Below are 56,813 nucleotides of genomic sequence, written 5' to 3' on the forward strand. Positions count from 1 at the left end.
CCCGGGTGCCCGGCCACCCGGACTCCCACTGGGCTCGCCGCTGCCACACCAGAGCCCAGCGTGAACGCCGCCGCAGCACCCGTTCCGCGAGCGCTCGCACGGCGACGCCGAACCGCAGCATGAAGAGACCGTACCGTCGCCAACGGCCGAGATGCCGCTGGACGACGCCGGCCCGCCCGGCCAGAACGAGCACGTCACGGCTGGCGACATCGCCGGCCGAAGAAGCGCCGACGTCGTGCACGACCTCGCAGCTCGGCGTGATCGACGGCCGGCAGCCCAGATCGCGGGCGCGTCGGCACAGATCCTGATCCTCGCCGTAGATGTGGAACGCCTCGTCGAGGCCGTCGAGCCGGTCCCACAGCTCCCGGCTGAGCAGCATCAGTCCGCCGGAGACGACGTCGACGTGCCGCACGGAATTCCGTGCCCAGCCGCCGAGCGATTCCGGGTCGAAAATCCGGGACCCGCGCAAGAGCACGGCAAGCCCGAGCGCCGAGCAGGTCAAGCTCCACGGGGTGATCCGGCCGAAGCAGCTGCGCGGTTCCAGCCGCCCGGTCACGTCCAGCGTGCGCCCGCCGGCGATCCCGTCGGCGGGATTCGCCCGCAAGTGCGCGACCAGCGCGTCGATGGCCCCCGGCTTCGGCTCGGCGTCCGGATTGAGCAGCAGCAGATAGCGGCCGGACGCGCGTTCCGCGGCCCGATTCACGCCGTAAGCGAATCCGGTGTTGCGGCCCAGCCGCTTGACCGTGCCCGATCCGGCCACGTCGTCGACGATGTCCGCCACCCCGTCGGTCGACCCGTTGTCGCTCACGAGGATCTCGAACGGCATCGACGGAGCCGCCGGCCCGGTCAGCGCCCGCAGCGTGCGTTCAGCGTGTGCCGCGGCGTTGTAGGTAACCATCAGCACCGACAGTTCGACCCCGCTCATGCGCGTCCCGCCAGCACGTCGTCCACGCGGACCCACCTTCCGCCGCACTCCTCGACCTCCGGCACGCTGTGCCGGACCTCGTCCAGGAGATGCGGCAGCAGAAGCAGCACATCAGCGGGTTGGCCCCGGCGAAGGTAAGCGGGGGCGATCACGGGAATCCGCGTGCCCGGCATTCGCCTCCCCTGTTTGCCCGGCGACGCGTCCGCGACCGCGAGCAGCAGGTCGTCGTCAATCCCGGCGTGGCACAGCAGCGGCACCGCCCGGGAAGCCGCGCCGTAGCCGATCACCCGGCGGCGGGCGAGCTTCCGGCCGACGAGCCACTCGCGCAACCGGGCCGCTTCGGTGTCGGCTCGTTTCTGCAGAGCACGCACCTCACCAGCGGACACCGCCGCACGCTCGGCTTCGATCAGGACACGCGTGTCGCGGTCCGGCTCCGGAGTTCGATTCGCGAGCGCCACCAGCGTGCCGCCCGCGAGCGGGCAGTTCCACGCCCGGTGCACGCCGAGGCCGTAGTGGCCCAGCGCCTCGTCCAACGCGGGCAGCGACCAATACGCGTGGTGCCCGTGCCGCAGTTCGTCCCACTGTCCCAGTCGCATTACGCTGCCCAGGCTGAACATCTGGAACACCAGCAGCCCGCCCGGCGCCAACCGGGCCGAGCGGCTGAGCAGCGCGTCGCTCTGGCTCGGTTCGTGCAGCATGCCGTAAATGTCGAAAACGAGATCGGCGCGTCCGTCCTCGGGGACAAGACCCCGGCCCCGCAATCTCGGCAGCCACGCACTGCCGTGCGGACTGCCGAATTCGGCCACCGTCTGCCCGGCGCGCAGCCGGCCTTCCGCGGCCAGCCGGTCGAGCACGTGCTCGGCCTGCTGCCGCATCGAACGCGGCTCCAGGCCGAGCACGGTTTCGGGCAGTCCGGGGTCTTCCGCCAACTGGGCAAGACCGCACGCCGCGCACAGCCACATGCGCAGCGGAAATCGCGGGTCAGGCCCGTCGTCGTCCGGTTCGGCGAACTGCTCGCAACCCGGCTGCAGGCCGAGATCGAGCACCACCTCGCCACGCGCGCCGCGGCAGTACCGGCACCGGACAGATTCCGCCGGGCCCGCGGTCAGCGGGTCCGCCACCGGGCTGGCCACCGCCTCAGCCCACCGCGACCGGACGAAGGCCGGCGTCGACGCTGCCGGTCGCCCCGCGGTCGCGCAGCCGGGCAAGCCGGGTGAACCGGCGGTCGAACGCCTCCTGGGTCAGCCCGAAGGAGCGGTACTTGCCGGCCAGTTCCCGTGCGCCGGCGGGCACTGTCCATACGCACGCGAAGCCGGGCAACGCGGCCCGAGCGCGGGAAAAGTCCACACGGTAGGAACGCGGGTCGTTGCCGGCTTCCCCGGTGATCAGCAGCTCGGAACCGGGCACCGCCGTCGCCACCGCCTCCGCGATCTCCGCCACCCGCAGGTTGTTCTCCTCGGTCCCGACGTTGAACGCCCTCGCGCGCACCGCTTCCGCCGGCGCGGTGAGCGCCGCGGCGAACGCGCTGGCGATGTCCGCGGCGTGCACCAGGGGACGCCATGGGGTTCCGTCGGACAGCACCCGGACCACCCCGGTGAGAATCGCGTGGCCGACGAGGTTGTTCAGCACGATGTCGGCGCGCAACCGCGGCGAAAAGCCGAATGCGGTGGCATTGCGCAGGAAAACCGGCGTGAAGTCGCTGTCGGCGAGATTGACGAGATCGTCCTCCACCCGCACTTTGGACTCGGCGTACGGCGTGACTGGACGCAGCGGTGCGTCCTCGTCTACCAAGTCGTCGCCGCCCGCGCCGTATACCGAACACGTCGAGGCGTAGAGAAAGCGCCGCACGCCGGCTTCCTTCGCGAGCATCGCCAGCCTCGTCGACGCGCGGTGGTTGACGGCGTAGGTGAGGTCCGGGTCCAGCGAACCGAGCGGATCGTTCGACAGTGCGGCCAGGTGGATCACCGCCTCGAAACCGGCGAGCTGATCGACCGTGACGTCGCGCAGGTCCACTGCGAGCGCGGGCGGATCATTCGGCTGCGGGCCCAGCACGCAGTCGGCGAAGAGGCCGGAATCGAGCCCGGTCACCTCGTGTCCGGACTGGGCGAGCACCGGTGCCATCACGCTGCCGAGGTACCCCTGGTGTCCGGTGAGCAAGACGCGCATCGATCAGCCTCCCGCGAGGTCGAGGGTGAGTTTGCCGGTATGGAAGGCCTCCGCGTACCGCGCCTGACATTCGATGCCGCGGATCCGGGCCAGCCCCAGGAACGCCTCCCGGTCGTACCAGGGCCGGTGCCGCTGCGACGCGTAATACTCCTGCAACAGCGTCACTTTCCGCTCCGCGATCTCTGGCGTGAGCGGCTGGTAAGCGGATGGACGGCCGAGGTCGCCATCCCATTTGACGATCTCGTACCCGAGCGCCGGCTGGCCCCGGAACGCCGTCGGGATCAGCTTCGCCAGCCCCCGGTGGTCCTGGTGCGCGTCCCTCGGCTGCGGCCCGATGACGAGGTCCGGATCGATCTTCGAACGCAGGTCCTCCACTGCTTCCTTGGCCTCTTCCCACTGCGCGGGGAGCCGGCCGTCGCGCAGTTTCAGTACCGTCACCGAAAGCCGGGCGCCTGGGCAGAACGCGGCCAGCGCGGCTCGTTCCTCTTCCTCGCGCACGGTCCCGCCGCCCGACAGCACGAGCGCCTGGATCTCGAGCCCGGGTCGTGCTTCGCACAGGGTGAGCAGGGTCCCACCGGCACCGATCGCGAGATCGTCACAGTGCGCGGCGAGCAGGGCGACCTTCGCCAGCCCGGGCAGCCTGGCGCCGATCATCCGACCGGTACCCGGTCGTTTTCCCAAAGCGCCCAAGGCTTTTCTCCCCGTGCATACGCCTCGTTCAACGCCGCCCGCTCCTTGATCGTGTCCGTGGGCCGCCAGTAACCGCGGTGCGGATACGCGAGCAGCCTGCCGCGCTTGGCGAGTTCGGCGCAGCCGTCGGCGACCAGGTCGCCGTTCTCCGGGATGTGGTCGAACACTTCCTGTCGCAGCGCGAAATACCCGCCGTTGGCCCACAGCGGCATCTCGCTCACCGGCGTGATTCCCGAGACGAAACCCGCCTCCGATACCTCCACGCAGTGGAATGTCGCCGGCGGCGGGACGATCATCATCGAAGCGCCCGCGTCGGACGCGGAGAACCGGTCGATGAGGTCCGGCAGGGGCGCGTCGGTGAGCACGTCGGCGTAGTTCGCGAGGAACATCTCCTCGGCTTCGACATACGGCCGCACCCGGCGCAGACGTTCGCCGATCGGCGAGTTGATCCCGGTCTGCACGAACGTGATCCGCCAGTCGGAGATATCGGCGGAGAGCAGGTCCACCCGTCCGCCCTGCAGCACGAAGTCGTTCGACGCGCTTTCCTCGTAGTGCAGGAAGAAATCCTTGATGTGGTGCGCGCCGTAACCGAGGCACAGCACGAAGTCCTTGTGCCCGAAGTACGCGTAATACCGCATCACGTGCCACAGCAGCGGCCGCGGCCCGACGAGTTGCATCGGCTTGGGCGCGTCGCCCGGACCGGACTGCATCCGCGTGCCGTACCCGCCGCAGAACAGGACTACCTTCATCTCGCCACCTCGCTCCGCGCCGGGTCGACGACTTCCAGCCGAGGAATGGGGAACACCAGCTTGCCGCCCCACTCCCCGACGTAGGACAGTTGCTCGGTGAGTTCCTCGCGCAGATTCCACGGCAGCACCAGCACGTAGTCGGGGCGATCCTCCGCCATCCGTTCCGGGGCCAGGACCGGGATGCGCGTGCCGGGAGTGAACCGGCCGTGCTTGTACGGATTCCGATCGACGGTATAGGCCAGCAAGTCCGGCCGGATCCCGCAATGGTTCAGCAGTGTGTTGCCCTTGCCCGGCGCTCCGTATCCGACCACGGTCGCGCCTTCGCGGGCGGCTTCGACCAGGAACCCGAGCAACTCCCGGCGCACGGTCGCCACCTGCCTGCCGAACTCCGTGTATCCCGCGAGTTCGTGCAGTCCCGCGGTTTTCTCCTGAGCCAGCACCTCCAGCACGCGCGCGCTCGGCTCGCCGGCCGCCTCGTCCGGTCGCGCCCACAGCCGGAGCGAACCGCCGTGCGTCGGCAGCAGTTCGACATCCACCAGGGTGAGCCCGCCGGTCGCGAGAGCTCGCTGCGCCGACGCGACGGTGTAGTACTGGAAATGCTCGTGGTAGATCGTGTCGTACTGAGTGAGCTCGATGAGCGTCAACAGGTGCTGCACCTCGATCGAAACCCAGCCGTCGTCCGCGACGAGGGCCCGCAGCGCACGCGTGAACCCGATCAGATCCGGAATGTGCGCGTAGACGTTGTTGGCCACCACCAGGTTCGCCGGGCCGTTGCTTTCCCGGACCTCGGCGGCCGTCGCCTCGTCGAGAAAAGTGGTCAGCGTGGGCACGCCCCGGTCTCGTGCCGCCTGGCCGACGTTTGCCGACGGTTCGATTCCCAGACACCGGATCCACCGTTTGACCACATGTTGAAGGAGATATCCGTCGTTGCTCGCGACTTCCACCACAAATCCGTCTTTTTCCAACCCGAGCCGCTCGACCGCGTCGGCGACGAACCGTTCCGCGTGCTCGACCCACGACGCGGAGTACGAGGAAAAATAGGCGTACTCGGTGAAAGTGTCCTCCGGCGTGATCAACGGAGGCAGCTGGGCGAGCCAGCATTCGGTGCACACGCGCAGGTGCAGCGGGTAGGTGATCTCGGGCTCGGCGAGTTGCTCAGCAGTGAGGAAGCGCTCGCACGGCGGAGTCGCGCCGAGATCGGCCACGTCCGCCAAGCTCGTGGAGCCACAGAGTCGGCAGGTCAACATGGGGCGCCCTCTCCGGGGTGACCGCGGCTCCGCGGGTCGCGTACCGCTTACGACCCGGTATTCGCTCCGCACTGGGTGCCGCGTTACAGCGGTCCGGAATGCCTAGCCACCCGAAAAATGGCCACGGCCACGCCGTGCGGTGCGTTTTCGACACACCGCGACGCGGCCGGAAACCATTGCAGCGCAAGCGATCATTGCAACACGGTCACTTTCGCCGGCACCGTAACAGAGCCGAGCGGCGCAGCGAACTATGAACGTCGACCGTCTGCAGGAGAGGCCGCCATGACGCGTCCGCACATCCTCGTCATAGTCCAGAATCTCCCGGTGCCCCTCGATCGACGGGTCTGGCTCGAATGCCGTGCGCTCACCGAGGCGGGCTACGAGGTTTCGGTTATCTGCCCGAAGGGCGACGGAGATCCAGGCTACGAGGTCTTCGAAGGCGTGCACCTGTACAAGTACGCGCCCGCCCCGGAGGCGGGCGGGGTGTTCGGCTACGCGCTCGAGTTCGGCTACTCGTGGCTGCGCACCGCGTGGTTGAGCCGGAAAGCATGGCGGCGCAAGCCGTTCTCCGCGCTCCAAGCTTGCAATCCGCCGGACACCTATTGGGCACTCGCGCGGTTGTGGCGGCGCCGGGGCGTCCGGTTCGTGTTCGACCACCACGACCTCAATCCGGAGGTCTTCCGGTCGCGCTTCGGCGAACCGTCCGGCCGCGCCGCCCGCGCGCAGCTCGCCGGTCTGTACTGGTTGGAGCGGATGACCTTCCGCACCGCCGACCACGTCATTTCCACCAACGCCTCCTATCAGCGGATCGCGGCCGACCGCGGCGGCGTGCCGGAAGAGAACACGAGCATCGTGCGGTCCGGGCCGGACACCTCGGTAATGCGGGCCGGCAGGCCAGTGCCGGAGCTTCGCCGCGGCCGCCGGCACCTCGCCGTGTGGCTGGGCATCATGGGCCCGCAGGACGGCGTCGACGTGGTGCTGGACATCGCCCGGCGGACGGTGTTCGAACACGGCCGCGACGACGTGCAGTTCGCCGTCCTCGGCTTCGGCGACTGTCTCGAGGACCTGCGCCGCCAGTGCTCCGAACTCGGTCTCGACGACTACGTCGATCTGCCGGGACGGGTCGGGCCCGCTCAGATCTCCGAGTACTTTTCGACCGCCTCGGCCGGGCTCTCGCCGGATCCGCTGAACCCGCTCAACGACGTCTCCACGATGAACAAAACGATGGAGTATCTGGCCTACGGACTGCCGGTGGTCGCCTACCGGCTCGCCGAGAACGCTATCTCCGCCGGCGACTGCGCGGTGTACGTCGAACCCGGCGACGCGGCCGGTTTCACAGAACAGCTCGTCTCCCTGCTCGACGACCCGGATCGCCGGGAGGAGCTGGGCAAGCGGGGCAGGTTGCGCGCCGAACGCGAACTCGACTGGGCCCCGCAGGCACGAACCTACGTCTCCGTCTACGACCGGCTGCTGCGCCGCGACAACGCCACCGAGGGGATCTGACCCATGTTCGTCCGGAGCATCGCTGTAGTCGGCACCGGCTATGTCGGCCTGACCACAGGCGTCTGCCTCGCCTCTCTCGGCCACCGCGTGGTCTGCGCCGATGTCGACCAGGACAAGATCGCGCGGTTGTCCCGCGGCGAAGTCGACATCCTGGAGCCCCGGCTTGCCGAACTGGTGGCCGAGGGACTCGCCGCAGGCAGGTTGAGCTTCGTCCTCGGCGCCCGAGCCGCCGTCGCGCCGGAATCGGGTACCGCCGCCGAAATCGTGTTCCTGTGCGTGCCGACCCCGATGGGCGTGGGCGGCGTCGCGGACCTGGGCTCGGTGGAAGCGGTGCTGCGCGAGATCACCGAAGTACTGGCACCGGATTCGGTCGTGGTCAACAAGTCGACTGTGCCCGTCGGGACCGCAGACCGCACGCAGGAGCTGCTGGGCCGCGACGACGTCGCCGTGGTCAGCAACCCCGAGTTCTTGCGCGAGGGGTCGGCGGTCGAGGACTTCCTGAAGCCGGACCGGATCGTCGTCGGCAGCCGGTCGCAGGACGCGGCGGAACGCGTCGCCGCCCTGTATTCGCGGCTCGGCGCGCCGACGGTCCTCACCGACGCGGCAAGCGCAGAGCTGGTGAAGTATTCGGCGAACTGTTTCCTCGCCATGAAGTTGTCGTATGTCAATGCGATGGCCGAACTGTGCGAGCGACTGGGTGCGGACATCGGCGACGTCACCGAGGGCATGGGCTACGACCGCCGGATCGGCCAGTCGTTCCTCAGGCCCGGCCCGGGTTGGGGCGGCTCGTGCCTGCCGAAGGACACCAGGGCGATGTTGCAGATCGCGGACTCCGCCGACTTTGAGTTCCGCCTGCTGCGCGCGGCAATCGACACGAACGAACGGCAGCGGCAGCGCATCGTGGACAAAGTGCGGCAATCGGTCACCGGGCGGCGTTCCGGCACGCTCTCGCATGCGCGCGTCGGCCTCCTCGGCCTCACGTTCAAGGCCAACACTGACGACCTGCGTGATTCGCCCGCGATCGCGGTCGCCGCGATGCTCCGCCAGGACGGTGCCGATCTCGTCGCGTACGACCCGGCGGTGCCGGCCGGCACCACGCATCCGGCACTGGCGTCGATCAACGTGGTCGAGGATCCGGAGCTGGCCGCCAAGGACGTCGACGCGCTCGTCGTGCTCACCGAATGGCCGCAGTTCCGTACGCTCGATTGGCCGCGCCTGGCCGAGCTGACGCGGTGTCCGGTCGTCGTGGACACCCGCAATTTGATCGACCCGGACGTGCTCGCCCGCGCCGGATTTCGGTGGTACGGCCTCGGGAGGCGGTGAATACCGGCGCTGAGCCCGCGAGAACCGCCGGCCGTGCGCCGGGTGCGGACCAACGCCGTTCAGTCCGGAAGCGCGGTCAGCCGGCGCGAAGGGCGCATCAACGCCCCGAGCGCGGCTCTCGCGGTGCGTCGTCCGCCGAGCGAACGGAAGAACTCGCCGAACGCCACCGCGGCGAAGTAGGCCGCCGACGCCAGGCTCCCGCTGCGCCGGCGAAAAAGCTCGACCCGGTTGACGGTGAGCAGCGCCCGCAACTCCGGGTTGGCACGGGACTCGCCGCCGAGGTGATCGACCACCGCGGTCGGCTCGTACCACGGCTGCCAGCCGAAATCCTTTGCCCGCAAGCAGAACTCCGCCTCTTCGCCGTAAAGCAGGAACGATTCGTCCCACGGGCCGATATCGTGCAACGCCTCAGCGCTGATCAGCATCGCCGCTCCGGTGCCCCAGGCGACCGGACGGGGGTACTCGTATTGCACTGGATCAGTGATCAGCTCGCCCATCGTTCCCCATCGGCCCGCGCACGCGCTTCCCACGATCGCTTCGGCCAGCGCGCGGCGCACCGTGGGATCGCGGCGGATCGAAGGCTGGAGCGAACCGTCCACGTTGAGCAGCCGTGGATAGACGATGCCTCTGCGCGGGTAATCGAGCGCCTTTCCGAGCACGGCCAGTGAGCCCGCACGGGGGCGTGCGTCCGGATTCAGGACGAAGACCGCGTCCACGTCGACGTTCTGGACTTCTTTGATCGCCACGTTGAGGGCCGCGGCGCGACCGCCGCCGTGCCCGGTGCTCACCAGCCGAACGGGAAAGTCCCAGCCGCGGCTCGCGATCTCCGGGGTGTCGTCGCTGGACATGGTGTCGGCCACGACCACCTCGACGAGTTCTGTGCCGTGGCACGCAGCGGGAAGCGAAGCGAGGCATCCGGGCAGCACTTCGGCGCTTTTGTAGGTCACGACCACGACCGACACTCGGAACTGCTGCTCGCTCACATCCGAAAGGTCGGTCCGGAGCATGCCCTTGTTACGGCGAACTTCGTTGGGCACCAACGTATATCAGGCCGCCATCAGCACTGCTTGGCAGAGTTCGCGGCAGCTCTCGCGCCGAGCATTCTCCTCAGTTCTCTGAAAAACTCAGTTTCCGCCCACGAACTCCGACGCCAGCTTTTCGCCCGTGCTCGTCGCCGCGGCGTGGTCCTCGATCGGGTTCACCGCCGAGTCCTTGAAGCACACGTACGTCACGCCGGAGTCGACGCCGCCGTTCTTCGGGTCCGGGTTGATGCCGAGGTCCTTGGCCGTCGCGTACGACGCTTCGCCGATGATCTTGTTCGGCCCGGTGTCCCCGATGACCGCGTATTCGACCTTGCCTTTGTAGATCACCGCGCAGGAACCGCCTCCGTTGAGGCCGGAGTTTTCGTAGTTCCAGATGCTGCTCGAACTGGGGACGACGATGTACGGCAGCTTGGCGGCGTTGAGCGGTTTCCCGTCGGATTGCGGGAAAGCGGTGTCGGGCAGGAAGCAGCAGTCGGTGTTCTCGTTGCACTCGGTGGTGCGCTGGCCGTCGCAGTCGATGTCCATGTCGGCTTTCCAGAAGACCGCTTTGCCCGCGTCGCAGACCGGGACGGACGCGCTGCCGGAGTCTTCGTCGGTTTGGTATTTGCCGTTGGAGATCTGATTGCAGGACGCCACCTTGGCGAGGATCTGATCCGCGGTCGGGCCCGCCTGGACCGCTTCCGGAGCGGGGGTCGCCGCGGAGGCGAGCGCGGTGGGCAGGACGGCGGCGGCTATCGCCAGAATCGCGAGCAGGACGAGTTTCCGCATCGACGCTCCCTGTTTATTAGGAAACTTTCCTTACGGCGGCGCGCGCTCAGGATGCCGCCGAACGGATGCGGTCACAACCCGCCAAAAGAGGGTGTTTTTTCCCGCCGAAGCGAGCAGTCCGTGAAGACTCGTCTCGAATGAAGGACCGGTTACCGGCCGGGCCTCGACGCCCAGCGGCCGGTGAATCGGCGCGGACGGCGGCTCACTGCCTCGGCCCATCGCGGGCTCAGGTCCGAGCGGATCTCCGTCCGCGACCGCACCAGTGCCGCCCCGCGCACCCCGCCGACATTCGCGTACACGCGCGTCGCTCCGGCATCGCGCAGATGCGTCAGCACCCGACGGTCGAACCGGCCCTCCGGCAGCGAAAACCGCCGCACGGGCGTACCGCTCAGCTGCTCCAACAACCTCGGCGCGTCGTCCAGTTCCCGGCGCACCGCGAACGAACCGTCGAACCGCCGCCAGTCCAGCCGGTCCCAGCCGTGCGATCCGACGTGCATCCCCGCGTCCACCAGCTGCCGCAGCCCGGCGCGGTCGACGTACCCGCGCTCGCCGACCCGGCCGGCCAACGGGAAGAACTCGGCATAAAGCCCGCGCTCGACCAGCCGCGGCAAGGCGATCTCGACGTCCGACGAGTTCCCGTCGTCGAAGGTGAGCTGCGCACCCGTCCCCGAGACGACGTCCAGCAGCGCGTCGAACTGCTGCACGGTGATCCACCGCTCGTCCTCACCGGGATCGAGGGCCCGCTGGGGCTTCCCGATGCCGTGCACCGCAAAGGTGATCATCGCGCCTCCCGTCCGTCGTACCGTACCCGATTAATCGGATTAGCAAACGGAGTAGTTACCGACGCCGATCCCATGGTCAACAGTGCATTTCCAGCCCAGACTAAACACTCCCGCAGGAAAATCGGAATATGTCCACACTTGTAGACAGCCCCCATCTTCACACGTTTGGGTGAAGATTCAATGATTGCGTTGATAGTGCCGCCGCGCCTTCTCCCGATTGCCGCAGGCCGCCATCGAGCACCAGCGGGCGCGATTGGCGCGGCTGCGATCGAGCAGGAACAGCTGGCACTCGTCATTCGCGCAGGCCCGCAGCCGCCCAGGAAGATCCTTTTCGAGCGCCGCCCAATCCAGAACCGCTTCGACGGCCAGCCGAGCATGCGGCGGCGTTTCCACTGACCACCGCAGCCCGTCCGCGGAAACCTCCGGAACCTGCCGAACCCCGTCGAGAAGCGGACGCAACACAGTCGGCGAGCTGCCCCCGCGCACGACGTCGCGCAGTAGATCTCGTGCCTGACGCAGCAGTTCCAGCTCCGCGGCGCTCCCGTCTCCGCCGTGCTCCCGCGCCCACTGCTGCCCCAGCGCGTCCTGTTCCTCGCCGTTGACCAGTGGCCTGCTGTTGAGCAGGTCGAGCACGTCCATCGCAGCCCCTAACCAGATCGAACCCTTTGACAGGTTAGCCCGGCCATGCTTCCATGGCGAGCACCTAACCAGATTAAAACCTCAAAGGGGTTATCCATGATCCAGCACCGGACGGCGACCGTCGACGGCCACGAGCTCTTCTACCGCGAGGCCGGTCCCGCCGACGCGCCCGCGATCGTCCTGCTGCACGGGTATCCGACCAGCTCGTTCATGTTCCGGAATCTCATCCCGCTGCTGGCCGGCCGCTACCGCGTGATCGCGCCGGACCACCTCGGCTTCGGCCACTCCGCCGCCCCCTCAGCCGACGAGTTCGACTACACCTTCGACGCACTCGCCGACCTCACGTCCGGCCTGCTCGACCAGCTCGACCTGGACCGCTACGCGGTTTACGTCCAGGACTACGGCGCCCCGATCGCCTGGCGGCTCGCGCTCAAACACCCGGACCGGATCTCCGCGATCGTCACGCAGAACGGCAACGGATACGAGGAAGGCTTCGTCGACTCGTTCTGGACCGGCCTCTGGGCCTACGGCGCGAACCCCGGCCCGGACACCGAACCGGCTGTCCGCGCCGCGCTGAGCTACGACGCCATCCGCTGGCAGTACCTGCACGGCGTCCCCGACCCGAGCCTGGTCAGCCCGGACACCTGGGAACACGACCACGCCCGGGTGTCCCGCCCCGGCAACGACGAAATCCAGCTCGCGCTGTTCCGCGACTACCAGAACAACCGCCCGCTTTACCCGCTGCTGCACGAATTCCTGCGCACGCACGACGTCCCGGTGCTCGCCGTGTGGGGCCGCAACGACGAGATCTTCGGCCCGGCCGGCGCCGAAGCCTTCGCCCGCGACGCGCGAGACGCCGAAGTGCATCTGATCGACGGCGGCCACTTCCTGCTGGAAAGCCATCTCGACGTCGTCGCGGGCTACCTGCACGGCTTCCTCGGCCGGGTCCTCAGGTAACCGGGCTCGGCGAAACCGGCGTCCTACTTGCGGATCTCCAGCGTGCAGCACTTCGGCCCGCCGCCAGCCTTCCGCAGCTCCGAAATGTCCACATACACCGGCTCGTAACCCCGCTCAGCGAGCCGCGCGCCGAGGTCGGTCGCCTCGACCGGCAACACGACGTTGCGCCCGTCGGACACCCCGTTCAGCCCGAAGCATTCGGCGTCGGCTGCGGTGGCAAGCACTGCGTCCGGGAACATCCGGCGCAGCACCCGCTGCGAGCCCGGCGAGAACGCGTCCGGGTAGTAGACGACCTGCGCGGTCGTCGTGTCCGTCGCCTCGGCCAGCACGAACAGCGCGGTGTCGAGGTGGTAGTAGCGCGGGTCGATCAGCTGCAGCGACACGACCGGGACGCCGAGGACCTCCTGCGCCTCGGCGTGCGCGGCCGGGTCGGTGCGGAAGCCGGTGCCGGCCAGCAGCACCCGGCCGGTCCAGGCGAAATCGCCCTCGGCCTCGTTGATCTTCTCCGGCATGGTCAGGTCGCGGTAGCCGTGTTCGAGGAACCAGCGGCGGAAGTGCTCCGCCTCGGCGGCGCGCTGCGGGGCGCGGAACCGCGAGCCGAGCACGCGCCCGTCCACGACGGTGCCCGAGTTGGCCGCGAACACCATGTCCGGAAGGCCAGGTTGCGGGTCGATTTCCTCGACCGTGTGGCCGAGGCGGCGGTAGGTGTCGCGCAGCTCGGTCCACTGCGCGACGGCGACGTCCGCGCTGACCGGCTTCGAGGGGTCCATCCAGGGGTTGATCGCGTAGTCGACGGCGAAATAACGCGGCGGGCACATCAGGTAACGGCGGGGCGTGGGCACCCGCGGCGGCACAACCTCTCCCTGCATGCAACAAGGCTAAGGTCGACCTAATCTCGCAATCAATCGCTGTTCACTGCGCACCTGCGTGCTAAACATTGCGTGTGAACACCATCGACCAGCGAATCGTTTCCTGCCTGGTGGCCAACGCCCGCTCCAGCTACGCGGAGATCGGCAAGGTGGTCGGGCTGTCCGCCCCGGCGGTGAAACGACGCGTGGACCGGCTGCTGGAAACGGGCGTGCTGCGCGGCTTCACCGCGGTCGTCGACCCGGAGGCGCTCGGCTGGGGCACCGAGGCGTTCGTCGAGGTGCACTGCCAGGGCAACGTCACGCCCGGCCGGATCCGGGCCCGGCTCGAACCGTTGACCGAGGTCGTCGCCGCGTACACGGTGTCCGGCGCGGCGGACGCGATCGTCCACCTGCGCGCCGCCGACATCCACCACCTCGAGACCGCATTGGAACGGCTGCGCGGGCTCGAAATCATCGACCGGACAGTGTCGACAGTCGTGCTGTCCCGGCTGCTGGAGCGGCCGCCGACGCCGTCCTGAGTGACGGTTCTAACCGGCGGCGGCGCGCCTCAGCCTGCGATGCTGAGCGCCATGACCGACCGCATTCACAGCGAGCACGACCAGGGCATCGCGCTGCTCACCGTCGACGCCCCGAAAAGCCGCAACGCGCTCACCCTCGACCTCTCCGCCGAACTGGCCGCCGCGGTCGCGCGTGCCGAGGCCGACGAGAGCGTGCACGCCGTGATCGTCACGGGCGCCCCGCCGGCGTTCTGCGCGGGCGCGGACCTCACCGCACTGGGCAAGGCCGACGCCGAAGGATTGCGCTCGGTGTACGCGGGCTTCCTCGCTGTCGCGGGATGCAGCCTGCCGACGATCGCCGCGGTCGGCGGGGCCGCTGTCGGCGCTGGTCTGAACCTCGCGCTGGCCGCCGACGTCCGGCTCGTGGGTCCGCACGCCAAGTTCATCCCGCGGTTTCTCGAACTCGGCTTGCACCCCGGCGGCGGCATGACCTGGATGTCGCAACGAATCCTCGGTCCGCAGCAGGCGTCCGCGATGGCGTTGTTCGGCGAAACCCTTACCGCGGAATCCGCGGTAAGGGTGGGGTTCGCCCTGCGCTTGGTGGACGGCGACCACGACGCATTGGTCCAGGCCGCCCGCGACCTCGCCGCCCCGGCGGTCGCCGCTCCGCGCGAGGTGGTGCTGTCCACCAAGCGGACTATGCGGCAGACGAGCGGCCTCACCGAACACGCCGCCGCGGTCGACGCCGAACTCGCTCCGCAGCTGGAATCGCTGGCCGCACCGGCATTCGCGGAGCGATTGGCGGCGATGAAAGCACGCATCAGCGGCCGCTGAGCACCGCCGCGCACAAATTCCCACATTCCGAGAACCCTCAACCTGGAGCAAACTGCTGGTCAGTGCCGTACCGGCGGCGAGAGACGCGCGTCACTCCGGACGCCGGGCCGATTCGCCCTACGATCGAAGACACCCCGGTGGGCACTCGGCCTGGCGACCCCACACTTGACCGCTCTGCGACCGCGGCCACAGGTGTGGCGAGTAACCTCGGAAGCAGGCCTCGGCGGGCTCCCCGGGGAGCCGACCCTGGCCCGCAGCACGCCGGGAGAGAGGGATTCCCTGACCCATGAGCACCAGTGCGAACGGCAGCGCGGCCGGGAACGGGCACGGCGCGCTGGCCGCGTCCCGGACCACCGAGGTGAACAAGCTGGACCGGGTGGTCATCCGGTTTGCCGGCGACTCGGGCGACGGGATGCAGCTGACCGGCGACCGGTTCACCTCGGAGGCGGCTGCCTTCGGGAACGACCTGTCGACCATGCCCAACTTCCCCGCCGAGATCCGGGCGCCGCAGGGCACCATCCCCGGCGTCTCGTCCTTCCAGGTGCATTTCGCCGACTACGACATCCTCACGCCGGGCGACCGGCCGGACGTGCTCGTCGCGATGAACCCCGCCGCGCTCAAGGCGAACGTGCGCGACGTCCCGCACGGCGGGACGATCATCCTCAACACCGACGAGTTCTCCAAGCGGAACCTGGTGAAGGTCGGCTACGAGACCGACCCGCTCGACGACGATTCGCTGTCGCCGTTCCAGGTGCACCGGGTCGCCATGTCGACGCTGACCCAGGGCGCGCTCGCCGACACCGGCCTCGGCAAGAAGGACGCCGAACGCTGCAAGAACATGTTCGCGCTCGGCCTGCTGTCGTGGATGTACCACCGGCCGACCGAGGGCACCGAGCGGTTCCTGCGCGAGAAGTTCGCGAAGAAGCCGGACATCGCCGAGGCGAACATCCTCGCCTTCCGGGCGGGCTGGAACTACGGCGAGACCACCGAGTCGTTCGCGACCACCTTCGAGGTCGCGCCCGCGAAGCTGGACAAGGGCACCTACCGGCAGATCACCGGGAACACCGCGCTGGCGTACGGGATCGTGGCGGCCGGACAGCAGTCCGGGCTGCAGATCCTGCTCGGCACGTACCCGATCACCCCGGCCTCGGACGTGCTGCACGAGCTGTCCAAGCACAAGAACTACGGCATCATCACCTTCCAGGCCGAGGACGAGATCGCGGGCATCGGGGCCGCGCTCGGCGCGTCCTACGGCGGGGCGCTGGGCATCACGTCCACGTCCGGCCCCGGCGTCGCGCTGAAGTCGGAGACCATCGGCCTCGGCGTGATGACCGAACTGCCGCTGGTGATCATCGACGTGCAGCGCGGCGGGCCGTCCACCGGCCTGCCGACCAAGACCGAGCAGGCCGACCTGCTGCAGGCGATGTTCGGCCGCAACGGCGAATCGCCGGTGCCGATCGTCGCGCCGCTCTCGCCCGCCGACTGTTTCGACGCGGCGATCGAGGCCACCCGGATCGCGCTGAAGTACCGCACGCCGGTGCTGCTGCTGTCCGACGGCGCGATCGCCAACGGGTCCGAACCGTGGCTGGTCCCGAATGTCGAGGACCTGCCGGACCTGCGCGTGGAATTCGCGTCGGAACCCAACTCCGACAACGGATCCGGCGAGTTCTGGCCGTACGTGCGCGATCCGGAGACGCTCGCGCGGGCGTGGGCGATCCCGGGCACTCCCGGGCTGCAGCACCGCATCGGCGGGCTGGAGAAGGCCGACGGCACCGGGCACATCTCCTACGACCCGGACAACCACGACAAGATGGTGCGGCTGCGCCAGGCGAAGGTCGACGGCATCGACGTGCCGGACCTCGAGGTCGACGACCCGTCCGGCGAGGCGCGCGTGCTGGCGCTGGGCTGGGGTTCGTCCTACGGCCCGATCGGCGCGGCCTGCCGCCGGGTGCGCAAGCTCGGGATGCCGATCGCGCAGGCGCACCTGCGGCACCTCAACCCGTTGCCGCACAACCTCGGCGAGGTGCTGGCCCGCTACGACCGGGTCGTCGTCCCGGAGATGAACCTCGGCCAGCTCGCGCTGCTGCTGCGGGCGAAGTACCTGGTGGACGTGCACTCCTACACCAAGGTCGCCGGCCTGCCGTTCAAGGCCGAGGAACTGCAGAACGTGTTCGCCGACATCATCGCCAACCTCGTTCCGGAGGGCGTCAAGTGACCGCCATCGATCTCGGGCTGCCGCAGCTGGGCGGCATCGACCTGGTGCCGACCACCGACGAACCGCAGAAGGCCAAGGACTACAAGTCCGACCAGGAAGTGCGCTGGTGCCCCGGGTGCGGCGACTACGTGGTGCTCAACGCCGTGCAGTCGTTCCTGCCGACGCTCGGGCTGAAGCGCGAGAACATCGTCTTCATCTCCGGCATCGGCTGCTCGTCGCGGTTCCCGTACTACCTCAACACCTACGGCATGCACTCGATCCACGGCCGCGCGCCGTCGATCGCGACCGGGCTCGCCACCACGCGCCCCGACCTGTCGGTGTGGGTCGTCACCGGCGACGGCGACGCGCTGTCCATCGGCGGCAACCACCTGATCCACGCGTTGCGGCGCAACGTGAACATCAAGATCCTGCTGTTCAACAACCGGATCTACGGGCTGACCAAGGGCCAGTACTCGCCGACGTCCGGCCAGGGCATGGTCACCAAGTCGACGCCGATGGGTTCGCTGGACACGCCGTTCAACCCGCTGTCGCTGGCGATCGGCGCGGAAGCGTCGTTCGTGGGCCGCGCGATGGACTCCGACCGCAAGGGCCTCACCGAAGTCCTTGAAGCGGCGGCGAAACACCGCGGTTCGGCGCTGGTGGAGATCTACCAGAACTGCCCGATCTTCAACGACGGCGCGTTCGATGTCCTGAAGGACAAGGACGAAGCCGCGTCCCGGCTGATCCCGCTGCGCGCGGGCGAACCGATCCGCTTCGGCCCGGAAGCCGAATTCGGCGTCCGCCGCGGCGACTGGGGCGGCCTGGACGTCGGCAAGGTCGCCGAGATCGGCGAGGAAAACCTGGTGGTGCACGACCCGTCGATCGCGGACACGTCGTACGCCTTCGCGCTTTCCCGCCTCGGCGACCAGAACCTGAACCACGTCCCGACGGGCATCCTGCGCCAGGTCGAACGCCCCACGTACGACGACGCCGCCCGGGCCCAGGTCGAGCAGGCGCGCGAGGCGCGCAAGCCGGACCTGCAGGGCTTGTTGCGAGGCAAGGACACCTGGACCGTCGCATAGTCCACATAAGACAGAGGCCGCCACTCCCGATCTCGGGAATGGCGGCCTCTGTCTTATCTGGACTCAGTGCAGCGGACGGAAACCGACCCGCTCAGCATCGGCGGCGCTGCGGAACCACACCTCAGCCACCATCTTCGGGAACTGCGGCGAATCCTCCCCGCAATACCGCAACGCCGTCACGCTCGCCTTCACCGTGAAACCCTCCGCCGGACGACCGCCGCCCGGACGCGGCATCGCCGAACCGGGTCCGAACGGTCCCGGCGGCACCGCGTCGTCCGCGGTCTGCCGTGCGGGCGGCGGCTCCGGAGCGGCCATCGCGGCCTGATTCGGTTGCACGGACGGCTCGAACAGCGAACCGCTGTGCCCACCGGCGAGATCCGGTTCGCGGCGCTCCACCGGGCGCATCGACGGCTGGATCGGCCGCGGCGGGTCGAACCCGCCACGCGGGGATTCGCGACGCTGTCGCTTCGGCAAACCCTGGCTGCCTTCCGGAGTGTCCTCTGTGGACTCGGCGGCGACAGGCTCGACGCTCGGGATCAGGTGATCGGTCGACGAATCCTCTTCGAGGTGGCCGACGGCTGACTCCACCGGTTCGGCGGGTTCCTCGAACGGCGACCGCTGCGCCGCTTCCGGCTGGTTGAACCAGTCCGGTTCCGGTTCGGGCGCGCGGCCCGGACCCGGACGGAACAGCGAGACCGGCTCGGACTCCGAAGCCGTGCTGTCCAACGGAGTCGGGTCGAGCCGTCGCTCCAAAGAGGACAGACCGTCCGCCGGTTCGGCGAGGTGACGGCTCGGCTCCTCTTCGGCGGGACTCTCGGAGTGATCCGCCGCGGGAACGTCGGCCGGTTCCGGCATCCGGTGGTAACCGCTGTCGTGCTCGTCCGCCGACTCCGCGACGCGGTGGTAGCCGCTGTCGTGCTCGTCGGCGGGTTCTGCGACGCGGTGGTAGCCGCTGTCGTGGTCCTCGGCCGGTTCCGCGATGCGGTGCGAACCGGTGTCGACCGGCTGCAGGTACTCGGTGGCGGCGGCGCGGTAGGCCGAACCGGAGTCCTCCGGAGCGCTCTCGGCCGGCGCGCTGTCGAAAAGCCCGTTCGCCGCTTGGTGTTCGCGAGCCTCAGCCTGCGCGAACGCCTCGTCGACATCGTCCTCCGGCGCTTCCGCGGTGTCCGCGGCAGAAGCAGCGGCCGGTTCCGGCGCCGTGCGGTATTCCGCGTCGTACTCGGCTTCCGGCTCGAAGGCGCTCGTCGCCTGGATGACTTCCGTCGGAGCGTGCTCGCGGCGGTCTCTGGTCCAGTCCTCCGCGGGCGGCGGCACGGCGGTGCGCGCGGGCGTACTGGCCGCGGCGCGGGCCGTGTCGGCGTGTGCGCTCGCCAGTTCCGTTTCCAGTTCGCGCACCCGTTTGCGCGCCGGACGCGCCAGCACCAGCCAGGCGATGACCGCGCCGACAATGAAGGCCAGCAGGCTCCAGAGCCACACCTGCCCGAAAATGGACATTTCTCGCCCCTTTTAGAACGTTCGCGCGACCAGGTAGTCGGCGACCGACTCGCAAGCGTCGCGCGCAGGGGAAGCGGGCAGCGAGGCGAGCTCGGCACGTGCTCGGGAAGCGTAGTCGGAAAGGGTTTCACGCGCGCGTTCGAGGCCACTGGAACGGCGCAGCAGCTCGAGCGCCTCGGCCACCAGGTCGTCGTCGGTGATGGGGCCGGCGAGCAGCTCGACGAGCCGCGGGTCGGTGCCCGGATCGGCCAGCGCGTACAGCATCGGCAGCGTGCGAACGCCTTCCCGCAGGTCAGTGCCCTGCGCCTTGCCCAGCTCGACCGAGGGCGACGCGATGTCGATGACGTCGTCGGAGATCTGGAAGGCCGCGCCGATGATGTCGCCGAAGCGGCGCAGCGCCTGGATGTGCTCCTCGGCCGCACCGGACATCATGCCGCCGAAGCGCCCGGACGTCGCGATCAGCGAACCGGTCTTCTGCGCGATGACGGTGAGGTAATGCTCGACCGGATCGTCGCCAGGGCCGGGACCGACCGTCTCCCGCATCTGCCCGCTGACCAGCTCGCCGAACGTCTCGGCGATGATCCGCGCGGCGTCCGTGCCGAGGTCGGCGACGAGCCGGGAGGCGTGCGCGAAGAGGTAGTCACCGGTGAGGATCGCGACCGTGTTGTCCCAGCGCGAGTTGACGCTCTCCGCGCCGCGCCGCATGGTCGCCTCGTCCATGACGTCGTCGTGATACAACGTCGCGAGGTGCACCAACTCGACCGCGGCAGCAGCGATCAGCACCTGCTCGCCCTGCTTCGGCCCGAACTGCGCCGACAGCAGCGTGAACAGCGGACGAAAACGTTTGCCCCCCGCCTCGACCAGGTGCAACGCCGCGTCGTGCACAGCGGGCACGTCACTCTTCACGACTTCCCGCAGCATCGTCTCGACGTCCGCCAGCCCGCCCGCGATGGCCCGCAGCAACGGCTCGTCCTGGATCTGCAGCCCGACGGTCGCGCGCAGGTCCTCTACAGCGCCATCCCGGGCCGCCCCCGGAGGTGGTGAAGACACAGACACGTCGGCTCCGCTCTCTCATGGCGCTCTTCGCCAGTCGGTTACCCCCTTCAGGGTAGTGGTTGCCCCGCGGCCTGCCTTTACCCGCTGTCCTGCGGAAACGGTGACGAACGCGACACTGCCGCCCCTGATGCCCGCCACGCCACGAACGGGTTGATCCGCGATCCCGGACGGGTGATCGCCGCCCGAGGACGCAACGGGCGATTCGGACCTGCGGATAGTCGGGAGAGGGAGCAACACAGCCGAGGAGACCCGACATGATCATCAAGCGCACCGCACTGGCCGGAGCAGCCCTGGCCACCGCCGGCTTGCTCGCCACCGCCGGCACCGCCGTCGCGGACAGCCCGGCCGGAATCGCCGACATCGGCAACGCGAACTTCACGAAGTCCGGAACCACCATCTCCATCCCGACGCAAGCCCCGTGCGCTGTAGAAGGCCCGACAAGCGCCTCCGCAGCAGCGGTGTCGCAACCAGGCGTCCGCTTCGGCGGCGGCACGTCCTCCTGCACAACGGAGGTCACCGACCCGGCGAACGACGTCACCACCACCACGTCGACGGCGACCGGAAACAACTTCGAACTGTCCGCCCTGGTGAGCTCCGGCGGCAAACGAATCCGCATCTCGTCGTACACGGTGACCTGCAAGGCAACCCAAAGCGGCACGAACGCGAACTGGACCCTGAGCGGCCTGACCGGAATCAGCGGCCTGCCCTCGCCACTCCCCGCGAACTACACGAAGCCGCTGACGAAATCGGACGGCACGCTGCTGGCGAACGCAGTCTTCAACATCCAAACGCTGCCCGGCGACGGAAGCATGACCCTGACCATGCTGCGCATCGACTTCGCCCCCGCCTCGGGCGCCTCGGGATCGGTCACCGTCGGCCACACCGCCTGCGCTCCCACTCCCTGAAGCGAATGAGGGGAACCCTCACGGAACCAGATTCCCCCAGGGTTCCCCTCACGCCCCACAACCCGGACCCCCGCACCGCACCGCACCGCCCGCACCGCGATGCACCCAATGTGGCATTCGGTGCATCCCACGCACCCAATGCCACATTGGGGCGCTAACCCCACCACGGTGCAGCGAGCGAAAGAGGCTCCGCCGCCGCACCCACGCACGCTCCGCGTGCGAACCCCCGCGCGCGCCACCACAAACCGCAGCCAACGCACCCAGCCCCGCCTTGGGACGCAAGCCGCCCCACCCCAAACCTCAGCCAACGCCACATCGGGACGCAAGCCACCCCACCCCAAACCGCAGCCAACGCACCCAACCCCACACCGGGACGCAAGCCGCCGCACCACAAACCGCAGCAGATGCACCCAAAGCAAGGCACCCACACCTCCCCCACCCCCGATACGACGCCAAAAACACGGCGCGGGGGTGCTTGTCAAGGCATCTTTCCCGCCTTGACAAGCACCCCCGCGCCGTAGTGACAATCAAAAATCGGGGTGCCAAGCCTCACCGCCGGGCGCAATGTCGCCGCCAGGCGACGAGCCGCCCAACCCAGCCCTAAGAAGCAAACCCTCCAGCCCCAGCCCAGTCCAACGCAAAGGCCGGAAGAACCCCAAGCACCAACGTAACCACAACACCCAACGCAATAGCCGCAGTAGTAAACCCACCCGGCACAGTCACCGTAGGCCCATCAGCAGCAGGCTCGGAGAAATACATCAAAACAATAACCCGCAAATAGAAGAACGCAGCCACCGCACTAAACACCAGCGCGACAACCACCAACGGCGCCATCCCATCCGACAACGCCGCCGAGAACACCACGAACTTCCCGACAAACCCACTAGTCAACGGAATCCCAGCCAACGCCAGCAAGAGGAACGTAAACACCCCAGCCAACAACGGCGACCGCTTAGCCAACCCAGCCCAAGCGGAGAGATGCGTAGCCTCCCCACTGGAATCCCGAACCAGCGAAACAACCCCAAACGCAGCCAACGTAGTAAACCCATACGCCAGCAGATAGAACAACGTGCTGGACAACCCGTCCTCAGTCATCGCAATAGCACCGACAAGCAAGAACCCAGCATGCGCCACCGACGAGTAAGCGATCATCCGCTTAACATCCGTCTGCGTCAGCCCGAGAATCGCCCCGAGCGCCATCGAAATAATGGCTACCGCCCACATAACTCCGCGCCATTCCCAGCTAGTCGAGGAAAACCCGACACTGAGCACGCGCAGGATGGCACCAAACGCAGCAACCTTCGTGCAAGCAGCCATAAACCCGGTAACCGGCGTAGGCGCACCCTGGTAGACGTCCGGCGTCCACGTGTGGAACGGCCCGACAGAACCCTTGAACAACAGGCCCACCACAAGCAAGCCAAGACCAGCGAACAACAACGTGTCCGACCGATCCGACCCAGCAGCCGCGTGCGCGATGTCAGCCAGCTTCACCGAGTCCGCGTACCCGTACAGCAACGCCAGCCCGTAAAGGAAGAACGCCGACGAGAACGCCCCCAGCAGGAAGTACTTGACCGCCGCTTCCTGCGAGATCAACCGACGTCGCCGGGCGAGCCCGCACATCAGGTACAGCGGCAGCGAAAGCACTTCCAACGCGATGAACATCGTCAGCAGATCATTGGCCGCGCAGAACGTCATCATCCCGCCGAGCGCGAAGAGCGTCAGCGGAAAGACCTCGGTCTGCGACGTCGTAGCCGACTGCGCGCGGTCCTGGACCGTACCGGGCCGGATCGCCGCCTGAGCCACGAACGCGCCGCCCGCCTCGACCTTCCGGTCCGCGATCAGGAAGACCGCGCCGAGGCCGAGCAGCAGCAGCGTGCCCCACAGGAACAGCGACGGCCGGTCCACCGAGATCGAGCCGGAGAACGTCGTCGTACCGGCCTTCGAGGAGGAAGAACCGGTCGCGTACAGGATCAGCGAAACCCCCGCGGCGAGGATCGCGACGAGGGAGATCGTCACCTGGATCCCCCACCGCGTGGCCTTCGGCGCGAACGCTTCCACCAGCACGCCGATGCACGCGACGCCGAAGACGATCAGCATCGGCAGCACGGCCGCGTAATCGACCGAAGGCACTTCCAGCGGCGCTGCCGGCGCTTGCGCCAGGAACATGTCGAGCACGGTTTACTTGCCTCCCTGCACGGCAGACAGCGTCGCCTGCACCGACGGGGTGATCGTGTCGAGCATCGGCTTGGGATAGAAGCCCAGTCCGATGATCAGGATGACCAGGGGCGCGAGGATCGCGATCTCGCGTTTGCCCAGGTCGGTAATGGCTTTGCGAGCGCCGAGTTCCGGCGCGATCGCGGTGCCCGGTCCCCCGCCGACGCCCACGAGAGCGTCGCCGCGGACCGGGCCTTGCATGATCCGCTGGTACAGCCACAGCACGTACGCCGCGGCGAGCACCATGCCCACGGTCGCGAGGATCGTGTACACCGGCTGGTCCACAAAGGACCCCAGCAGCACGAGGAACTCGCTGACGAACGAGTTGGTTCCCGGCAGCGACAGCGCGGAAAGACCGGCCAGCAACAGCATTCCGCCGAGCAGCGGGGTCACCTTCGCCATGCCGCCGTAGTCCGAGATCCGGCTCGACCCGCCGCGCATCACGATCAGGCCAATGACCACGATCAGCATCCCGGTCGACAGGCTGTGGTTCAGCATGTACGACACCGAGCCGACCATCGCCTGCTCGTTGAAGGTGAAGATGCCTAGCGCGATGAACCCGAAGTGGGCGATCGACACGTAGGCGATGAACCGCTTCATGTCGCGCTGTCCCGCCGCGAGGATCGAGCCGTACAGCACGCCGATCACCGACAGGATCAGCACCAGCGGCGCGAGCGCCTTGCTGCCCTCGGGGAACATCGGCAGGCAGTACCGCAGGAACCCGAACGTGCCGACCTTGTCCAGCACGCCGACGAGCAGCACCGCGACGCCGATCGGGGCCTGGCCGGCGGCGTCCGGCAGCCAGGTGTGGAACGGGACCAGCGGGGCCTTGATCGCGAACGCGAGGAAGAAGCCGAGGAACAGCCAGATCTGCGTGCCGGTCGGCGCGTCGCGCACCACCGTCACCAGCGTGGCCCAGTCGAACGTGCCCTTGCCGAGCTTGTCCGAGGCCAGCGAGTACGCCCCGATCGCCGAGGCCAGCATGATCAGGCCGCCGAGGAACGAGTACAGGAAGAACTTCACCGCCGCGTACTGCCGGTTCGCGCCGCCGTAGCCGCCGATCAGGAAGTACATCGGGATCAGCATGATCTCGAACAGCACGTAGAAGAGGAACACGTCGGTCGCCGCGAAGACGCCGATCGTGATCGCCTCCTGCAGCAGGATCAGCGACAGGAACCCGCCCGCGCTGCGGCCCGCGGGCAGTTTGTCGGTGAGCCCGAGCGCGCCGACGACGATCGGCACCAGGAGCGCGATCACCGCGATCATGATGAGCGAGATGCCGTCGGTGCCGAACGAGATGTGGATGCCGAAGTTCGGGATCCAGTCCATCGTGGTGGCCTGCTGGATGCGCTCGCCCGAGGGCGAGTAGCTCGCCCAGAACGGGATGATCAGCAGGAACTCCACAATGGACACGGCGAGCGCCGTGGCGACCGCGGCCCGGTCGTTCCCCTTGAGGAACGCCAGCACCAGCGAGCCGGCCAGCGGCAGCAGGATGAGCGCCAGAAGCCAAGTCATGTCAGGAGAACCTCACCAGCAGAAGGGCCGCGAGAAGCAGGAACGTGCCGCCGAGCATGGACAGTGCGTACGAGCGCACGAATCCGGTCTGCGTCCGGCGCAGCCGCCCGGACCCGCCGCCGAGTGCCGCGGCGAGGCCGTTCACCGCACCGTCGACGCCGCGGTTGTCCACGTACACCAGCGCCCGCGCCAGCCAGGTGCCCGGACGGGCGACCAGGGTTTCGTTGAGCGCGTTGCCGTACAGGTCCTTGCGCGCCGCGCGGACCGGCCAGGACACCCGCTCGGGCTTCTCGAGCGGAACGTCGCGCGACGGGCGGAACAGCCAGACCGCCAGCAGCACGCCGAGCGCGGCCAGCACCAGCGTCGCCGCCGGGACCGTCCACGACGGGATCGGGGTGTGCTCGGCCTCCTCGAACTTGCCGACCACCGGGGCCAGCCAGTCGACGAACCGGTCGCCGATCGCGAAGAACGCGCCCGCACCGACCGAACCGACCGCCAGGATCGCCATCGGGATCCACATGACCGGCTTGGACTCGTGCGGGTGGAAGTCGCGTCCGTCCGAGGACTTGATGTCCTTCCAGCGTTCCTTGCCGAAGAAGGTCATCATCATCAGCCGCGTCATGTAGAACGCGGTGAGCCCGGCGCCGATCACCGTCGCGAGGCCGAAAGCCCAGCCGCGCCAGCCTTCCTGGCCGAACGCCGCCTCGATGATCGCGTCCTTCGTGTAGTACCCGGTGAGGAACGGGAAGCCGATGATCGCCAGATAGCCGAGGCCGAAAGTGACGAAGGTGATCGGCATCCGCTTGGCGAGGCCGCCGAACTTGCGCATGTCGACCTCGTCGTTCATGCCGTGCATGACCGAACCGGCCCCGAGGAACAGCCCGGCCTTGAAGAAGCCGTGCGCCACCAGGTGCATGATGCCGAGCGCGTAAATGCCCGGCCCGAGGCCGACCGCCAGCATCATGTAGCCGATCTGGCTGACCGTCGAGTACGCGAGCACCTTCTTGATGTCGTCGTAGGCACAGCCGACGACGCACCCGAGCAGCAGCGTGACCGCACCGACCAGGGTGACGACCAGCCGTCCGTCCGGCGTCGCGGTGAAGATGACGTTGGAGCGGGCCACCAGGTACACGCCCGCGGTGACCATCGTCGCCGCGTGGATGAGCGCCGACACCGGGGTCGGGCCCTCCATCGCGTCCGGCAGCCAGGCCTGCAGCGGGAACTGGCCCGACTTACCGCAGGCGCCCAGCAGCAGCAGGATCGCGATGGCGGTGATCGCACCCGGCGGGATCTTGCCCTGTGCGACGCCCTCGAAGACCTGCGCGTAGCCGGTCGACCCGACGTACTTGAACATCAGGAAGATCGCCAGCGCGAGCCCGACGTCGCCGACGCGGTTCATCAGGAACGCCTTCTTCGCCGCGGTCGCCGCGGACGGGCGGTTCTGATACCAGCCGATCAGCAGGTACGAGGCGAGACCCACGCCCTCCCAGCCGAGGTACAGCGTCACGAAGCTGTTGCCCAGCACCAGGATCAGCATCGAGGCGACGAACAGGTTCAGGTACGCGAAGAAGCGGTACCGGCCCTCGTCGTCGGCCATGTAGCCGATCGAATAGAAGTGGATCAGCATGCCGACGCCGGTGATCAGCAGCACGAACGTCAGCGACAGCGCGTCGATGCGCAGCCCGAAGTCCACTTGCAGCTGGGTCACCGGGATCCAGGAGTAGACCTTGGTGTCGGTGACCGAGCCGCTGTCGGTGGAGAAGAACAGGATCACGGCGTACACGAAGGCGAGCGTGACGGTGGCACAGCCGAGCAGGTGCCCCCACGCTTTCGCGCGTTTGCCGGATAGGAGCAGGACGAGGGCGCCGAGGGCGGGAAGGGCCACCAGCAGCCACGATGATGCGGTCACTCGGTCGTCTCCCTCAGTACTTCAGCAGGTTCGTGTCGTCGACCGAGGCCGAGCGGCGGGTGCGGAAGATCGCCATGATGATCGCCAGCCCCACCACGACTTCGGCGGCCGCGACCACCATCACGAAGAACGCCATCACCTGGCCGTGCAGCCCGCCGTTGATGCGGGCGAAGGTGACCAGGGTCAGGTTCACCGCGTTCAGCATCAGCTCGATGCACATGAACACGACGATCGCGTTGCGGCGGACCAGCACGCCCACCGCGCCGATGCAGAACAGCAGCGCGGACAGCAGCAGGTAATAGCTCGGGGTCACTTTCCTTCCCCTTCTTCTTCCTCGGCGGGCTCGGCCTTGCCGACGCCGCCGACCAGTGCGTGCGCGTCGGGCTTGGGGCCCTCGTCCGCGATGAGCTTGCGCTCGCGCATGAGCCGGATCGCCGAGGTGGATTCGATGATCTCCGACAGCGACTCCGGCGCGACCGAACCGTCCGGCAGCAGCGCCGGGGTCGACACCGAACTTGCGGTGGCGAAGACGCCGGGTCCGGGCAGCGGCGACGGGCGGTCGTGCTCGCCGCGGAAGCGCAGCTTGACCAGTTCGCGCTGGGAGAGCTTGCTCTTGCCGCTGCGGCCGGTGAAGGCCAGCACCATCGCGCCGAGCGCGGCGGTGATCAGCAGCGCCGAGGTGAGCTCGAACGGGAACAGGTACTGGGTGAAGATCAGCCTGCCGAGACCGCCGGGGCCGCCGCCGGTCTGCTGGTACGGGTCGAGCGGCTTCGCCGGGGTCACGTTCACCATCGCGCGGAACACGCCCGCGGCGATCAAGGCGGCGAGCCCGATGCCGAGCACCCCGGCGGCGAGCCGTTGCCCGCGAAGGACTTCGACCACCGAGTCCGAGCTGTCCCGGCCGACCAGCATCAGCACGAACAGGAACAGCATCATGATCGCGCCGGTGTAGACGATGATCTGGGTGAACCCGAGGAACGGCGCGGACTGCGTCATGTACAGCGCGCCGAGCGTCAGCATCGTGAGCACCAGCCACAGCGCCGAGTGCACGGCGTTGCGGGAGAAGATCATCCCGAGCGCGCCCAGCAGCGAGAGCGGGCCGAGGATCCAGAACGCGATGGCCTCGCCGGTCGTCACGGACGCGTCGACGCCGGACGCCGGCGCCTGCGCGAGAAGGGCGGCGATCACTTCTTCGCCTCCTGCTGCTGCGCGTTCGCGGCCAGCTCGGGGCCGTTCACGTAGTAGTCCTGCTCGTTGTCGCCGAGCCGCATCGGGTGCGGCGGCTGCTCCATGCCCGGCAGCAGCGGGGCGAGCAGGTCTTCCTTGGTGTAGATGAGCCGCTGCCGGTCGTCGTCGGCCAGCTCGTAGAAGTTGGTCATGGTCAGCGACCGCGTCGGGCACGCCTCGATGCACAGGCCGCAGCCGATGCAGCGCAGGTAGTTGATCTGGTAGTCCGCGCCGTAACGCTCGCCGGGCGAGTACCGCGCCTCTTCGGTGTTGTTGCCGCCCTCGACGAAGATCGCGTCCGCCGGGCACGCCCACGCGCACAGCTCGCAGCCGACGCACTTCTCCAGCCCGTCCGGATGCCGGTTGAGCTGGTGGCGGCCGTGGTAGCGGGGCGCGGCCGGGGCACCTGCCTCGGGGTACTCCTCGGTCGCGACCTTCTTGAACATCATCCCGAAGGTGACGCCGAATCCCTTGATGGGATTGAGGAAGTCAGTTGCCGCCATCTTCTGTTCCTTCCTGTGCGGCCGCCGCGGTGACGCCGGCCGGCTTGCGCCGCGCGGCCTTCGCCTCCGCCTTGGCCAGCGCCTTCTGCCGCGGCGTCGCGTCCGGGACCCGCAGGTCGAGCGGCGGCAGCGGGTAGCCGCTTCCGGCCAGGTCCACGTAATCCGATTCGGGCAGCTTCTTGTCCGGCAGCGCGAGGCTCAGCAGCACGAGCACCACCAGCACGATGCCGACGCCGACGAGGATCTGCGGCCAGCTCCACTGGACCGTCTTGATCGCGACCACGACCACGATCCACACCAGGTTGACCGGGACCAGGACCTTCCAGCCCAGCCGCATGAACTGGTCGTAGCGCAGCCGCGGCAGCGTGCCGCGCAGCCAGATGAAGCCGAACAGCAGGATGAACGTCTTGGCGAAGAACCAGAGGACCGGCCACCAGTTCTGGTTCAGCGCCGAATCGTCGCCGACGAACGGGAACCGCCAGCCGCCGAGGAACAGCGTGGTGCAGAACGCGGAGACGATCACCATGTTGACGTACTCGGCGAGGAAGAACATCGCGAACTTCATCGAGCTGTACTCGGTGTGGAAGCCGCCGACCAGCTCGGATTCGGCCTCCGGGAGGTCGAACGGCGCGCGGTTCGTCTCGCCGACCATCGAGATCACGTAGATCACGAAGCTCGGGATGAGCATGTAGAAGTACCAGCCGTGCGACTGCGCCTGCACGATTTCCGACGTCTGCAGCGAACCGGAGTACAGGATCACCGCGACGATCGAGAGGCCCATCGCGATCTCGTAGGAGATCACCTGCGCCGCCGAGCGCATGCCGCCGAACAGCGGGTACGGCGAACCGGAAGCCCAGCCCGCCAGCACGATGCCGTACACGCCGACCGACGAGCAGGCGAGGATCACCAGCACGCCGACTGGCAGGTCCATCAGCTGCAGCACCGTCCGGTGCCCGAAGATCGAGACGACCGGGCCGAACGGGATGGCCGACAGCGCGATCAGCGCGGGGACCGCGGACAGCACCGGCGCGAGGAAGTACACCTTGCGGTCGGCGGTGTCCGGGATGATCTGCTCCTTGAACGGGAGCTTGATCGCGTCGGCGAGCGACTGCAGGTAGCCGCCGGGGCCGACCCGGTTGGGGCCGGGCCGGTTCTGCATCCGGCCGATCGCCTTGCGCTCCCACACGATCAGGAAGATCGTCAGGACCGGCCCGATCAACAGGACCACGACCGCCTTGATCAGGACGAGCCACCACGGGTCGTCGGCGATGAGCCGAGCCCGTTCCGCGGCGTCCGGGTACGCGGCGAGGAACTGCGTGAGCTGCGGGCTCACTGGTCACCTCCGGAGATCTGCACGAGCGCGCCGTGTCCGGCGGCGAGTGCGGCGCGGACGGCCGAGCCGTCGGAGTTGCCGGGCAGCCACACGACGCCGTCCGGCAGGTCGGCGACCTCGACCGGCAGGGTGATCGACCCGCGCTCGTTCGACACCCGGACCGTTCCGCCCAGGCCCTCGGCGGTCTTCGCCGAAAGCCGGGCGACCGGCGGCCGCTGGGTGCCCTTGAGGTGCGGTTCGTCGTCCTGCAGCGAGCCGTTGTCGATCAGCTGCCGCCAGGTGGCGAGCACTGCCTTGCCGTTCGGGACCGGGGCCGCCGCGGCGGCGACCGACGGCGCGGGCGCCGAGGCGGCGACCGGCGCGAGCTTCGCGAAGTCGCCCGCGGCGGCGGCCGGGGTCTGGGTGAACAGGTCGGCGTCCATTTCGACGGCCAGGGTGTCGAGCACCCGGCCGTCGGAAAGGGAACCGGTGCCCTCCAGCGTGGTGTCGAAGTCGCGGCGGCGGCCCTCCCAGTTGAGGTAGCTGCCGGACTTCTCGACCGCCGGGGCGATCGGCAGGACCACGTCGGCCCGTTCGGTGACCTCGCTCGCCCGCAGTTCCAGGCTGACCACGAACCCGGCGTTGTCGAGCGCGCGGCGGGCCAGGTCCGGGTCGGGCAGGTCGTTCGGGTCGACGCCGCCGACCACCAGCGCGTCCAGCTGTCCGCCGGAAGCGGCCTGGAGGATGCCGGTGACGTCGCGGCCCGGTTCGGCCGGAAGCTCGGCGCCCCACTGCTTGCCGACCTCGGCGCGGGCCGCCTCGTCGGCGACCGAGCGGCCGCCCGGCAGAAGCGTGGGTACACAACCGGTTTCGAGCGCGCCCCGGTCGCCCGCGCGGCGCGGGATCCACGCCAGCCGGGCTCCGGTGCGGGCGGTCAGCCGCAGCAGCGCGGAGAACAGGCCGGGGATTTCCGCGGCCCGCTCGCCGACCAGGATCACCGCGCCCTCGCCGCTGAGCGCCGCGTCGACGTCGGCCGCGTGCTGCGCGATGCCGTCCACCGCGGCCGCTTCGCCGCCGGGGACGCAGGCCAGCAGTTCGCCGAAGGTCTTGCGCACCGAGGAGGTCGTCCACTGTCCCAAGTGGACGACGCGGGTGCGGTTCTTGCGGGCCGCCTTGCGCAGCCGCAGGAACACGATCGGCGCTTCGTCCTCGGGCTCGAACGCCACGCACAGCACCGTCTTGGCCCGTTCGATCTCGCCGAACGTCACGCCCGTTTCCGGCGTGGTGCCCACGACCGTCGACCCGAGGAACGCGAGCTCCTCGTCCGAATGCGCGCGGGTGCGGAAGTCGATGTCGTTGGTGCGCAAGGCGATCCGGGCGAACTTCGAGTACGCGTAGGCGTCCTCGACGGTCAGCCTGCCGCCGGTGAGCACCGCGCCGCCCTTGCCCTCGCGGGCCTTCAGCAAGCCTTCCGCGGCGGTCCGGAGCGCGTCGGTCCAGGACGCTTCCTCCAGCTCGCCGTCGGCGTTGCGGACGAGCGGACGGCGGATCCGGTCACCGGCCTGCACGTAGCGGAACGCGAACCGGCCCTTGTCGCACAGCCATTCCTCGTTCACCTCCGGGTCGTCGCCGGCCAGCTTGCGCTGGACCTTGCCGCGCCGGAAGTCGGTGCGCTCGGCGCAGCCGGACGAGCAGTGCTCGCACACGCTCGGCGAGGAGACGAGGTCGAACGGCCGCGACCGGAACCGGTACGCCGCGCTGGTGAGCGCGCCGACCGGGCAGATCTGGATCACGTTGCCGGAGAAGTAGCTCTGGAACGGTTCGCCGCCGGTGGTGCGCGAGGCGAGGTCCAGTACGTCGGCGGTTTCCGCGGTGCCGATCTGCTGGTGCGCGCCGCGTTCGAGCAGCGCGATGAACGGGTCGCCGGCGACCTGGTCGGAGAACCGGGTGCAGCGCTGGCACAGCACGCAGCGTTCCCGGTCGAGCAACACCTGCGACGAGATCGGCAGCGGCTTCGGGAACGTGCGCTTGGTGTCCACGAACCGCGATTCGGCGCGGCCGTGCGCGAGCGCCTGGTTCTGCAGCGGGCATTCGCCGCCTTTGTCGCAGATCGGGCAGTCGAGCGGGTGGTTGATGAGCAGCAGCTCCATCACGCCCTGCTGCGCCTTGTCCGCGACCGGCGAGGTGAGCTGCGTCTTCACCACCATGCCGTCGGCGACCGTCATCGTGCACGAGGCCTGCGGCTTCGGCATCGGACGGCCGCCCATTTCGACCTCGACCAGGCACTGGCGGCACGCGCCCGCCGGGTCGAGCAGCGGGTGGTCGCAGAAGCGAGGGATGCTGGTGCCGAGCCGTTCGGCGGTGCGGATCAGCAGCTCGCCCTTGGGCGCGATGACCTCTTCGCCGTCGATGGTCAGCTTGACGTAGCCCTCGGGGACCGGCGTTTCCGCCGTTTCGGGCTTGTCGGGGGCGATCGTCATGCCTGCGCTCCCACCAGTTCTCGCTTGTTGCTCTCACACAAGGCCAGGAACTCGTCCCGGAAGTACTTGATGCCGCTCTGGATCGGCGACACCGCGCCGTCGCCGAGCGCGCAGAACGAGCGGCCGAAGATGTTGTCGCACACGTCGAGGAGGGTGTCGATGTCCTCCTCGGTGCCGTGGCCCTCGACCATCCGCTCCAGGATCTGCGCCAGCCAGTACGTGCCCTCGCGGCACGGCGTGCATTTGCCGCAGGACTCGTGCTCGTAGAACTGCGTCCACTTCATGACCGCCCACGGCACCGAAACGGTCTCGTTGAAGACCTGCACCGCGGTGGTGCCGAGCATCGAACCGGCCTCGGCCGCGCCCTCGAAGTCGAGCGGGACGTCGAGGTGCTCGGCGGTGAACATCGGCGTCGACGAACCGCCGGGCGTCCAGAACTTGAGCGGGATGCCGTCCTTCATGCCGCCTGCCAGCTCCAGCAGCTCGCGCAGCGTGGTGCCGAGCGGGCACTCGTACTGGCCGGGCTTCTCGACGTGTCCGGAGATCGAGTAGATCTTCGGACCGGGCGACTTTTCGCGGCCCATCTCGCGGAACCAGGACGAACCGGCGTTGATGATGTACGACGCGGACGCGATGGTCTCGACGTTGTTCACCGTCGTCGGCGCGGCGTACAGACCGGCGGCCGCGGGGAACGGCGGCTTGAGCCGGGGCTGCCCGCGACGGCCTTCGAGCGAGTCCAGCAACGCGGTTTCCTCGCCGCAGATGTACGCGCCGGCCCCGGCGTGCACGGTCAGCTCGAGGTCCCAGCCGGTGCCGAAGATGTTCTTGCCGAGGTAGCCCTTCGCGTACGCCTCGCGCGCGGCCGCGTTGAGCCGGCGGATGCAGTGCAGCGCCTCGCCCCGGACGTAGATGAAGCAGTGGTGCGACCGCATCGCGTACGAGGCGATGATGCAGCCCTCGATCAGCGAATGCGGGTCCGCCATCATCAGCGGAATGTCCTTGCAGGTACCGGGTTCGCCCTCGTCGGCGTTGATCACCAGATAGTGCGGCTTGTCCTCGTTGGGCGGCATGAACGACCACTTCACGCCCGCCGGGAAGCCCGCGCCGCCGCGGCCGCGCAGACCGGAGTCCTTGACCACCTGCACGAGCTGCTCGGGCGTGGCGGCCAGCGCCTTGCGCGCCGCGGTGTAGCCCTCGAGCGCCTCGTACGTTTCGATGCGCCAGGATTCCGGGGACAGCCAGCGCTTCGTGAGGACCGGAGTGATGGGATCAGCCATTACTTCTTCTCCACTTCAGGAAGCGGAACATCCTGTGCACCGGGGGCGGACCAGCCGCGATCGGCTGCGATCTGCGCGCCGCGCAAGGTCTCGACCGCCTGCGACGGACCGTCCACGGCACTGCGGTACGCGGCCTCGTCCTCGGGCCAGAACCCGGCGAGCTGCCGCTCCGCGCCCTTGAAGTCGGTCAGCGCCGCACCGCGCGTCGGGGCGGGCTTTTTGCCTGCCTGCAACGCGTCCACGAGCGCGACCGCCTGCTCCGGCGTCTGGTTGTCGAAGTACTCGTAGTTCACCTGGATGACCGGACCGAGGTCGCAGGCGGCGAGACATTCCGCGTGCTCCAAGGTGATCGAGCCCTGTTCACCCGGCGTGCCCGCGGTTTCCTCGTGCCCCAGCGGCTTTTCCGCGGAACCGAGGTGCGTCTGGAGCTTCTTGTAGATGTCGTCGCCGCCGAGCGCCGCGCACAGCGTGTTGGTGCAGACGCTCACCAGGTGCTCGCCGCACGGGCGGCGCTTGTACATGGTGTAGAACGTCGCGACCGCGCTGACCTCGGCGTCGGTCAGGTCGAGATGCTGCGCGCAGAAGGCGATGCCTTCCTGGCTCACGTAGCCCTGCACCGACTGCACCAGGTGCAGCATCGGCAGCAGCGCCGAACGCGACATCGGGTAGCGGGCGATGATTTCCTTCGCCTCGCGGTGCGTGTCGGCGTCGAATACGTCCGCGGCCGGCGTGTCGGCGAGGATTCCCTCGGCGACGGACGGGTCGGGCGCGATCGCGGCGACGTCGGTGTCGGCTCCCGCGGCCGCGTACGTCTTCGTCGCGTCGTGCGGTCCCGGCTCCGGGACTGCGGTCGGGTTCGTCATCGGTCAACTCCCCCCAGAACCGGGTCGATCGAAGCGATCACGACGACGAGGTCGGCCACCAGGCCGCCTTCGGCCATCGCGGGCATCGCCTGCATGTTCACGAAACTCGGCTCCCGCAGGTGCACGCGCAGCGGGCGGGTGCCGCCGTCGGACACCAGGTGCGCGCCGATCTCGCCGCGCGGCGATTCGACCGGCGCGTAGACCTGGCCCGGCGGCACGTGGAAGCCCTCGGTGACGAGCTTGAAGTGGTGGATCAGGGATTCCATCGACTGGCCCATGATCTTCTTGACGTGGCCGAGCGAGTTGCCCATGCCGTCGCTGCCGATGGACAGCTGCGCGGGCCAGGCGATCTTCTTGTCCTCCACCATGACCGGGCCCGGCTCGGCCATCTTCGCGACCTGCTTCATGATCCGCAGGCTCTGGTGGATTTCCTCGAGCCGCAGCAGGTACCGCGCCCAGCTGTCCGCGTCGGTCGAGGTCGGCACGTCGAACTCGATCTCGTCGTAGCGCGAGTACGGCTCGGTCTTGCGCAGGTCCCACGGCAGGCCCGCGGCGCGCAGCACCGGACCGGTGATGCCGAGTTCGAGGCACGCGTCCAGCGGCAGCACGCCGACGTCCTTGAGCCGGTTCCGCCAGATCGGCTGACCGGTGAACATCTTGTCGTACAGCGGAAGCCGCTTGTCCATGAGCTTGCAGAAGTCGAGGACCTTTTCCGTCCAGTCCTCGGGGAAGTCCTGCGCGAGCCCGCCGGGACGGATGAACGCGTGGTTCATCCGCAGGCCGGTCAGGTACTCCAGCAGGTGCATGGCTTCTTCGCGCTCGCGGAAGCCGAGCGTCATCGCGGTGGTGGCGCCGAGGTCCATGCCGCCGGTCGCGATGAACACCAGGTGCGAGGTGATCCGGTTCAGCTCGAGGAGCAGCACGCGCAGCAGTTCCGCACGCGGCGGGGCCTTGATGCCCAGCAGTTTCTCGACGCCGAGGCAGTAGCACATCTCGTTGGACAGCGGGGCGAGGTAGTCCGCGCGGGTCACGAAGGTGACGCCCTGGGTCCAGTTGCGGAACTCCGCGCTTTTCTCGATGCCGGTGTGCAGGTAGCCGACGACCGCGCGCAGCTGCGTGACCGTCTCGCCTTCCAGCTCCAGCACGAGCCGGAGCACGCCGTGCGTCGACGGGTGCTGCGGGCCCATGTTGATGACCATGCGGTCGTCGTGCTGGGCGTCGCCGAGAACTTCGTCCCAGTCCCCGCCGGAGACGTGGTAGACGGGGCCTTCGGTGGTGTCCCGGACTTCCGCGTACTCGGCTTCCGTCGTTTCGTTGGTGCTGGTCACGAGTACGACCTCCGCTGGTCTGGCGGCGGGATTTCCGCGCCCTTGTATTCGACCGGGATCCCGCCGAGCGGGTAGTCCTTGCGCTGGGGGTGGCCGTCCCAGTCGTCCGGCATGAAGATGCGGGTGAGCCCGGGGTGGCCGTCGAAGACGATGCCGAACATGTCGTAGGCCTCGCGCTCGTGCCAGTCCGCCGTCGGGTAGACCGGGACGAGGGACGGGACGTGCAGGTTGTCCATGTCCATGGTGACTTCGAGCCGGATCCGGCGGCGGTAGGTCATCGACAGGAAGTCGTAGACCGTGTGCATCCGCTGCGGGACGTCCACGCCGTAGTCGACGCCGGTGACCGCCAGCAGCATCTCGAACCGCAGGCCCGGGTCGTTGCGCAGGACCTTCGCGATGTCGACGAGGTGCTCGCGGCTGACGTAGAAGGTGATCTCGCCGCGGTCCACAGTGGTCTGGAGGATCGCGGTCGGCGGGATCTTGTTGTCCGCCAAGGCGGCCATGAACTCGTCGGCGAACTCGTCGAACCAGCCGCCGTACGGGCGCTCCGCGGGCGGCGGGCTGTAGGCGGGCAGCCGCAGGCCGCCGTAACCGGAGGTGTCCCCGCTGCCGCGGACACCGAACATGCCCTTGCGCTCGCGTCCGGCGACGACCGGTTCGGCCGCGCCGGGGCCGTGCGCTTCGAGGCCTGCTTCGGGCCGCTCCGCGCTGGACTGCGGGCCGCCGGTTTCGGGAGTCTCTTCGGGGTTCTCAGGCACCGGTGCTCACTTCTTCGCGTACTTGATCGAGGACGGAATCAGCTCGGTACGGGCCCCGCTGGCCGCGCGGATCGCGGCGCGGCGGGCATTGATCGGCTCGTCCTGGATCTTGGCGTGCAGCTTGAGGATCGCGTCGAGCAGCATTTCCGGCCGCGGCGGGCAGCCCGGCAGGTACATGTCGACCGGCACGATGTGGTCGACGCCCTGCACGACGGCGTAGTTGTTGAACATCCCGCCGGACGAGGCGCAGACGCCCATCGAGAGAACCCACTTGGGCTCGGCCATCTGGTCGTAGATCTGGCGCAGGACCGGGGCCATCTTCTGGGTCACCCGGCCGGCCACGATCATCAGGTCGGCCTGGCGCGGCGTGGCGGAGAACCGCTCCATGCCGAACCGCGCGATGTCGTAGCGCGAACCGCCGACCGACATCATCTCGAACGCGCAGCAGGCGAGCCCGAACGTGGCGGGCCACAGCGAGTTCTTGCGTGCCCAGTTGACCAGTCCCTCGAGGCTGGCAAGAAGGATGCCGTTGGGGAGTTTTTCTTCGAGGCCCATGGGTTCAGTTCCAATCCAGGCCGCCGCGCCGCCACACGTAGGCGTACGCGAACCCGACCGTCACGATGAACAGCACGATCTCCACCAGGCCGAAGACACCGAGTGCGTTGGCGTTCACCGCGAACGGGTAGAGGAACACCATCTCGATGTCGAACAGGATGAAGAGCATGGCCGTGATGTAGTAGGCCACCGGCATCCGGCCGCCGCCGACGAGCGGCTGCGGCGACGGTTCGATGCCGCACTCGTAGGCAGCGGTCTTCGCGCGGTTGTACCGCTTCGGTCCGACGAGCGGACCGAGCAGCACGGAGAACACGGCGAACCCCGCCGCGAGCACGAAAAGCAGAACGAGCGGCAGATACACGTTGAGTCCGGGCGCCGCCGGTCCGGGATCGGCCTGCGCCAGCACGGGCACCATCAGCACGGGGTCTTCGCCATCCTTTCCGCGCCGCTGCGGGTTGTTCTCGGGTGGTGGTCCGAGTTCTCGGTTGCGCACCCTAAGGGAGCTGGGTCACACCGCCGAGGGTCAGGGCGCCCTTACGGCCCGTGTCCGACCCACCACCTGCTTGTGAAATAGTTCACAAGCGACGAGTCGCGGTTGTGAAGCGATTCACAAAGCATGGGGGGAGTGTAGGACGTGAGTCACACTCTTGTCCCGAGGGGTTATGGACTAAGGCAGCCCTAACTAGACAGAACGATCCCCCAGGCCCACCCCCGCGCGCAATCGCGAGACCAGCGGTAAAGCCACATTCAAGAACCGCGCCGAGCCCCAGCCCCGACTCGATCTTGTGACGCATCACACTGACCGGCCGGACAACCCATTGCTCCACCCGGGTAACTCCGCAGCCGATGCACCCAACCATCGAGGCACCCGGCCCCGTCCCGCAGCCGATGCACCCAACCATCGAGGCACCCAGCCCCTCCCCCAACCCCGATACGAAGCTCCCCTGCGGTTCGGGGGTGCTTGTCAAGGCATCTTTCCCGCCTTGACAAGCACCCCCGAACCGTCAGCACAATCAAGCTTCGGGGTGCCCCACGCAACCACAAACGATGTCGCCGCCAGGCGACGAGCCGACTACCGAGGACGAGGCGTAACCCGAGCCAACGCAGCGATCAACCGATCCACCCCATCGCCCCCACGAGCGTCGTAACACCCGGAAAGCCCCTTGTACACCAAGGGAAGAATCTTGTTGACCCGCAACCCGTACTTGGTAGCCGCGTGCATGATCTTCGGCTTCCCGATCAACTTCGCGAACACGTTCCCCAGCCGGTAATACCCGCCCATCAGCTCGCCGACAGCCCGCGGATACCCCTCCAACGCCCGCTCCCGAGACGGCCCCTCCGGCCGCGCCAACGCCTGCACCACAGCCTCAGCCGCGAGCTGCGCCGACTCCATCGCCGCCGAAATCCCCTCGCCGTTGAACGGGCTCACCATCCCCCCGGCGTCGCCGAGAAGCAGCAGCCCGTTCCGGTAATGCGGCGTCCGGTTGAACCCCATCGGCAACCCGGCCCCGCCGACCTTGCCGATGGCGTTCTCCTCGCGGTACCCCCATTCCTCAGGAGTCCCGTCAAGCCACTGCCGCAACAACGCGCGATAGTCGGTGTTCCGGAACGAGGCCGAGGTCGACAGCATCCCCAGCCCGACGTTGACCGTCCCGTCCCCCAACGGAAACGCCCACCCGTATCCAGGCAGCAGCTTCGGATCCCGAGGATCAGACCGGTCCCACAGCTCAAGATGCCCCTCGATGAACGGGTCATCATGCTTGGGACTCTTGTAATACCGCCGAACCGCGACCCCCATCGGCCGCTTCTCGTTCTTGTCGATCCCCACACTCAACGCCAGCCGCGCCGACACCCCGTCGCAAGCCAGCACCAACGGCGCCCGATAACTGACCGGGGTCTTCTCCGGCCCGACCTTCGCCTCGACCCCCACGACCCGGCCGGAAGCATTGGTAATCGCCCCAGTGACGGTGGTCCGCTCGTACAACCGAGCCCCGGCCTTCACCGCGGTCTTGGCCAGCAAGTCATCAAAGTCCTGCCGAGTCCGGGAGACGCCGTAAGGCGGGTAATCAGTGAGATCCGGCCAATCGAACTCCAGCGTCAGATCCCCGGTAAGAATCCGCAGCCCCCGGCTCCGCACCCAGCCCGCTTCCTCGCTGGTGTCCAGACCGAGGTCGATCAACTGCTTCACACCCCGCGGCGTGAGCCCGTCCCCGCACACCTTTTCGCGCGGAAAGACGGTCTTCTCCAGCAGCAGCACGTCCACCCCGGCGCGCGCGAGGTAAGTGGCCACGGTCGAACCAGCCGGTCCAGCCCCGACCACGATCACTTCGGCGTCGTGGTCTGGGCTGCGGCGGCGCGAAGTCGTCATACCGCCGAGTTTAGGCAGGCTTGCGCGCGCGGTGGATCGCGACGACGCCGAATGTGAGGTTCAGCCACTCCACCTCGGTCCATCCTGCGCTCGCGATGATCTCGCCGAGCCCGCGCTGATCGGGCCAGGCGAGCATCGATTCGGCCAGGTAGGAGTAGGCCTCGGGGTTGGTCGAGGACCGGCTGCCGACCCAGGTGAGCAGCTTGAGGACGAACCGCCGGTAGATGAACCGGATGGGGGCGAAGGTGGGCGTCGACACCTCGCAGATCACCAGCCTGCCGCCCGGTTTGACCACCCGAAGGATCTCGGCGAGCGCGCCCTTGGTGTCGACGAAGTTCCGCAGCGCGAGGGAGATGGTGACGGCGTCGAAGCTGTTGTCGGCGAACGGCAGGCACATCGCGTCCGCGGCGACCATCGGCACCTTCCGGTGCAGGCCCGCCTTGAGCATCCCGACGGAGAAGTCTGCGGCGAGGCACCAGGCTCCGCCGCGCGCGTACTCGACGGTGGACACCCCGGTGCCCGCCGCGAGGTCGAGCACCTTCTCCCCCGGCTTGGCGTCCAGCACGCGCGCCGTGGTGGTGCGCCAGCGCCGGTCGAACCCGAACGTCATGAACGAGTTCGCCCGGTCGTAACCGGACGCGACGCCGTCGAACATCGCGGCGACTTCGTGCGGATCCTTGTCCAGGCTCGCTCGGGGCATGGGTCCGAGATTAGTCCGTCCGTGCCGCGCGGTCGCGCGGGAGCAGGACGCTGGCGGCGACCAGCCACGCCAGCCCGCCGAACCGGCCGACCGGGATCAGCGGATACAGCGCCGGGGTCAGCAGCGACAGCGAGGCGAGCACCGCGGCCGCGGCGACCACCAGCCCGGCGACCGACAGCCAGCGCGGCAGCAGGTTCAGGAACAGCGCGGGCACCGCGATCCCGGCGATCAGCAACGCCAGCGGCACCACGAAGCCCGGCCCGCCGGACGCGAACGCGAGGCTGGTCAACGCCCGTGCCACCGCCGGCGTCTCGCTGGACTGCGCGGCGGTCCAGGTGATCAACCCGCTCATCGCGAGCGCGGCCGCGGACAGCACGCCGCCGGTCAGCCCGATCACCGCGCCCGGTGCCGCGACGCCGAGCCGCCGCTGTCTGCGATAGGCGGTCGCGGCCCAGACCGCCAATGGAACCGACGCGCCGAACACCGCGAACGCGAGCAGCTGCACAACGCCCTGGTTGCCGCCGATATACGCGGCGACTTCAGCCGCGCTGGAATCCGGCCGCGTCCCCGTCGCCCCGAGCACCGCCGACGCGACGGTCAGCACCCCGAACGCCAGCGCCGGTGCCAGCAAGGGCGGACCGCCCTGTCGAGTCATGGTCGTCATGGCAAACCTCCAGGTCAATTAGTTTCACTGCTAGAACGATTACACTGGTGTAATGGATTGTCAAGCGATACGGTTCAGGGCATGCAAGGACCTCCGCAGTTCGGCAGCGCTTTCCTGCTGGCCCAGCTGGGCGCACACGCGACCCTGCGCTTCGCCGAACGCGTCGCGGACCTGGGCCTGACCCCGCCCCAGACCGGCCTGCTCCGGGCGATCGCGCGGCGGCCCGGCGAGAGTCAGCAGGTGCTGGCCGCGGAACTGGGCACGCCGCCGACCCGGCTGGTCGCCCTCGTCGACGGCTTGGAGCAGCAGGGTCTGATCGAACGCCGCCGCAACCCGCAAGACCGGCGCCTCTACGCGGTTTTCCTGAGCGACAAAGGCCAAGAAACGATGGCCGCACTCGCGAAAGCCGCCGCAGCACACGAAGACGAGATGATGGCCGCACTGTCCACAGAGGAACGTTCGGTGCTGCGCGACCTGCTGGCCCGAGTCGCCGCCGACCACGACCTAACCCCCGGCGTCCACCCCGGCTACCGCGGCTAGTTGTCCGTGAAGGGCTCCTTGAGGGAATTAGATTCCCTCAAGGAGCCCTTCACGGACCTTTGTCAGCCCAGCGCGGCGAGCATTCCCCGCACCGAGGTCGGCCAAGCGAATTCCTCCGCACGCGCCCGAGCAGCCGCCCGCCGGATCTCTTCGGGACTGTCCAACAACCCGGTCACCGCGCTGGCGAACGCGGGCGCGTAGTCATCCACCGCCGCCCCGCACCCGGGCCGCACGATCTCCCGCAATGCCGAGGACGCCGAAACCACTACCGGCGTACCGGAAGCAAGCGCCTCCAAAGCCGCTAACCCGAACGTCTCATGCGGTCCCGGAGCCAGCGAAACATCCGCGCTGGCCAGCAATCGAGCCACCTCGCCGCGTCCAGCCAAGAAGCCGAGGAACGTCACCGGCAAGCCCCGGGCCCGCCGTTCCAATGCCCGTCGTCGCGGACCGTCCCCCGCGATCACCAACCGCACCCGCGCGCCGGACTCAGTCAGCTCAGCGACCGTATCCACGCTCCGCTCAACATGTTTCTCCGGCGACAACCGACCACAATGGACAATCAACGCGTCGGCACCACTGGCCAACGCCCTCCGCCATCCCGAATCCCGCATCGACGGCGCGAAGGTAGCCAGATCCACCCCCAGCGGCACCCGCCGGACATTCGGCGCGGCGATCCGCTCGAACTCCGCGTGCGCGAAGGCAGTCGTGCACACCACCGTGTCGTACGACGCCGCCATCCGCCGGTTGGCGGCATCCGCGACGTGCCGGGCCATCGCTCCGGGCAGCAAAAACTGTTCCAGCAACCGGTCCAGCCGCTCATGCGAAATGACCATGCTGGGCACGCCGTTCCGCCGCGCCCAGACGCCCATCCCACGCAAGGTCAACCGGTCGGACACCTCCAGCCGGTCCGGTTCCAGCCGCCGCAGCACCGCACGAACCCGCTGCGGATCGACCGCGCGATACCCGCCGGTCCCGGGAATTTGCAAGGCAGGCAACGAATACCGGCACACCCCGGTCGGCAGGCTTTCCACCGCGTACCGCCGCCCCGGCACGACCAGCGTCACCCGGTGCCCGCTGGCGACGTACCCCGCGCCGAGGTGGTTCAGCGCGGTCCGCAGCCCGCCGGACCGCGGTCCGTAGAAGTTCGCCAGCTGGACGATGTGCATGGCTCAAGCCGCACGCGCGACTCGGCCCTGTACCGCTTCGTAGTGCCCGACCAGCTCCCGGCACACTGCGGGCCACGTCCGACCCAGGACCACTTTCCGCGCCTTCTCGCCCAGCCGGGCCCGCAACGCCGCGTCGCGCAGGTCATTGACCTTGGCAACCAGCGCCGGGCCGAACGATTCCCGGTCGGCGGGCAGCAAATAGCCAGTCCGGCCAGGCAAAACGAGATCCTTCGGGCCACCCGCGTCCGGCGCGAGCACCGGAAGTCCGGACGCCATCGCCTCCTGCACCGCCTGGCAGAACGTCTCGTGCGGCCCGGTGTGCACGAAAACGTCGAGGCTCGCGTACGCGACCGACAGCTCGTCACCGTACTTCGCGCCGAGGAAAGCCGCGCCAGGCAACCGTTCCCGCAACGACGGCAGCTCCGGTCCGTCGCCGACGACGACCACGCGCACGCCCGGCATCCCGGCCAGCACGGTCAGCCGGTCGACCTCCTTCTCCGGCGCGAGCCGTCCGACGAACCCGACCAGCAGTTCGCCGTTCGGCGCGAGTTCCGCACGCAGCGCCGGATCCGCGTGCGCCGGGGAAAACCGGCTGACGTCCACGCCGCGCGCCCAGCGGTGCACGCGCGGAACGCCGTGCAGTTTCAGCTGTTCGATCGAGTCCGACGACGGCGCGAGCGTCCGGTCGGCCCGCGAGTGCAGGCGGCGGACCCAGCGCCAGGCCGCCCGCGCGCCGATGCCGAAGCCGTACGACGTGGCGAACCCGGCGATGTCGGTCTGGTAGACGGCGATCGACGGCACCCGCAGCCGTCTGGCCGCGGCGAGCCCGCGCGCGCCGACCACGAACGGCGAGGCCAGGTGCACGACGTCCGGGCCGAAATCGGCCAGCGCGGTCAGCACGGTGCGCGTCGGCAGGCCGATCGGCAGCGAGTTCACGCCGGGGAAGTCCAGCGCCGGAATGCGGACGACCGGCGCGCCGCGGTAACTCGCCGGACCCGGTCCCGGGGCGACGACCAGCACGTCGTGCGCGGATTCGACCAGGTGCTCGACGACCCGCAGCACGGAATTCGTCACGCCGTTCACCTGGGGCAGGAAACTTTCGGTGACTATGGCGACTCGCACGGCGTCACTGTCGCAAAACCGCAGGCAGGGCGGGCCAATCCCGCGTAACCGACCGGCCAACGGTGGCGAAACACTCCGCAGCGTCCGCGCCCGGGCGCCGACCGTCGAAGAATTCGCCACGACATGTCATCTTCCGGTCGTGTCCCGGACACCAGGAACGCCCAGACTAAGCAGGCATGACCCTCTTGTCCTCCAGGCCGTCGCGGCCCGTGGAACCCGGGCTGCTCTCCCGAGCACTCGAGGTCGCGGGGCGGCTGGCGAACGACGCCACCGACGTGATCACCGCGACCGCGGGCCGCGGCGCGCACCCGGCGACGCTGGATTCGCCGTTCGACTGGGTCACCGACACCGATCGGATCCTGGAACGGCACACCCGCCGCGTGCTGACCGCGGAGTTCCCCGGAATCCCGGTGGTAGGCCACGAATTCGGCGCCGACCACGGCGCGGACGTCGCGGAGTACCGCTGGGTCGTCGATTCCGTGGACGGCACGGCGAACTACGTCGCCGGAGTGCCGTGGTGCGCCTACAGCCTCGCCCTGGTCGACGCGAGCGGCCCGGTGGTGGGCGTCGTCGCCGACCCGTACCGGGCGCAGATCTACGCCGCCGCCCGCGGCCGGGGAGCCCGCGCGAACGGAAAACCGCTGAAACTGGTCGACCGCGCGGGCACCGCCGGAGCGATCGTCTGCACCGAACTGGCGCGCAAGGGCCCGTGGCCGGGAATGGGCGAGTTCATCGAACGAGCGGCAGCCGCCCACACCGGGGTGCGGGTGCTGGGGTCGGCCGCCCTGTCGATCGCCCAGGTCGCGCTGGGGCACGCCGCCGCGGCGGTACTGCACAGCTACCACGAATGGGACGTCGCGGGCTCAGTCGCAATGGCGATCGAGGCGGGCGCGGTGGTGCTGGACAAACACGGCGAGGACGCTGCCCTGCCTACCGACGGACTGCTGGTCGCCGCACCCGGCGTCGCCGACGAAGTACTCGGCTGGTGGCAGGAAACCGCCGGAACCTGATCACACCTTCGCGGCGACCGGCTCCGCCACCGAAGCGGACCGGTCCCGCTTCATCAACCGGCGCAACCACCACAGCAGCGGGCCCGCCACCAGCCACGTGATCAGCACCGTCATCCCCACCGGCAGCAGCGTCAACGTCGCGGTCCGGCCAGCGACCCTGGTCAGCTCGGGGTTCGTCGCGTCGTACTCGATCGCCACCAGCTGGCCGGCGGCGAGGCCCGACGGGTACAGCACCCCGGTCGGCGGGCTGTGCACGATGCCGTCCGGGGTCTGGTACTGGATGATCGTGCGGTCGAAGGCCACCGACTCGACCGTCGCGTTCGCCGTGCCCAGGTGCGATTCGATCGCGCTGTCGTTGCGGAACGCGGCGAAAACCAGGCTCACGCACATCACCGTGAGCAGCACAGCCACGCCCAGCACGGCGAACCACGCGATCCGCCGTGCCTTCACACTCCTGGCTGCCACACCCAGAGTTTAGTCGGGTGCGCCGACCAGCTCGGCACTCGGCAGCCAGTGCGCCCGGTACAGCACGTGCAGGTTGTACGAGTTCACCAGCAGCCGAGACGTCCAATGCAGCTGAAAACACTTGTGCTGCGCCGATTCCTCGCCCGGAGCCGAACCAGGGGCTCCGAACGCGAGGGCGAAGAAGTCCTCGGCGGTGTGCCGGAAGACCGCCGGGCTGCCGGTCAGGAACATCGTGTTCGCGTGGAACCGGTCGAGCAGCCGGTCCCGGGTGGGCCATTCCGGCCAGTCGATCGGCCGCCGATCAGCCGGGACCCGCACGGTATGCGGCCGGGCCGGGCCGAGCGCCGCCCGCAGCCGCGGCCACTGCGAAGGGCGCAGGTGCGCGGTGTGCTGGCTCAGCACGAGATCCAGCGGACGACCGGTGAACTCCGGTTCCTCGGGAATCCGGCCGGTGCGCAACGGCAGGTGGATGATCGTGTGGCGGGACCGCGAGGCTAGCAGCCACAGCACCCCGATCCGGTACGCCGCGCTGCGGTCGACGTACATCTCCACGTGCGACATCTCCGTGCCCGGAGCGACCTCGAACAACAGCGCGGTGTCCAGAACGGGATCAGGGCGCAGCACCCGCCACTCCCGGCCGTCGAGCCGGGCGTGGCGGAGCTGCGCCCGCACTTTCATGGCCACGAAATCCTCCTCCTGGAGCGGAACTCTCCAGGATCCCGCGGCCAGGCAAGCGAATTTCAGTGCCGCTCAGCCGCCGCCAGCGCGCGGTGGTTCGCCTGGATCTGGTCCCACGCCTTCGGCTTCGCCGGAACGGCGGCGAAAGCCTTGGCCGCCGCGACCGTCCCATTAGGACCGACGGCGGGCTTCCCCTTGGTGAACAGCCAGGTCTGGAACAGTTCCTGCAACGGCTTTCCCGACACCTTCTCCGCGAGCGCGATGAAGTCCGGGATCACCGCCGCTTTACCGGCCTTGGCGGTCTGCCACTGCTGGAGGATCGAGAAGAACGCCTGGTCGCCGACCGTGGTGCGCAACGCCTGCACGGCCATCGCGCCCCGGTCGTACACCGCGCGGTCGAACTGGTTCGGCTCGCCCGGATCGCCCGGCAGGACCTGCCAGAACGGGTCGTCGGCCGCGTAGGAGTCGTACGCGTACTGCGCGAGTTCCGCGGTCGTGCCCTCGCCCTGGTGCTCGGACCACAGGTACTCGGCGTAGGACGCGAAGCCCTCGTTCAGCCAGATGTCGCTCCACTTGCCCAGCGAAACGTTGTCGCCGAACCACTGGTGTGCGTTCTCGTGCGCGATCAGCGTGGTGTTGGAGCCAGCGGCGAAGTTGCGCGCGCCGTAGGTCGGCCGGGTCTGGTTTTCCAGCGAGAAGGTGATCCCGCTGGTCACGACGCCGCCCTCGGCCTCGAACGGATACGGCCCGAACTGCGACGCCAGGAACTCGTCAACCTCCGGCGTCCGCTCCACGCTCGCCTTGGCCGCGTCGAGCGAATCGCCGAGATCCGAACCGTAGGCGGTGATGAACGGCTTGCCGTCCGGCGTGGTGGACTGGACCACGTCGTACTTGCCGACGATGAACGACGTCAGGTAGGTCGCCTGCGGTTTGGTGCTGCGCCAGTTCCACCGCGTCCAGCCGGCCCGCTTCTTGGTTTTCTTCACCAGCGTGCCGTTCGAGATGGCGGCGAGCCCGTCCGGAGCCTCGATCGACACGTCGTAAGTCGCTTTGTCGGTCGGGTGGTCGTTGGAGGGGAACCACCACTGCGCGCTCTGCGGCTCGTCGATGCCGAGCGCCCCGAACGCGCCCTTCTTCCACGTGTTCAGTCCGCCGACCTTCTCCGTCGACGGGCTGTCGGAGTAGCTCACGACGACCGTCGCGGACTGGCCCTTCAGCAGCGGCTGCGCCGGCGTGATCACCAGCTCGCCGTCGCCGTTCTGATTCGTGAACTGCGCGGGCCGGTTGTTCACCAGCACCTTCGACGCCTTGAGCGCGAAGTCAAGGTCGAAGCGCGACAGGTCCTGGGTGGCGGTGAGCAGCAGCGTCGTGGTGCCCGACAGGACGTCGGTCTCCGGCTGGTAGCTCACGCGGATGTCGTAATGCTGCACGTCGGTGCCGCCGTTGCCGGCGTTCGGGTAGTACGGGTCGCCGACCCCCGGCGCGCCCGGTGCCGGCACTGCCGAGGCGGTGCCTGCCAGCAGCACCGTCGCGACTCCAGCCGCAACCGCCCCGATTCCGGCCCGAGTTCTCGATCGCATGGTTCCTCCAAGGTGGCCAATGCGACCGAACGTATCCACGTGAGCACCCCACAGGTACGTCCGAACGACGGGTTCTTACCCACTGGGAAGATCATCCGGATTCGGCGATCCACCACGCGATGGCGATCGGGATGCCGTACAGGATCGGGCCCGCGTACAGCCCCGGCCACGGTCCCCAGCCGCGCCGCACGGCGAGCCCGGCCATCGCGAACGACCCGGCGATCGCCGCGAACCAGCCGACCCACGGCAGCGACGCGACCGCCTGCTGCCCGGCCGCGCTGCAGATCGCCCTGCTGTCCCCGGCGAAGCAGTTGTCGCTGGCCATCACCAGAAACGACGAGAAATACGAGCACACCAGCCCGATCAGCGCCAGCGCCGCCACCGCCGCGCTGAACCAGGCCCACCGGCCTCGCGGGCGCAGGTCCGCCTCGTTCACGAAATCCCCCACATTCACCGGCCCCCGCCGGTTAAACCGTCCCCACCGCTTCCGCGACCGCGGACTTCAGCCGCGCGTGGAGATTCCGGTGCTGCGCCCGGTCGACCCGGACCTCGACGACCCGCAGGCCCGGCGCGGGCCGCAGCGCGGCACGGAAATCTTCGACCGTCTCGGCCAGGACGTGCGGCACCCGGTAGCCCGCGCACAGCGCGCCCAAATCCGCCCCGTGCGGCGTGCCGAAGACACGCTCGAAGCTCGCCGAGTGTTCCGGCGCGCCCTGCTCCAGCAGCGAGAAAATGCCGCCGCCGTCGTCGTTCAGCACCACGATCGTCAGGTCCGGCAACTGCTCCGCCGGACCGGTGAGCAGGCCGGACGCGTCGTGCAGGAAGGTCAGATCGCCGAGCAGCGCGTACGACGGCGCGCGGTGCACAGTGGCCGCGCCGATGGCCGTCGACACCGTGCCGTCGATCCCGGCGACGCCGCGGTTGCGGTGCACCAGGACGTCCGGCCGCAGCCGTCCAGCGAGCGCGACATCGCGCGTCGGGTTCGAGGAGCCGACCACCAGCAGCGCGCCTTCCGGCAGCGCGTCGACCAGCTCCGTCGCCACCCGTACGCCGCTCGGCCACGGCTCGGCGGCCAGGGCCGTCGAAACCGCCTGGCTGGCCGCAGCGTCCGCGCGCTGCCAGCTCGCGAGCCACTCTGGGTCCGCGGGCTTCGTCGGTTCGGCGAACCACTGTCCGACCTGGCGGACGTTGTGCGCGGGCGCGGGCCAGTCCGAATCCGGACGCACCAGCAGCACCTCGACCTCCGGGTCCGACAGCACCTTCTGGACCTGCCGGAACACCGTCGGACGGCCGAGGCACAGCACCTGCTCGGGCCGGTGCCGCGAGATGAATTCCTCGACGCCCAGCAGCCAGGCTCCGGACGACATCGCGGTCGCGCCGGACAGGCCGAGCCCGCCGGTCTCCGAAACCACCGGCCAGCCGTGCTGTTCGGCCCACTCGCTGGCCGCCTGCGCGCCGGTGTCGCACGCGATCACCAGGCCGTGCCGCGCCGACGGGACCACGAACGAGGGCAGCGCGCCGAAGTCCGGCAGCTCGGTCCAGCGTTCGCCGTCCGGGCGGCCTTCGAGCGATTCGTACCACTCGCCGTCATCGTCGAGGTCCGGCACCAGCGGCTCGCGGAACGGGATGTTCAGGTGCACCGGCCCGCAGCGCCACTCGCCGTACGCGGCGTTCCACGCGCGGCAGATCTGGCTGCGCCAGTAGGAGTTCTGCCCGGCCCGGCGTTCGGCGACGGCCAGCTCGTCGAAGTAGCGGACCGCGTCGCCGTACAGCTCGTACTGGTTGATCACCTGGCTCGCGCCCGCCGAACGCAGCTCCGGCGGACGGTCGGCGGTGAGCACGATCAGCGGCACGCCCGCCCGGTCGGCCTCCAGCACGGCCGGGTGGAAGTTCGCCGCCGCGGTGCCGGAGGTGCAGACCACCGCCGCCGGACGGCCGGTGCGCGCCGCGATGCCGAGCGCGAGGAACGCCGCGCCGCGCTCGTCGATGCGGACGTGCAGCTGCAGCCGTCCCGAAGCGGCGGCGTCGTAGAGCGCGATGGACAGCGGCGCGTTGCGAGATCCTGGACACAACACGACGTGCGACACGGTGTTGCGGACGAGTTCGTCGACGATGACCCTGGCCTGCGCGGTGGACGGGTTCACCGGCAGGCCCCCGTTAAGGAACCGTCCGACGGGCACTCCCCGGGGGCGGCGTCAGGCACAGCGATCATGTCCACAGGTCCTATTCTCCCAAACGTGGATGACGCCCGAGTTTCCGAGCTGTTCGACCCCGCCGCCTGGTCCGAGGTCGAAGGGTTCTCCTTCACCGACATCACCTACCACCGTTCGCGAGATGCCCGCTCCGGCAAACGGGTGGTCCGGATCGCTTTCGACCGTCCGGAGGTCCGCAACGCCTTCCGCCCGCACACCGTCGACGAGCTCTACCGGGCGCTCGACCACGCCCGGATGAGCTCGGACGTCGGCTGCGTCCTGCTCACCGGGAACGGCCCGTCGCCGAAGGACGGCGGCTGGGCGTTCTGTTCCGGCGGTGACCAGCGTATTCGCGGACGCTCCGGGTATCAGTACGCGAGCGGGGAGACCTCGGACACGGTCGACCCGGCGCGGGCGGGGCGGCTGCACATCCTCGAGGTGCAGCGATTGATCCGTTTCATGCCGAAACCCGTGGTCGCCGTGGTGCCCGGCTGGGCGGCGGGCGGCGGGCATTCGCTGCACGTCGTGTGCGATCTCACCCTCGCCTCGGCCGAGCACGCGCGGTTCAAGCAGACCGACGCGGACGTCGGCTCGTTCGACGCGGGCTACGGTTCGGCGGGCCTCGCCCGGCAGGTCGGGCAGAAGTTCGCGCGCGAGATCTTCTTCCTCGGCCGCGACTACACCGCCGAGCAAATGCACCGGATGGGCGCGGTCAACGAGGTCGTGCCGCACGCCGAGCTGGAGCGGGTCGCGCTCGAATGGGGCTGGACGATCATCGGCAAGTCGCCGACCGCGCAGCGGATGCTGAAGTACGCGTTCAACGCGATCGACGACGGGCTCGTCGGACAGCAGCTGTTCGCCGGCGAAACCACCCGGCTGGCGTACATGCAGGACGAGGCCGTCGAGGGCCGCGACGCGTTCCTGGAGAAGCGCGACCCGGACTGGTCCGACTACCCGTACTACTACTGAGAAGGTCGTTTCCGTGCACGTGGTGTGGCTCGACGGCAGCGCCGACGCGCTGACCGCCCTCGACGCGGCCCTGGCGGCTGCCCTCGACGGCGGTCCGGCGGTGCTGCCGCTGAACTCGGCGGATCCGTCGGCCCCGGCGCTGCTCGAGGCGATGGCCCCGGAGCGGCCGGTCGAGCCGGACACCGCCGTGGTGATCGCCACGTCCGGGTCCACCGGGGCGCCGAAGGGAGTGCTGCTGTCGCCGCGCGCGCTCACCGCGTCCGCGACGGCAACGCACTCCCGGCTCGGCGGCCCCGGGCACTGGCTGCTCGCCACGCCCGCGCACTACATCGGCGGCCTGCAAGTCCTGATCCGAGCGCGGCTGGCAGGCACGAAACCGGCGTTCCTGACCGGCACCGGCTTCCGCCCGGACGAGTTCGCCGCCGCTGCCGCGCCGGTGCTCGCGGAGAACGGCCCGCGCTACACCGCGCTCGTGCCGACCCAGCTAGTCCGCCTGCTCGACGACGGCGGCGCCGGCCTGGCCGCCGCGAAGGCCTTCGACGGCATCATCCTGGGTGCCGCCGCCACCTCGCCCGCGCTGCGAGCGCAAGCGGCTGAGGAAGGCGTGCAAATCGTCCCGTCGTACGGCATGAGCGAGACCGCCAGCGGCTGCGTCTACGACGGCGTTCCGCTCGACGGGGTGCGCGTAGAACCCGACGCTGACGAGCGACTGTGGATCTCCGGCCCGGTGCTGTCGCACGGCTACCGCCTCGCTCCGGAACTGACCGCGGAGTCGTTCCGGGAAGGTTCTTTCCGCACCTCCGACCGCGGCCGCGTGTTGGCCGACGGCCTGATCGAGGTGCTCGGACGCGCGGACGACGTCATCAACACCGGCGGGGTCAAGGTGTCCGCCGCCGCGATCGAACGGCTGCTCGGCGCGCAGCCCGGGGTGCGGGACGCCTGTGTCGTCGGCATTCCGGATCCGCAGTGGGGCGAGGCGGTCGTGGCGATGGTGGCGGGTTCGACGGACGAGGCCGCGCTGCGAGCCGCGGTCCGGGCTGAGCTGGGTGCGGCCGCGACGCCGAAACGCATCGAGTTCGTCAACGAGTTGCCGTTGCGCGGACCGGGAAAGATCGACCGGCAGGCAGTGGTCGCCGCCCTCCGGACGCGCTGAGCGGGTTCACCGAACGGGTGAAGATCGCATGGCGTTGAATGGACCCCATGGCGACAGTCAGTGAGTGGATCGAAGGCGCCCGGCCGAGGACGCTGCCGAACGCGATCGCACCGGTCGTGGCGGGCGTCGGAGCGGCGATCGCGCTCGACGCGTTCTCCTGGTGGCGTTCGCTGCTCGCTCTGCTGGTCGCGTTGTCGCTGATCATCGGCGTGAACTTCGCCAACGACTACTCCGACGGCATCCGCGGCACCGACGAAAACCGCGTCGGTCCGCTGCGTCTGGTCGGCTCCGGCGCGGCGAACCCGAAGGCCGTGCTGCGTGCCGCGCTGACCTCCCTGGGCTTGGCCGGAGTGCTGGGCCTGGCGCTCGTCGCGCTGAGCGGATACTGGTGGCTGCTCGCGATGGGCGCGCTGTGCATCCTCGGCGCGTGGTTCTACACCGGCGGCAAAAAGCCTTACGGCTACTACGGTTTGGGCGAGATCGCGGTCTTCGTGTTCTTCGGACTGGCCGGCGTCCTCGGCACGGTTTACGTCCAGGCCGGCCGGGTCAGCTGGGACGCACTGGGCTGCGCGGTAGCGGTCGGCTCGTTCTCGATGGCGGTGCTGGTGGCGAACAACCTGCGCGACATCCCGACCGACCTCGAGTCCGGCAAGCACACCCTCGCGACCCGCATGGGCGACGGCGGCACGCGAAAGCTCTACCTGACCCTGGTGACGGTCCCGTACGCGCTCACCGTGCTGATGGGGATCTGGCACCCGCTGCTGTTCATCACCTTCGTGACCGCGCCGCTGCTGCTGAAGCCCATCAAGTCCGTCGGAGGCGGCGGCAAGGGCCGGGAGCTGATCCCGGCCCTGCGCGACACCGGCATGGCGATGTTGGCGTGGGCGGTGCTGAGCGCGGTCGCCCTGTCGCTCTAGCGGCTCACCGCGGTCGCCTGCTATTTCGCAAACACCGCCCGGGCCCTGCTTCGCTTTGCGCCCACCGAACCGAGCGTTCCCGCGCCCAGGCGATGCTGAGCGCAGTCGCTCTAACGCCCCACCGCGATCGCCCGCCATTCCACGAACACCGCCCGGGCCAACCGCACCACGGCCCACCCCGCTCCGCCTTGAGCCCACCGAACCGAGCCGGGCGGTACTGAGCGCGGTCGCCCTCGTGCTCTAACGGCCCACCGCAATCGCCTGCCACTCCACGAATTCCGCCAACCCGTGCGAGCCGTACTCACGGCCCACCCCGCTCGCCTTGAACCCGCCGAACGGTGCGTTCCCATGCCGCGGTGCGCCGTTGACGTGGAACGTCCCCGTGCGCACCGCCCGTGCGAGCTCGACGCCGTGTTCCGCGTCGGCCGTCCATACGCCGCCGCTCAGGCCGTAGTCGGAGTCGTTCGCGAGCCGGATCGCCTCTTCCTCGGTGTCGAACGGGATCACCACGAGCACCGGCCCGAAGATCTCCTCGCGCGCGATCCGCATGTCGTTCGTGACGTCGGCGAACACCGTCGGACGCACGTAAAACCCGTCCGCCAGTTCAGGATTCGCGAGCGGCTCGGCACCGCCCGCCGCGATCCGTGCGCCCTCCTCGACGCCTAGCCGCAGGTACGACAGCACGCGCTCGTACTGGTCTTGGCGCACGATCGGCCCGACGAACGTGTCCGGCTTCGCGGGATCGCCGACCACGAGCCCGTCGGCCATTTCCGCGAGCGCGGTCACCACCTCGGCGTACCGCTCGCGCGCCGCGAAGATCCGCGTGTGGGCCACGCACATCTCGCCGTTGTTCGCGAACGTCGCGGTCCGGATCCCCTCGGCGACGGTCTTCGGGTCCGCGTCCGCGAGCACGATCGCCGCGGACTTTCCGCCCAGCTCCAGCCCGACGCGCTTGAACTGCTCTCCCGCCAGCGACGCGATCCGCCGCCCGGCCGCGGTCGAGCCGGTGAACGAGATCTTGTCGACACCGGGGTGCGTCACCAGGTACTCGCTCACGTCGCGGTCAGCCGCGAACACGCTCACCACGCCCTCGGGGAACCCGGCCTCCGCGAAGATCTCCGCCAGCAGCATCGCGTCGAGCGGGGTTTCCGGCGCGGCCTTCAGCAGCACCGGATTGCCCGCCAGCAGAGCCGGAATCAGCTTCACCAGCGCGGCCGAATGCGGCGAGTTCCACGGGATCACCGCGGCCACCACCCCGACCGGTGCAGCACGCACGATCGTCCGGTTGCCCGCCTCGTCGGTCAGCGTCTCCTCCCAGTCGAACTCGCGCGCGGTCTTGAGCCACGCCGCCGTGCGCTCCGGGAGGTTGTGCTGCGTCCAGCCGGTGAACCAGCTCGGCGAGCCGTTCTCCGCGGTGATCAGCTCGGCGATTTCGTCGGCCCGGGCGGCGTGCAGTTCGTTGAACCGCTCGACCAGGCGCAGCCGCTCGGCCAGCGGGGTTCTCCCCCACGGTTCGAGCGCCCGCCGGGCCGCCGCCACCGCGCGGTCGACGTCCGCCTTCGAGGCCTTTGGCGCGGTGCCGACCAGCGCCCGGTCGTGCGGCGAACGGATTTCGAAGGTGTCGGTCGTCGCGGGCTCGGTCCAGCGGCCGCCGAGGAAGAGCTGGTCGTAAGTACGCATCGGGATCTCCTGCCAGAGTTAACGGAACACTGCTCTCTTGTTCTCGAAGTTAACAGGACGCTGTTCTTTTATCAAGAGAGCAGTGTCCTGTTACACTCCGAGGCGTGACCGACTTCCAGCGCGCCCGCAGTCCCGAGCAGGTGGAAGCCCGCCGCGAGGCGATCCTCGACGTGGCCGAACAGCTGATGACGGAGTCGTCCGTCAGCGAGGTCAGCATGCGCGAACTGGCCCGCCGGGTAGGCCTGTCGGCGTCGAACGTCGCGCGCTACTTCCCCACGCGGGAGGCCGTCTACCTGGAGGTGCTCGACCGCGCTCGCGGCGCGTGGCTCGACTCGCTCACCCTCGACGGCGATCTGTCGGAGGTCGCCGCGACCCTCGCCCGCTCACTCGCGACGCGACCGGTCCTGTGCGAACTGATCAGCGTGCTGGCGAACGTGCTGGAGCGCAATGTCTCCACGGAAATCGCGCGGGACTACAAGCTGCGCTCGGCGAAGCACAACGCCCGCACCGCCGACCTGCTGCACGCCGCGCTGCCAGGCCTTTCCGCGGAGACCGCACAAGAACTGTCGTCCGCGATCTTCATGTTCACCGCGGGAATGTGGCCGCTGGCGCACCCGAACGAAGCCGTCCAAGAAGCCATCAAGGACCCGCGCCTGGCCGGCTCCCGCCTCGACTTCGAGGACCGGTTGCGCCGCCTGATCGTCGTGCTGACGCTGGGCTACCAGGAAGCTAGGCGTCGAATCGGCCAGTGAGCAGGAACTCGTCGAACCGCGCCCGATACGGCGCCAGGTCGATCCCCTGCTCGCCGAGCCATTCGTCCGAGTAGTACGTGTTCGCGTACCGCTCCCCGCCGTCGCACAGCAGCGTCACCACCGAACCCGCCTGGCCGTCCGCCAGCATCCGCGAGATCAGCTGGAACGCGCCGTACAGGTTGGTCCCGGTCGAGCCGCCCGCCCAGTGTCCGGTGCGGTCCCGCAGCAAGCGGATCGCCGCCAGCGAACCGGCGTCGGGCACCTGGAACATCTCGTCGATCACGCCGGGCACGAACGACGGTTCGCAACGCGGCCGTCCGATGCCTTCGATCCGCGACGGCATCCCGGTCGCGTAGTCCGGCGCACCGGTTTCCCACGCACCGTAGAACGACGAGTTTTCCGGGTCCACCACGCAGATCTTCGTGGTGTGCCGCTTGTACCGGACGTACCGGCCGAACGTCGCGCTCGTGCCGCCGGTGCCCGCGCCGACGACGATCCACGACGGCACCGGATGGCGTTCGGCACGCATCTGCGCGAACACCGATTCGGCGATGTTGTTGTTGCCGCGCCAGTCCGTCGCGCGCTCGGCGTAGGTGAACTGGTCGAGGTAATGCCCGTTGCACTCGGCGGCCAGCCGCTCGGCCTCCGGGTACATCGCCGGCGCGGAGTCGACGTAGTGGCACTCGCCGCCGTAGAACTCGATGAGCGCGATCTTTTCCTTGCTCGTCCGCCGCGGCACGACGGTCACGAACCGCAGGCCGAGCATCCGCGCGAAGTACGCCTCGGACACCGCGGTCGAGCCGCTGGACGCCTCGACCAGCACGGTGTCCGGGCCGATGTGCCCGTTGACCAGGCCGTACAGGATCAGCGAGCGCGCGAGGCGGTGCTTGAGCGAGCCGGTCGGGTGCACCGACTCGTCCTTCAGGTAAAGGTCGATGCCCCATTCCGGAGGCAGCGGGAAAACGTGCAGGTGAGTGTCGGCGCTGCGGTTGGCGTCGGCCTCGATGATCCGGACTGCTTCGCGGACCCAGGCGCGGCTGTGCGGTTTGCTCATGCCGCGGAATCGTCGGCCGAGGTCTCGCCGCGCAGCTGCGAACGCAGCTGGGCACGAGCACGCGCGCGGGATTCGTTGCGCTTGGCCAGACCGGCCGTCACGCGCTGGTTCAGCCCGCGCAGGAGCAGCAGTCCGAGCG

The 56,813-nt window shown here is 68.9% G+C and carries 54 protein-coding genes (2 of these 54 cut by a window edge); 14 read left to right on the plus strand and 40 right to left on the minus strand.

The window, feature by feature from the left end; genetic code table 11:
* The 6 genes in view from FKO37_RS00330 to FKO37_RS00355 are tightly spaced (at most 4 nt apart) and all read right to left on the minus strand, a layout consistent with a single transcriptional unit that may run on beyond the window.
* A protein-coding gene (locus tag FKO37_RS00330) for a glycosyltransferase family 2 protein (RefSeq protein ID WP_238603436.1) crosses the window boundary here: on the minus strand, positions 1–925 show its 5' portion. Its footprint begins 11 nt before the window's first position; 925 of the gene's 936 nt are visible here — the first part of the coding sequence; its start codon is at positions 923–925; its stop codon lies off the left edge, out of view.
* Positions 922–2,058, minus strand: coding sequence for a class I SAM-dependent methyltransferase (locus tag FKO37_RS00335; RefSeq protein ID WP_238603437.1), 1,137 nt, complete (start codon positions 2,056–2,058; stop codon positions 922–924). The genes FKO37_RS00330 and FKO37_RS00335 overlap by 4 nt, the downstream gene beginning before the upstream one ends.
* 4 nt (positions 2,059–2,062) lie before the next feature.
* Positions 2,063–3,091 (minus strand): NAD(P)-dependent oxidoreductase, encoded by a 1,029-nt coding sequence (locus FKO37_RS00340; RefSeq protein ID WP_238603438.1) that lies wholly within the window; start codon positions 3,089–3,091, stop codon positions 2,063–2,065.
* 3 nt (positions 3,092–3,094) lie between these two features.
* Complete coding sequence (locus FKO37_RS00345; protein WP_238603439.1) at positions 3,095–3,745, minus strand: PIG-L deacetylase family protein; 651 nt, start codon at positions 3,743–3,745, stop codon at positions 3,095–3,097.
* A complete protein-coding gene (locus tag FKO37_RS00350; protein WP_238603440.1) occupies positions 3,742–4,530 on the minus strand; it encodes a glucose-1-phosphate cytidylyltransferase in 789 nt (262 codons plus the stop codon). The genes FKO37_RS00345 and FKO37_RS00350 overlap by 4 nt, the downstream gene beginning before the upstream one ends.
* Entirely contained in the window at positions 4,527–5,777 is a 1,251-nt protein-coding gene (locus FKO37_RS00355) for a class I SAM-dependent methyltransferase (RefSeq protein ID WP_238603441.1), read from the minus strand. The genes FKO37_RS00350 and FKO37_RS00355 overlap by 4 nt, the downstream gene beginning before the upstream one ends.
* Positions 5,778–6,101: 324 nt before the next feature.
* Here FKO37_RS00355 and FKO37_RS00360 point away from each other — a divergent pair, with 324 nt between their 5' ends.
* A complete protein-coding gene (locus FKO37_RS00360) occupies positions 6,102–7,280 on the plus strand; it encodes a glycosyltransferase (RefSeq protein WP_238603442.1) in 1,179 nt (392 codons plus the stop codon).
* A gap of 3 nt (positions 7,281–7,283) precedes the next feature.
* Complete coding sequence (locus tag FKO37_RS00365) at positions 7,284–8,603, plus strand: UDP-glucose/GDP-mannose dehydrogenase family protein (RefSeq protein WP_238603443.1); 1,320 nt, start codon at positions 7,284–7,286, stop codon at positions 8,601–8,603.
* Positions 8,604–8,662: 59 nt separating this feature from the next.
* Here FKO37_RS00365 and FKO37_RS00370 read toward each other — a convergent pair whose 3' ends face one another.
* From FKO37_RS00370 to FKO37_RS00385, 4 genes are all read right to left on the minus strand, one after another.
* Positions 8,663–9,586, minus strand: a complete 924-nt coding sequence (locus FKO37_RS00370) for a glycosyltransferase family 2 protein (protein ID WP_238603444.1) — start codon at positions 9,584–9,586, stop codon at positions 8,663–8,665.
* 141 nt (positions 9,587–9,727) lie between these two features.
* Complete coding sequence (locus FKO37_RS00375; protein WP_238603445.1) at positions 9,728–10,414, minus strand: glycoside hydrolase family 75 protein; 687 nt, start codon at positions 10,412–10,414, stop codon at positions 9,728–9,730.
* A 149-nt stretch (positions 10,415–10,563) separates the two neighbouring features.
* Positions 10,564–11,196 (minus strand): polysaccharide deacetylase family protein, encoded by a 633-nt coding sequence (locus FKO37_RS00380; RefSeq protein WP_037816349.1) that lies wholly within the window; start codon positions 11,194–11,196, stop codon positions 10,564–10,566.
* Between the two features lie 177 nt (positions 11,197–11,373).
* A complete protein-coding gene (locus tag FKO37_RS00385; RefSeq protein WP_238603446.1) occupies positions 11,374–11,835 on the minus strand; it encodes a CGNR zinc finger domain-containing protein in 462 nt (153 codons plus the stop codon).
* 96 nt (positions 11,836–11,931) lie between these two features.
* Between FKO37_RS00385 and FKO37_RS00390 the strand changes: the two genes are divergently transcribed.
* A complete protein-coding gene (locus FKO37_RS00390; protein ID WP_238603447.1) occupies positions 11,932–12,792 on the plus strand; it encodes an alpha/beta fold hydrolase in 861 nt (286 codons plus the stop codon).
* Between the two features lie 23 nt (positions 12,793–12,815).
* On the opposite strand, the gene ddaH is transcribed toward FKO37_RS00390, so the two are convergent.
* Entirely contained in the window at positions 12,816–13,661 is an 846-nt protein-coding gene (gene ddaH, locus FKO37_RS00395; protein ID WP_107051121.1) for a dimethylargininase, read from the minus strand.
* Between the two features lie 74 nt (positions 13,662–13,735).
* On the opposite strand from ddaH, the gene FKO37_RS00400 reads away from it, so the two are divergent.
* From FKO37_RS00400 to FKO37_RS00415, 4 genes are all read left to right on the plus strand, one after another.
* Positions 13,736–14,179 carry an Lrp/AsnC family transcriptional regulator gene (locus FKO37_RS00400; protein WP_037712217.1) on the plus strand — a complete coding sequence of 148 codons (444 nt, stop codon included), beginning with the start codon at positions 13,736–13,738 and terminating at the stop codon, positions 14,177–14,179.
* Positions 14,180–14,230: 51 nt separating this feature from the next.
* Positions 14,231–14,992 carry an enoyl-CoA hydratase gene (locus tag FKO37_RS00405; RefSeq protein WP_043827733.1) on the plus strand — a complete coding sequence of 254 codons (762 nt, stop codon included), beginning with the start codon at positions 14,231–14,233 and terminating at the stop codon, positions 14,990–14,992.
* Between the two features lie 286 nt (positions 14,993–15,278).
* Positions 15,279–17,207 (plus strand): 2-oxoacid:acceptor oxidoreductase subunit alpha, encoded by a 1,929-nt coding sequence (locus FKO37_RS00410; RefSeq protein WP_037816353.1) that lies wholly within the window; start codon positions 15,279–15,281, stop codon positions 17,205–17,207.
* Positions 17,204–18,268, plus strand: coding sequence for a 2-oxoacid:ferredoxin oxidoreductase subunit beta (locus FKO37_RS00415; RefSeq protein WP_037816355.1), 1,065 nt, complete (start codon positions 17,204–17,206; stop codon positions 18,266–18,268). The genes FKO37_RS00410 and FKO37_RS00415 overlap by 4 nt, the downstream gene beginning before the upstream one ends.
* 63 nt (positions 18,269–18,331) lie before the next feature.
* Here the strand turns inward: FKO37_RS00415 and FKO37_RS00420 are convergent, their stop codons facing one another.
* Both FKO37_RS00420 and FKO37_RS00425 read right to left on the minus strand, forming a co-directional pair.
* Positions 18,332–19,762, minus strand: coding sequence for a hypothetical protein (locus FKO37_RS00420; RefSeq protein WP_238603448.1), 1,431 nt, complete (start codon positions 19,760–19,762; stop codon positions 18,332–18,334).
* Positions 19,763–19,774: 12 nt separating this feature from the next.
* The gene (locus tag FKO37_RS00425) at positions 19,775–20,812 is read right to left on the minus strand and encodes a polyprenyl synthetase family protein (protein ID WP_308196510.1); all 1,038 of its coding nucleotides are present in this window, start codon (positions 20,810–20,812) and stop codon (positions 19,775–19,777) included.
* Positions 20,813–21,072: 260 nt separating this feature from the next.
* Between FKO37_RS00425 and FKO37_RS00430 the strand changes: the two genes are divergently transcribed.
* The gene (locus FKO37_RS00430; RefSeq protein WP_037816361.1) at positions 21,073–21,723 is read left to right on the plus strand and encodes a hypothetical protein; all 651 of its coding nucleotides are present in this window, start codon (positions 21,073–21,075) and stop codon (positions 21,721–21,723) included.
* 600 nt (positions 21,724–22,323) lie between these two features.
* Here FKO37_RS00430 and nuoN read toward each other — a convergent pair.
* From nuoN to FKO37_RS00515, 17 genes are all read right to left on the minus strand, one after another.
* On the minus strand, positions 22,324–23,889 hold the full coding sequence (gene nuoN / locus FKO37_RS00435) for an NADH-quinone oxidoreductase subunit NuoN (protein ID WP_199818108.1): 1,566 nt from the start codon (positions 23,887–23,889) through the stop codon (positions 22,324–22,326).
* 12 nt (positions 23,890–23,901) lie between these two features.
* Positions 23,902–25,452 carry an NADH-quinone oxidoreductase subunit M gene (locus FKO37_RS00440; protein ID WP_238603449.1) on the minus strand — a complete coding sequence of 517 codons (1,551 nt, stop codon included), beginning with the start codon at positions 25,450–25,452 and terminating at the stop codon, positions 23,902–23,904.
* Position 25,453: 1 nt separating this feature from the next.
* Positions 25,454–27,361: an NADH-quinone oxidoreductase subunit L gene (gene nuoL, locus FKO37_RS00445; protein WP_134663695.1), complete on the minus strand. Its 1,908-nt coding sequence runs from the start codon at positions 27,359–27,361 to the stop codon at positions 25,454–25,456.
* Between the two features lie 13 nt (positions 27,362–27,374).
* Positions 27,375–27,674, minus strand: a complete 300-nt coding sequence (gene nuoK / locus FKO37_RS00450) for an NADH-quinone oxidoreductase subunit NuoK (RefSeq protein WP_033291119.1) — start codon at positions 27,672–27,674, stop codon at positions 27,375–27,377.
* Entirely contained in the window at positions 27,671–28,549 is an 879-nt protein-coding gene (locus tag FKO37_RS00455) for an NADH-quinone oxidoreductase subunit J (protein WP_238603450.1), read from the minus strand. Before FKO37_RS00455 ends, nuoK begins: the two co-directional genes overlap by 4 nt.
* Complete coding sequence (nuoI, locus tag FKO37_RS00460) at positions 28,546–29,091, minus strand: NADH-quinone oxidoreductase subunit NuoI (protein ID WP_037818891.1); 546 nt, start codon at positions 29,089–29,091, stop codon at positions 28,546–28,548. The genes FKO37_RS00455 and nuoI overlap by 4 nt, the downstream gene beginning before the upstream one ends.
* Positions 29,078–30,424: an NADH-quinone oxidoreductase subunit NuoH gene (nuoH, locus tag FKO37_RS00465; RefSeq protein WP_037818889.1), complete on the minus strand. Its 1,347-nt coding sequence runs from the start codon at positions 30,422–30,424 to the stop codon at positions 29,078–29,080. The genes nuoI and nuoH overlap by 14 nt, the downstream gene beginning before the upstream one ends.
* On the minus strand, positions 30,421–32,883 hold the full coding sequence (locus tag FKO37_RS00470; RefSeq protein WP_238603451.1) for an NADH-quinone oxidoreductase subunit G: 2,463 nt from the start codon (positions 32,881–32,883) through the stop codon (positions 30,421–30,423). Before FKO37_RS00470 ends, nuoH begins: the two co-directional genes overlap by 4 nt.
* The gene (gene nuoF, locus FKO37_RS00475; protein ID WP_037818886.1) at positions 32,880–34,160 is read right to left on the minus strand and encodes an NADH-quinone oxidoreductase subunit NuoF; all 1,281 of its coding nucleotides are present in this window, start codon (positions 34,158–34,160) and stop codon (positions 32,880–32,882) included. The genes FKO37_RS00470 and nuoF overlap by 4 nt, the downstream gene beginning before the upstream one ends.
* On the minus strand, positions 34,160–35,023 hold the full coding sequence (nuoE, locus tag FKO37_RS00480; protein ID WP_043836118.1) for an NADH-quinone oxidoreductase subunit NuoE: 864 nt from the start codon (positions 35,021–35,023) through the stop codon (positions 34,160–34,162). The genes nuoF and nuoE overlap by 1 nt, the downstream gene beginning before the upstream one ends.
* Positions 35,020–36,351 (minus strand): NADH-quinone oxidoreductase subunit D, encoded by a 1,332-nt coding sequence (locus FKO37_RS00485; RefSeq protein WP_037818884.1) that lies wholly within the window; start codon positions 36,349–36,351, stop codon positions 35,020–35,022. The genes nuoE and FKO37_RS00485 overlap by 4 nt, the downstream gene beginning before the upstream one ends.
* Entirely contained in the window at positions 36,348–37,109 is a 762-nt protein-coding gene (locus FKO37_RS00490; RefSeq protein ID WP_037818880.1) for an NADH-quinone oxidoreductase subunit C, read from the minus strand. The genes FKO37_RS00485 and FKO37_RS00490 overlap by 4 nt, the downstream gene beginning before the upstream one ends.
* 6 nt (positions 37,110–37,115) lie before the next feature.
* The gene (locus tag FKO37_RS00495; protein ID WP_009072052.1) at positions 37,116–37,664 is read right to left on the minus strand and encodes an NADH-quinone oxidoreductase subunit B family protein; all 549 of its coding nucleotides are present in this window, start codon (positions 37,662–37,664) and stop codon (positions 37,116–37,118) included.
* A gap of 4 nt (positions 37,665–37,668) precedes the next feature.
* The gene (locus FKO37_RS00500; protein WP_037818926.1) at positions 37,669–38,079 is read right to left on the minus strand and encodes an NADH-quinone oxidoreductase subunit A; all 411 of its coding nucleotides are present in this window, start codon (positions 38,077–38,079) and stop codon (positions 37,669–37,671) included.
* Between the two features lie 657 nt (positions 38,080–38,736).
* Positions 38,737–40,032, minus strand: a complete 1,296-nt coding sequence (locus tag FKO37_RS00505; RefSeq protein WP_167754426.1) for a geranylgeranyl reductase family protein — start codon at positions 40,030–40,032, stop codon at positions 38,737–38,739.
* A gap of 10 nt (positions 40,033–40,042) precedes the next feature.
* On the minus strand, positions 40,043–40,732 hold the full coding sequence (locus FKO37_RS00510; RefSeq protein WP_037818876.1) for a demethylmenaquinone methyltransferase: 690 nt from the start codon (positions 40,730–40,732) through the stop codon (positions 40,043–40,045).
* 10 nt (positions 40,733–40,742) lie between these two features.
* On the minus strand, positions 40,743–41,396 hold the full coding sequence (locus FKO37_RS00515) for a hypothetical protein (protein ID WP_037818875.1): 654 nt from the start codon (positions 41,394–41,396) through the stop codon (positions 40,743–40,745).
* A gap of 81 nt (positions 41,397–41,477) precedes the next feature.
* Here FKO37_RS00515 and FKO37_RS00520 point away from each other — a divergent pair, with 81 nt between their 5' ends.
* Positions 41,478–41,936: a MarR family winged helix-turn-helix transcriptional regulator gene (locus FKO37_RS00520; RefSeq protein ID WP_238603452.1), complete on the plus strand. Its 459-nt coding sequence runs from the start codon at positions 41,478–41,480 to the stop codon at positions 41,934–41,936.
* A gap of 62 nt (positions 41,937–41,998) precedes the next feature.
* Here FKO37_RS00520 and FKO37_RS00525 read toward each other — a convergent pair whose 3' ends face one another.
* Positions 41,999–43,102 carry a glycosyltransferase gene (locus tag FKO37_RS00525; protein WP_134734108.1) on the minus strand — a complete coding sequence of 368 codons (1,104 nt, stop codon included), beginning with the start codon at positions 43,100–43,102 and terminating at the stop codon, positions 41,999–42,001.
* A 3-nt stretch (positions 43,103–43,105) separates the two neighbouring features.
* The gene (locus tag FKO37_RS00530; RefSeq protein WP_308196511.1) at positions 43,106–44,176 is read right to left on the minus strand and encodes a glycosyltransferase family 1 protein; all 1,071 of its coding nucleotides are present in this window, start codon (positions 44,174–44,176) and stop codon (positions 43,106–43,108) included.
* Positions 44,177–44,400: 224 nt separating this feature from the next.
* Between FKO37_RS00530 and FKO37_RS00535 the strand changes: the two genes are divergently transcribed.
* Positions 44,401–45,234 (plus strand): inositol monophosphatase, encoded by an 834-nt coding sequence (locus tag FKO37_RS00535; protein WP_037818869.1) that lies wholly within the window; start codon positions 44,401–44,403, stop codon positions 45,232–45,234.
* Here the strand turns inward: FKO37_RS00535 and FKO37_RS00540 are convergent, their stop codons facing one another.
* From FKO37_RS00540 to menD, 5 genes are all read right to left on the minus strand, one after another.
* A complete protein-coding gene (locus FKO37_RS00540) occupies positions 45,235–45,699 on the minus strand; it encodes a DUF3592 domain-containing protein (RefSeq protein ID WP_037818868.1) in 465 nt (154 codons plus the stop codon).
* A 9-nt stretch (positions 45,700–45,708) separates the two neighbouring features.
* Positions 45,709–46,383, minus strand: a complete 675-nt coding sequence (locus FKO37_RS00545; protein WP_238603454.1) for a hypothetical protein — start codon at positions 46,381–46,383, stop codon at positions 45,709–45,711.
* Between the two features lie 56 nt (positions 46,384–46,439).
* Entirely contained in the window at positions 46,440–47,957 is a 1,518-nt protein-coding gene (locus FKO37_RS00550) for a M1 family metallopeptidase (RefSeq protein WP_134734111.1), read from the minus strand.
* A 91-nt stretch (positions 47,958–48,048) separates the two neighbouring features.
* Positions 48,049–48,393: a hypothetical protein gene (locus tag FKO37_RS00555; RefSeq protein WP_200864430.1), complete on the minus strand. Its 345-nt coding sequence runs from the start codon at positions 48,391–48,393 to the stop codon at positions 48,049–48,051.
* A gap of 31 nt (positions 48,394–48,424) precedes the next feature.
* Positions 48,425–50,101, minus strand: a complete 1,677-nt coding sequence (gene menD / locus FKO37_RS00560; RefSeq protein WP_238603455.1) for a 2-succinyl-5-enolpyruvyl-6-hydroxy-3-cyclohexene-1-carboxylic-acid synthase — start codon at positions 50,099–50,101, stop codon at positions 48,425–48,427.
* Positions 50,102–50,194: 93 nt separating this feature from the next.
* On the opposite strand from menD, the gene FKO37_RS00565 reads away from it, so the two are divergent.
* Genes FKO37_RS00565 through FKO37_RS00575 form a run of 3 tightly spaced genes read left to right on the plus strand, consistent with a single transcriptional unit; the run spans position 50,195 to position 53,188 of the window.
* Positions 50,195–51,118, plus strand: a complete 924-nt coding sequence (locus FKO37_RS00565; protein WP_037818864.1) for a 1,4-dihydroxy-2-naphthoyl-CoA synthase — start codon at positions 50,195–50,197, stop codon at positions 51,116–51,118.
* Between the two features lie 13 nt (positions 51,119–51,131).
* Entirely contained in the window at positions 51,132–52,271 is a 1,140-nt protein-coding gene (gene menE / locus FKO37_RS00570; protein WP_238603456.1) for an o-succinylbenzoate--CoA ligase, read from the plus strand.
* 47 nt (positions 52,272–52,318) lie between these two features.
* Positions 52,319–53,188, plus strand: coding sequence for a 1,4-dihydroxy-2-naphthoate polyprenyltransferase (locus tag FKO37_RS00575; RefSeq protein WP_238603457.1), 870 nt, complete (start codon positions 52,319–52,321; stop codon positions 53,186–53,188).
* A 240-nt stretch (positions 53,189–53,428) separates the two neighbouring features.
* Here the strand turns inward: FKO37_RS00575 and FKO37_RS00580 are convergent, their stop codons facing one another.
* The gene (locus FKO37_RS00580) at positions 53,429–54,868 is read right to left on the minus strand and encodes an aldehyde dehydrogenase (protein WP_238603458.1); all 1,440 of its coding nucleotides are present in this window, start codon (positions 54,866–54,868) and stop codon (positions 53,429–53,431) included.
* 104 nt (positions 54,869–54,972) lie between these two features.
* On the opposite strand from FKO37_RS00580, the gene FKO37_RS47475 reads away from it, so the two are divergent.
* Positions 54,973–55,620: a TetR family transcriptional regulator gene (locus tag FKO37_RS47475; RefSeq protein WP_205669978.1), complete on the plus strand. Its 648-nt coding sequence runs from the start codon at positions 54,973–54,975 to the stop codon at positions 55,618–55,620.
* Here FKO37_RS47475 and FKO37_RS00590 read toward each other — a convergent pair.
* The gene (locus FKO37_RS00590) at positions 55,598–56,674 is read right to left on the minus strand and encodes a PLP-dependent cysteine synthase family protein (protein WP_037818859.1); all 1,077 of its coding nucleotides are present in this window, start codon (positions 56,672–56,674) and stop codon (positions 55,598–55,600) included. The two genes, FKO37_RS47475 and FKO37_RS00590, sit on opposite strands and share 23 nt — an antisense overlap.
* Positions 56,671–56,813, minus strand: partial view of a DUF4229 domain-containing protein gene (locus FKO37_RS00595; protein ID WP_037818858.1) — the 3' end only. It continues 148 nt past the right edge of the window; 143 of the gene's 291 nt are visible here — the last part of the coding sequence; its start codon lies off the right edge, out of view; its stop codon occupies positions 56,671–56,673. The genes FKO37_RS00590 and FKO37_RS00595 overlap by 4 nt, the downstream gene beginning before the upstream one ends.

Source organism: Amycolatopsis sp. Poz14, from assembly GCF_006704225.1.
Lineage (GTDB): Bacteria > Actinomycetota > Actinomycetes > Mycobacteriales > Pseudonocardiaceae > Amycolatopsis > Amycolatopsis nivea.

What these genes read in the sequence shown, in the direction of transcription:
- FKO37_RS00550 (WP_134734111.1), bottom strand. Translation starts at nt 47,957, where the DNA reads ATGCGATCGAGAACTCGGGCCGGAATCGGGGCGGTTGCGGCTGGAGTC.
- FKO37_RS00420 (WP_238603448.1), bottom strand. Translation starts at nt 19,762, where the DNA reads ATGTCCATTTTCGGGCAGGTGTGGCTCTGGAGCCTGCTGGCCTTCATT.
- FKO37_RS00505 (WP_167754426.1), bottom strand. Translation starts at nt 40,032, where the DNA reads ATGACGACTTCGCGCCGCCGCAGCCCAGACCACGACGCCGAAGTGATC.
- FKO37_RS00525 (WP_134734108.1), bottom strand. Translation starts at nt 43,102, where the DNA reads ATGCACATCGTCCAGCTGGCGAACTTCTACGGACCGCGGTCCGGCGGG.
- ddaH (WP_107051121.1), bottom strand. Translation starts at nt 13,661, where the DNA reads ATGCAGGGAGAGGTTGTGCCGCCGCGGGTGCCCACGCCCCGCCGTTAC.
- FKO37_RS00430 (WP_037816361.1), top strand. Translation starts at nt 21,073, where the DNA reads ATGATCATCAAGCGCACCGCACTGGCCGGAGCAGCCCTGGCCACCGCC.
- nuoI (WP_037818891.1), bottom strand. Translation starts at nt 29,091, where the DNA reads ATGGCGGCAACTGACTTCCTCAATCCCATCAAGGGATTCGGCGTCACC.
- FKO37_RS00355 (WP_238603441.1), bottom strand. Translation starts at nt 5,777, where the DNA reads ATGTTGACCTGCCGACTCTGTGGCTCCACGAGCTTGGCGGACGTGGCC.
- nuoE (WP_043836118.1), bottom strand. Translation starts at nt 35,023, where the DNA reads ATGACGAACCCGACCGCAGTCCCGGAGCCGGGACCGCACGACGCGACG.
- FKO37_RS00340 (WP_238603438.1), bottom strand. Translation starts at nt 3,091, where the DNA reads ATGCGCGTCTTGCTCACCGGACACCAGGGGTACCTCGGCAGCGTGATG.
- FKO37_RS00350 (WP_238603440.1), bottom strand. Translation starts at nt 4,530, where the DNA reads ATGAAGGTAGTCCTGTTCTGCGGCGGGTACGGCACGCGGATGCAGTCC.
- FKO37_RS00500 (WP_037818926.1), bottom strand. Translation starts at nt 38,079, where the DNA reads ATGGTGCCCGTGCTGGCGCAGGCCGATCCCGGACCGGCGGCGCCCGGA.
- nuoN (WP_199818108.1), bottom strand. Translation starts at nt 23,889, where the DNA reads ATGTTCCTGGCGCAAGCGCCGGCAGCGCCGCTGGAAGTGCCTTCGGTC.
- FKO37_RS00390 (WP_238603447.1), top strand. Translation starts at nt 11,932, where the DNA reads ATGATCCAGCACCGGACGGCGACCGTCGACGGCCACGAGCTCTTCTAC.
- FKO37_RS00515 (WP_037818875.1), bottom strand. Translation starts at nt 41,396, where the DNA reads ATGACGACCATGACTCGACAGGGCGGTCCGCCCTTGCTGGCACCGGCG.
- FKO37_RS00385 (WP_238603446.1), bottom strand. Translation starts at nt 11,835, where the DNA reads ATGGACGTGCTCGACCTGCTCAACAGCAGGCCACTGGTCAACGGCGAG.
- FKO37_RS00580 (WP_238603458.1), bottom strand. Translation starts at nt 54,868, where the DNA reads ATGCGTACTTACGACCAGCTCTTCCTCGGCGGCCGCTGGACCGAGCCC.
- FKO37_RS00410 (WP_037816353.1), top strand. Translation starts at nt 15,279, where the DNA reads ATGAGCACCAGTGCGAACGGCAGCGCGGCCGGGAACGGGCACGGCGCG.
- FKO37_RS00510 (WP_037818876.1), bottom strand. Translation starts at nt 40,732, where the DNA reads ATGCCCCGAGCGAGCCTGGACAAGGATCCGCACGAAGTCGCCGCGATG.
- FKO37_RS00575 (WP_238603457.1), top strand. Translation starts at nt 52,319, where the DNA reads ATGGCGACAGTCAGTGAGTGGATCGAAGGCGCCCGGCCGAGGACGCTG.
- FKO37_RS00590 (WP_037818859.1), bottom strand. Translation starts at nt 56,674, where the DNA reads ATGAGCAAACCGCACAGCCGCGCCTGGGTCCGCGAAGCAGTCCGGATC.
- FKO37_RS00535 (WP_037818869.1), top strand. Translation starts at nt 44,401, where the DNA reads ATGACCCTCTTGTCCTCCAGGCCGTCGCGGCCCGTGGAACCCGGGCTG.
- FKO37_RS00470 (WP_238603451.1), bottom strand. Translation starts at nt 32,883, where the DNA reads ATGACGATCGCCCCCGACAAGCCCGAAACGGCGGAAACGCCGGTCCCC.
- FKO37_RS00345 (WP_238603439.1), bottom strand. Translation starts at nt 3,745, where the DNA reads ATGATCGGCGCCAGGCTGCCCGGGCTGGCGAAGGTCGCCCTGCTCGCC.
- FKO37_RS00520 (WP_238603452.1), top strand. Translation starts at nt 41,478, where the DNA reads ATGCAAGGACCTCCGCAGTTCGGCAGCGCTTTCCTGCTGGCCCAGCTG.
- FKO37_RS00405 (WP_043827733.1), top strand. Translation starts at nt 14,231, where the DNA reads ATGACCGACCGCATTCACAGCGAGCACGACCAGGGCATCGCGCTGCTC.
- nuoF (WP_037818886.1), bottom strand. Translation starts at nt 34,160, where the DNA reads ATGGCTGATCCCATCACTCCGGTCCTCACGAAGCGCTGGCTGTCCCCG.
- FKO37_RS00380 (WP_037816349.1), bottom strand. Translation starts at nt 11,196, where the DNA reads ATGATCACCTTTGCGGTGCACGGCATCGGGAAGCCCCAGCGGGCCCTC.
- FKO37_RS00440 (WP_238603449.1), bottom strand. Translation starts at nt 25,452, where the DNA reads ATGACTTGGCTTCTGGCGCTCATCCTGCTGCCGCTGGCCGGCTCGCTG.
- FKO37_RS00375 (WP_238603445.1), bottom strand. Translation starts at nt 10,414, where the DNA reads ATGCGGAAACTCGTCCTGCTCGCGATTCTGGCGATAGCCGCCGCCGTC.
- FKO37_RS00495 (WP_009072052.1), bottom strand. Translation starts at nt 37,664, where the DNA reads ATGGGCCTCGAAGAAAAACTCCCCAACGGCATCCTTCTTGCCAGCCTC.
- FKO37_RS00365 (WP_238603443.1), top strand. Translation starts at nt 7,284, where the DNA reads ATGTTCGTCCGGAGCATCGCTGTAGTCGGCACCGGCTATGTCGGCCTG.